This window comes from uncultured Shewanella sp. (genome assembly GCF_947501225.1).
GTDB lineage: Bacteria > Pseudomonadota > Gammaproteobacteria > Enterobacterales > Shewanellaceae > Shewanella.
The window spans coordinates 1-57,671 of record NZ_CANMUW010000023.1; the positions used below are offsets into that span (position 1 = coordinate 1).

Annotated in this window: 51 protein-coding genes; 26 read left to right on the top strand and 25 right to left on the bottom strand. The window is 48.4% G+C overall.

Features of this window, described 5'->3' with window-relative positions:
* Window positions 1-163 precede the first annotated feature (163 nt).
* The 5 genes from Q1B47_RS20270 to Q1B47_RS20290 form a co-directional block, all read right to left on the bottom strand.
* Window positions 164-3,358, bottom strand: coding sequence for an HD domain-containing phosphohydrolase (locus Q1B47_RS20270; protein WP_299798051.1), 3,195 nt, complete (start codon window positions 3,356-3,358; stop codon window positions 164-166).
* Window positions 3,359-3,551: 193 nt separating this feature from the next.
* The gene (locus Q1B47_RS20275; protein ID WP_299798054.1) at window positions 3,552-4,124 is read right to left on the bottom strand and encodes a hypothetical protein; all 573 of its coding nucleotides are present in this window, start codon (window positions 4,122-4,124) and stop codon (window positions 3,552-3,554) included.
* A gap of 118 nt (window positions 4,125-4,242) precedes the next feature.
* A complete protein-coding gene (locus Q1B47_RS20280; RefSeq protein WP_299798057.1) occupies window positions 4,243-5,295 on the bottom strand; it encodes an MJ1255/VC2487 family glycosyltransferase in 1,053 nt (350 codons plus the stop codon).
* A 68-nt stretch (window positions 5,296-5,363) separates the two neighbouring features.
* Complete coding sequence (locus tag Q1B47_RS20285; protein WP_299798060.1) at window positions 5,364-5,951, bottom strand: phosphatase PAP2 family protein; 588 nt, start codon at window positions 5,949-5,951, stop codon at window positions 5,364-5,366.
* 132 nt (window positions 5,952-6,083) lie between these two features.
* Entirely contained in the window at window positions 6,084-6,332 is a 249-nt protein-coding gene (locus Q1B47_RS20290; RefSeq protein WP_299798062.1) for a YgjV family protein, read from the bottom strand.
* A gap of 336 nt (window positions 6,333-6,668) precedes the next feature.
* Here Q1B47_RS20290 and rraA point away from each other — a divergent pair, with 336 nt between their 5' ends.
* The 13 genes from rraA to Q1B47_RS20355 all read left to right on the top strand — a co-directional run bounded on the left by rraA (window position 6,669) and on the right by Q1B47_RS20355 (window position 18,489).
* On the top strand, window positions 6,669-7,154 hold the full coding sequence (gene rraA, locus Q1B47_RS20295) for a ribonuclease E activity regulator RraA (RefSeq protein ID WP_299798065.1): 486 nt from the start codon (window positions 6,669-6,671) through the stop codon (window positions 7,152-7,154).
* Between the two features lie 269 nt (window positions 7,155-7,423).
* Window positions 7,424-8,467: a formimidoylglutamase gene (locus tag Q1B47_RS20300; protein ID WP_299798068.1), complete on the top strand. Its 1,044-nt coding sequence runs from the start codon at window positions 7,424-7,426 to the stop codon at window positions 8,465-8,467.
* A gap of 320 nt (window positions 8,468-8,787) precedes the next feature.
* Window positions 8,788-9,543: a bifunctional demethylmenaquinone methyltransferase/2-methoxy-6-polyprenyl-1,4-benzoquinol methylase UbiE gene (ubiE, locus tag Q1B47_RS20305; RefSeq protein ID WP_299798071.1), complete on the top strand. Its 756-nt coding sequence runs from the start codon at window positions 8,788-8,790 to the stop codon at window positions 9,541-9,543.
* Window positions 9,544-9,555: 12 nt separating this feature from the next.
* Entirely contained in the window at window positions 9,556-10,179 is a 624-nt protein-coding gene (locus Q1B47_RS20310; RefSeq protein ID WP_299798074.1) for an SCP2 sterol-binding domain-containing protein, read from the top strand.
* Window positions 10,176-11,825, top strand: coding sequence for a ubiquinone biosynthesis regulatory protein kinase UbiB (gene ubiB, locus Q1B47_RS20315; RefSeq protein WP_299798077.1), 1,650 nt, complete (start codon window positions 10,176-10,178; stop codon window positions 11,823-11,825). The genes Q1B47_RS20310 and ubiB overlap by 4 nt, the downstream gene beginning before the upstream one ends.
* 60 nt (window positions 11,826-11,885) lie before the next feature.
* Window positions 11,886-12,116 (top strand): Sec-independent protein translocase subunit TatA, encoded by a 231-nt coding sequence (tatA, locus tag Q1B47_RS20320; protein WP_299798080.1) that lies wholly within the window; start codon window positions 11,886-11,888, stop codon window positions 12,114-12,116.
* 6 nt (window positions 12,117-12,122) lie between these two features.
* On the top strand, window positions 12,123-12,521 hold the full coding sequence (gene tatB, locus Q1B47_RS20325) for a Sec-independent protein translocase protein TatB (protein ID WP_299798083.1): 399 nt from the start codon (window positions 12,123-12,125) through the stop codon (window positions 12,519-12,521).
* Between the two features lie 3 nt (window positions 12,522-12,524).
* Window positions 12,525-13,292, top strand: a complete 768-nt coding sequence (gene tatC / locus Q1B47_RS20330; RefSeq protein ID WP_299798086.1) for a twin-arginine translocase subunit TatC — start codon at window positions 12,525-12,527, stop codon at window positions 13,290-13,292.
* 59 nt (window positions 13,293-13,351) lie between these two features.
* Window positions 13,352-13,885, top strand: a complete 534-nt coding sequence (locus tag Q1B47_RS20335; RefSeq protein WP_299798089.1) for a hypothetical protein — start codon at window positions 13,352-13,354, stop codon at window positions 13,883-13,885.
* A complete protein-coding gene (locus Q1B47_RS20340; protein WP_299798092.1) occupies window positions 13,885-14,679 on the top strand; it encodes a TatD family hydrolase in 795 nt (264 codons plus the stop codon). The genes Q1B47_RS20335 and Q1B47_RS20340 overlap by 1 nt, the downstream gene beginning before the upstream one ends.
* A complete protein-coding gene (locus Q1B47_RS20345) occupies window positions 14,679-16,550 on the top strand; it encodes a diguanylate cyclase (RefSeq protein ID WP_299798198.1) in 1,872 nt (623 codons plus the stop codon). The genes Q1B47_RS20340 and Q1B47_RS20345 overlap by 1 nt, the downstream gene beginning before the upstream one ends.
* Window positions 16,551-16,665: 115 nt before the next feature.
* On the top strand, window positions 16,666-17,682 hold the full coding sequence (gene hemB, locus Q1B47_RS20350; RefSeq protein ID WP_299798095.1) for a porphobilinogen synthase: 1,017 nt from the start codon (window positions 16,666-16,668) through the stop codon (window positions 17,680-17,682).
* A gap of 267 nt (window positions 17,683-17,949) precedes the next feature.
* Window positions 17,950-18,489, top strand: a complete 540-nt coding sequence (locus Q1B47_RS20355; protein ID WP_299798098.1) for a thioredoxin family protein — start codon at window positions 17,950-17,952, stop codon at window positions 18,487-18,489.
* Between the two features lie 65 nt (window positions 18,490-18,554).
* Here the strand turns inward: Q1B47_RS20355 and Q1B47_RS20360 are convergent, their stop codons facing one another.
* From Q1B47_RS20360 to rhlB, 3 genes are all read right to left on the bottom strand, one after another.
* Window positions 18,555-21,536, bottom strand: a complete 2,982-nt coding sequence (locus Q1B47_RS20360; RefSeq protein WP_299798101.1) for a TonB-dependent receptor — start codon at window positions 21,534-21,536, stop codon at window positions 18,555-18,557.
* A gap of 340 nt (window positions 21,537-21,876) precedes the next feature.
* Entirely contained in the window at window positions 21,877-22,797 is a 921-nt protein-coding gene (locus Q1B47_RS20365; RefSeq protein WP_299798104.1) for an exopolyphosphatase, read from the bottom strand.
* Between the two features lie 14 nt (window positions 22,798-22,811).
* Window positions 22,812-24,119 (bottom strand): ATP-dependent RNA helicase RhlB, encoded by a 1,308-nt coding sequence (rhlB, locus tag Q1B47_RS20370; protein ID WP_299798107.1) that lies wholly within the window; start codon window positions 24,117-24,119, stop codon window positions 22,812-22,814.
* Between the two features lie 174 nt (window positions 24,120-24,293).
* Between rhlB and trxA the strand changes: the two genes are divergently transcribed.
* Together trxA and rho are read left to right on the top strand one after the other, a co-directional pair.
* The gene (gene trxA, locus Q1B47_RS20375) at window positions 24,294-24,620 is read left to right on the top strand and encodes a thioredoxin TrxA (protein WP_299798110.1); all 327 of its coding nucleotides are present in this window, start codon (window positions 24,294-24,296) and stop codon (window positions 24,618-24,620) included.
* Between the two features lie 255 nt (window positions 24,621-24,875).
* Complete coding sequence (rho, locus tag Q1B47_RS20380; RefSeq protein WP_299798113.1) at window positions 24,876-26,141, top strand: transcription termination factor Rho; 1,266 nt, start codon at window positions 24,876-24,878, stop codon at window positions 26,139-26,141.
* A 251-nt stretch (window positions 26,142-26,392) separates the two neighbouring features.
* On the opposite strand, the gene Q1B47_RS20385 is transcribed toward rho, so the two are convergent.
* The 5 genes from Q1B47_RS20385 to Q1B47_RS20405 form a co-directional block, all read right to left on the bottom strand.
* Window positions 26,393-27,295 (bottom strand): LysR family transcriptional regulator, encoded by a 903-nt coding sequence (locus Q1B47_RS20385; protein WP_299798116.1) that lies wholly within the window; start codon window positions 27,293-27,295, stop codon window positions 26,393-26,395.
* A 92-nt stretch (window positions 27,296-27,387) separates the two neighbouring features.
* Window positions 27,388-28,119 (bottom strand): fumarate reductase iron-sulfur subunit, encoded by a 732-nt coding sequence (locus Q1B47_RS20390; protein ID WP_299798119.1) that lies wholly within the window; start codon window positions 28,117-28,119, stop codon window positions 27,388-27,390.
* Complete coding sequence (locus Q1B47_RS20395) at window positions 28,116-30,140, bottom strand: fumarate reductase flavoprotein subunit (RefSeq protein WP_299798122.1); 2,025 nt, start codon at window positions 30,138-30,140, stop codon at window positions 28,116-28,118. The genes Q1B47_RS20390 and Q1B47_RS20395 overlap by 4 nt, the downstream gene beginning before the upstream one ends.
* Window positions 30,141-30,241: 101 nt before the next feature.
* Window positions 30,242-30,910 carry a fumarate reductase cytochrome b subunit gene (locus Q1B47_RS20400; RefSeq protein WP_299798125.1) on the bottom strand — a complete coding sequence of 223 codons (669 nt, stop codon included), beginning with the start codon at window positions 30,908-30,910 and terminating at the stop codon, window positions 30,242-30,244.
* Window positions 30,911-31,068: 158 nt separating this feature from the next.
* On the bottom strand, window positions 31,069-31,794 hold the full coding sequence (locus tag Q1B47_RS20405) for a fumarate reductase cytochrome b subunit (RefSeq protein WP_299798128.1): 726 nt from the start codon (window positions 31,792-31,794) through the stop codon (window positions 31,069-31,071).
* A gap of 538 nt (window positions 31,795-32,332) precedes the next feature.
* On the opposite strand from Q1B47_RS20405, the gene prmA reads away from it, so the two are divergent.
* From prmA to fis, 3 genes are all read left to right on the top strand, one after another.
* Entirely contained in the window at window positions 32,333-33,214 is an 882-nt protein-coding gene (prmA, locus tag Q1B47_RS20410; RefSeq protein ID WP_299798131.1) for a 50S ribosomal protein L11 methyltransferase, read from the top strand.
* Window positions 33,215-33,364: 150 nt separating this feature from the next.
* Window positions 33,365-34,333, top strand: coding sequence for a tRNA dihydrouridine synthase DusB (dusB, locus tag Q1B47_RS20415; protein WP_299798134.1), 969 nt, complete (start codon window positions 33,365-33,367; stop codon window positions 34,331-34,333).
* Between the two features lie 18 nt (window positions 34,334-34,351).
* Entirely contained in the window at window positions 34,352-34,657 is a 306-nt protein-coding gene (fis, locus tag Q1B47_RS20420; RefSeq protein ID WP_005496187.1) for a DNA-binding transcriptional regulator Fis, read from the top strand.
* A gap of 219 nt (window positions 34,658-34,876) precedes the next feature.
* Here fis and Q1B47_RS20425 read toward each other — a convergent pair whose 3' ends face one another.
* Genes Q1B47_RS20425 through Q1B47_RS20440 form a run of 4 tightly spaced genes read right to left on the bottom strand, consistent with a single transcriptional unit; the run spans window position 34,877 to window position 37,888 of the window.
* Window positions 34,877-35,161, bottom strand: a complete 285-nt coding sequence (locus Q1B47_RS20425) for a hypothetical protein (protein WP_299798142.1) — start codon at window positions 35,159-35,161, stop codon at window positions 34,877-34,879.
* A gap of 18 nt (window positions 35,162-35,179) precedes the next feature.
* On the bottom strand, window positions 35,180-36,649 hold the full coding sequence (locus tag Q1B47_RS20430; RefSeq protein ID WP_299798145.1) for a reductive dehalogenase: 1,470 nt from the start codon (window positions 36,647-36,649) through the stop codon (window positions 35,180-35,182).
* A 52-nt stretch (window positions 36,650-36,701) separates the two neighbouring features.
* Window positions 36,702-37,331: an FKBP-type peptidyl-prolyl cis-trans isomerase gene (locus tag Q1B47_RS20435; RefSeq protein WP_299798148.1), complete on the bottom strand. Its 630-nt coding sequence runs from the start codon at window positions 37,329-37,331 to the stop codon at window positions 36,702-36,704.
* Between the two features lie 47 nt (window positions 37,332-37,378).
* Entirely contained in the window at window positions 37,379-37,888 is a 510-nt protein-coding gene (locus Q1B47_RS20440; protein ID WP_299798151.1) for a cytochrome c, read from the bottom strand.
* A gap of 280 nt (window positions 37,889-38,168) precedes the next feature.
* Between Q1B47_RS20440 and Q1B47_RS20445 the strand changes: the two genes are divergently transcribed.
* The gene (locus tag Q1B47_RS20445; RefSeq protein ID WP_299798154.1) at window positions 38,169-38,738 is read left to right on the top strand and encodes a TetR/AcrR family transcriptional regulator; all 570 of its coding nucleotides are present in this window, start codon (window positions 38,169-38,171) and stop codon (window positions 38,736-38,738) included.
* Window positions 38,739-38,849: 111 nt separating this feature from the next.
* On the top strand, window positions 38,850-39,560 hold the full coding sequence (ric, locus tag Q1B47_RS20450; RefSeq protein WP_299798157.1) for an iron-sulfur cluster repair di-iron protein: 711 nt from the start codon (window positions 38,850-38,852) through the stop codon (window positions 39,558-39,560).
* Between the two features lie 66 nt (window positions 39,561-39,626).
* On the opposite strand, the gene Q1B47_RS20455 is transcribed toward ric, so the two are convergent.
* The 7 genes from Q1B47_RS20455 to Q1B47_RS22015 all read right to left on the bottom strand — a co-directional run bounded on the left by Q1B47_RS20455 (window position 39,627) and on the right by Q1B47_RS22015 (window position 44,964).
* Window positions 39,627-40,205 (bottom strand): HupE/UreJ family protein, encoded by a 579-nt coding sequence (locus tag Q1B47_RS20455; RefSeq protein ID WP_299798160.1) that lies wholly within the window; start codon window positions 40,203-40,205, stop codon window positions 39,627-39,629.
* Between the two features lie 92 nt (window positions 40,206-40,297).
* The gene (locus Q1B47_RS20460; RefSeq protein ID WP_299798163.1) at window positions 40,298-41,020 is read right to left on the bottom strand and encodes an HAD-IA family hydrolase; all 723 of its coding nucleotides are present in this window, start codon (window positions 41,018-41,020) and stop codon (window positions 40,298-40,300) included.
* A complete protein-coding gene (gene xerC / locus Q1B47_RS20465; protein WP_299798166.1) occupies window positions 41,020-41,934 on the bottom strand; it encodes a tyrosine recombinase XerC in 915 nt (304 codons plus the stop codon). Before xerC ends, Q1B47_RS20460 begins: the two co-directional genes overlap by 1 nt.
* An 84-nt stretch (window positions 41,935-42,018) precedes the next feature.
* Window positions 42,019-42,657 (bottom strand): DUF484 family protein, encoded by a 639-nt coding sequence (locus tag Q1B47_RS20470; protein WP_299798169.1) that lies wholly within the window; start codon window positions 42,655-42,657, stop codon window positions 42,019-42,021.
* Window positions 42,654-43,496 (bottom strand): diaminopimelate epimerase, encoded by an 843-nt coding sequence (gene dapF, locus Q1B47_RS20475; RefSeq protein WP_299798172.1) that lies wholly within the window; start codon window positions 43,494-43,496, stop codon window positions 42,654-42,656. Before dapF ends, Q1B47_RS20470 begins: the two co-directional genes overlap by 4 nt.
* Before the next feature lie 63 nt (window positions 43,497-43,559).
* The gene (gene lysA / locus Q1B47_RS20480) at window positions 43,560-44,804 is read right to left on the bottom strand and encodes a diaminopimelate decarboxylase (RefSeq protein WP_299798175.1); all 1,245 of its coding nucleotides are present in this window, start codon (window positions 44,802-44,804) and stop codon (window positions 43,560-43,562) included.
* Window positions 44,805-44,808: 4 nt separating this feature from the next.
* Window positions 44,809-44,964, bottom strand: a complete 156-nt coding sequence (locus Q1B47_RS22015; RefSeq protein ID WP_366873966.1) for a lipoprotein — start codon at window positions 44,962-44,964, stop codon at window positions 44,809-44,811.
* Window positions 44,965-45,195: 231 nt separating this feature from the next.
* Between Q1B47_RS22015 and cyaY the strand changes: the two genes are divergently transcribed.
* Window positions 45,196-45,525 (top strand): iron donor protein CyaY, encoded by a 330-nt coding sequence (cyaY, locus tag Q1B47_RS20485; RefSeq protein WP_299798178.1) that lies wholly within the window; start codon window positions 45,196-45,198, stop codon window positions 45,523-45,525.
* A gap of 67 nt (window positions 45,526-45,592) precedes the next feature.
* Here the strand turns inward: cyaY and Q1B47_RS20490 are convergent, their stop codons facing one another.
* Window positions 45,593-48,013 (bottom strand): class I adenylate cyclase, encoded by a 2,421-nt coding sequence (locus tag Q1B47_RS20490; protein ID WP_299798201.1) that lies wholly within the window; start codon window positions 48,011-48,013, stop codon window positions 45,593-45,595.
* Window positions 48,014-48,216: 203 nt separating this feature from the next.
* Between Q1B47_RS20490 and hemC the strand changes: the two genes are divergently transcribed.
* The 5 genes from hemC to Q1B47_RS20515 all read left to right on the top strand — a co-directional run bounded on the left by hemC (window position 48,217) and on the right by Q1B47_RS20515 (window position 57,469).
* Window positions 48,217-49,146, top strand: a complete 930-nt coding sequence (gene hemC / locus Q1B47_RS20495) for a hydroxymethylbilane synthase (RefSeq protein ID WP_299798181.1) — start codon at window positions 48,217-48,219, stop codon at window positions 49,144-49,146.
* Between the two features lie 9 nt (window positions 49,147-49,155).
* On the top strand, window positions 49,156-49,890 hold the full coding sequence (locus Q1B47_RS20500) for a uroporphyrinogen-III synthase (protein ID WP_299798184.1): 735 nt from the start codon (window positions 49,156-49,158) through the stop codon (window positions 49,888-49,890).
* A 222-nt stretch (window positions 49,891-50,112) separates the two neighbouring features.
* Window positions 50,113-51,264, top strand: a complete 1,152-nt coding sequence (locus Q1B47_RS20505) for a uroporphyrinogen-III C-methyltransferase (protein ID WP_299798187.1) — start codon at window positions 50,113-50,115, stop codon at window positions 51,262-51,264.
* Window positions 51,261-52,430 (top strand): heme biosynthesis HemY N-terminal domain-containing protein, encoded by a 1,170-nt coding sequence (locus Q1B47_RS20510; RefSeq protein ID WP_299798190.1) that lies wholly within the window; start codon window positions 51,261-51,263, stop codon window positions 52,428-52,430. The genes Q1B47_RS20505 and Q1B47_RS20510 overlap by 4 nt, the downstream gene beginning before the upstream one ends.
* Before the next feature lie 281 nt (window positions 52,431-52,711).
* Window positions 52,712-57,469 carry a retention module-containing protein gene (locus Q1B47_RS20515; RefSeq protein WP_299798192.1) on the top strand — a complete coding sequence of 1,586 codons (4,758 nt, stop codon included), beginning with the start codon at window positions 52,712-52,714 and terminating at the stop codon, window positions 57,467-57,469.
* Window positions 57,470-57,671 lie beyond the last annotated feature (202 nt).

Sequence of the window (57,671 nt, forward strand, 5' to 3'; positions counted from 1 at the left end):
CTGTAAGCTGTAAGCTGTAAGCTGTAAGCTGTAAGCTGTAAGCTGTAAGCTGTAAGCTGTAAGCTGTAAGCTGTAAGTTTTAAGCTCAAGACAGAGCAAAGAGGGCTATAAGGATAATAGCGTCCCCTTTATAACTCAGAAACATTCGCGGCTAAAGCCGCTCCTACACTCTCTGCTCCCCCAAATACTTAGCCACATCGACCTCATCAATCTGTGCAGGGTCCAGAAACTTATTGGCATATTTCAGATATATCCCGCTCGACAGAAAAAGTTTGAACAGATCCATATCCAGGTGGTTATCCAGGGCCATCTTATGCAAAATATCCACGGCGACACTGATAGTCTTGGCCTTCTTATAGGGTCGGTCGGCTGCGGTCAGCGCTTCAAAAATATCTGAGATAACCAGAATACGCTCGGGGATAGATAACTCTTCGGCGCTTAGCTTCCTCGGGTAACCGGTCCCCTTCAATGTTTCATGATGAGTCGATGCATATCGCGGTACCCGAGCCAATTCGGGAGGGAAAGGCAGGTTTTCCAGCATCTTTATCGTACTGGTGACATGCTCGTTAATCTTAAACCTGTCTTCAACTGTCAGCGTGCCTCTGGATATCGATAGGTTATATAGCTCACCGAGATTATATTGAGCTTCAGGGATCTCCATCTTGATACCGAACTTAGGGTCGAACTCAACTTGAGATACCCGCTTGATAATATGCTCGCTCCTGTCGCAAAGCAGTGGCTCTTCCACCGGTAGTGAGGTTTCACTCTCCCTCTGCCCCTTATAATTTAACTCCTCAACGGGCGACAGACCCAAGCGGTTATCAAAGTGCCGCTGCCATGTCATATCGGCCAGCTGGTGCAGACGCTCGATATGTGACTCATCCATATATTCACCCCCGACGTTCGCACTGGCAATAAACTCAAAATCATCGGTCAATTGACAGTGCTTAGCGGCCAGTTCACGACTCAGCGCCTCCTCTCTTTCAGGAGTCTTTTGCAGCTGTTTTAAATAGTTAAGTTCGGCATCACGCCATAGCACCTCGAAGCGCATCCTCACCTCATGGATCCTGTTATAGATCGCCTCAAGCTTAGTACCTTTATCTACGATATATTCCGGGGTGGTTATCTTGCCGCAGTCATGGAGCCAGGCGGCAATTCTGAACTCGCGATGCTCCTCCTCGGTTTTGAAACAAAACTCTTCGAAAGGAGGTGCGGCAGATTCGGCGGCCGCATCTGCCAACATCAGCCCCAACTCAGGAACCCGATTGCAGTGGCCCGCAGTGTAAGGAGACTTATCATCGATCGCCTGAGCAATAAGCCTTATAAAGGCCTCCATCAGCTCCTTCTGGCTCTCCTCATACTGCTGGATCGACATCGACATGTCGACCATGGAGTCGGCAAGCTCTTTAATCTCTTTAATATTGGTATCGACCGTATGAAGCTCCTTGTAACGTCGGTACTTTATTTTTTCATTTTCAGCCGCAAGCAACTTAATTGGATTAATGATGGGTGCAGAGAACACCCAGGAGATGGGCAAAACCAACAGCAAACAGACGCTGGTGATCAAAATAGAGGTCGTCACCTTCTCCAGGCTGGGGCCTAACACTGTATCCTCGGGCACAACCACGGCGAAGAAGTCCCCCTCCTTCCTCTTGGAGCTCACCTGAGTCACATAGATAAAGTGGTTAGACCCCTTGATCGTTCTGGATAATAGCTGGTTGTGCTCCTGCGGATTATTTGCTATCTCGATCAACTCCGGATAGGGCACGGCTCCTTCGCTGGCCACCTGCTTAACCCGGTTTCCATTGCCGAACCATTTGAGTCTCAGGGCGGCCTTCTGCTCCTCGGTAATATTGGCAAGAGCAAGGTTGAAAATATCCACCAGCTCCCTGTTCTCTTCATTCAGCATAAAGTAGAGATCGCCGGAATTCGCTGCCAAACCAAAATCTATCGATTCATGGTAGGCAAGGTTTTCAATGAAGAACTGCTTAGCCGTGTAACGTAAAATGACCCCGTTATCGAAGCCGGCATACACTTCGCCATCGGCAACCGCTTGTAACGCGGCCTTAGTAGAGGCAACCTCTACCACATCAATTCCGGGGAAATGCGCCTTGATCGCGGCCATTACAAACCACCCCTCAGGTATTGCGACAGTTTTTCCAATCAACTCATCGATATGAGCTATCTCGCCGACTCCCGACTGCGTCACCACGACCAATGGCAGCTGAATAAACGGCTCGGTAAAAAAGCCCATCTTTTCATTTTCGACTGTCCTGTAGAGAGAGTTAAGCATGCCAAGCTCCCCGCGCTTAAACCCCTCAACCAACTCGGGCCAGGTAAAGCCATTGATATAGTCGAACTCCACTCCAGTCATATCGGATATGATATTGAGCAGGTCGATGCTATAACCCTTAGGCATGCCCGACTTGGCAAAGTCGATCGGTGCCCAGTCATTCTCGTTAGACACCTTAATCTTCGAATGCTCGGCGACTATCTTTTGCTGTGCCGGAGTGAGCTCCAACGCCATCCCCTCTGGGATAGGGTACTGCTCCGGCTCCTTTTGATTGGAGGCAATCAAGTCTCCGCTGCGCTTATATAGATATATTTCGCTGAAGGGATCTCCATGTTCATCAAGGTCTTGAGTCTGCAGATAATCGGATACCGAAGAGAGGGCGATATCGACGGCCAATACAACCTCAGAGTCGGGTATCTTAATCGAGTAAGTTTCACCCGGTGCCTGCAGGTGATGGAACAGATAAGGCTCAGACTTATACACTTCAAGTTCTCTGGCATTGACATACCAGGGCCGTTCATTGGCATAGTAATAACTGGGCTCTGAGCGCTGAGCCCTTAGATTTAGCTGCTCATCCAGATAGAAATATTGTCGCTGTCGGTGGGGCCCCTGCCCCGTCACCACGATATATACCCATCGATCGGTATGGGAAGCTTGAAATTGCTCTCTGGCCCCCGGACTAACCTCCAAATTAATCAATCCGTGGTAATCACCATAGGGAAAGCCAACATATATGGCATAAAAAAGCGCATTACTACGCATAACATCCGCAAACACAGGTTTGGCGTCATCATCCAGATTTTCGGCATCGATAAGATTACTGAGACTGGAGAGGAGCTTTGCGGTACTGACTGCTTTCTCATCGACTTGAGCCAGAAAATCACTGGTGTGGCGGGCGGTAAGAGTGTAGGTTTTCAGAGCAGATTCGCTTGCCATAGATTTACTGAAGTAAAACTGCAAGCCGATCGCTATCGCCGCCGTCAGCATAGTCGCCAGGATAAAGATGCTGATAACGGTAAACCGTATAGAGATCTGGTGAGCTCGGTAACCCAAAGTTAACTTCATGCCTACCCCAATATCCTTACAGGAACCAAAGCCCATCCCCACTCAGAAAAGGGGCCTGTATCAAGTCTATAACATCTTGACGAAAGCCGTTCGTAATTAGTGTGTTATTTCGAATATATGAGTTAAATACTGAATACGGAACCCGAGCCAGTCTTGAAAGATTCCTGCGAGATGCTACCCGGGCCGCAGTGAACTAAGAACCTATCACTCTGGCTTCACCAATTGGGTTAACTCGTGAGACGCTGTTGAGGTGCTCGATGAGTGTAAAACACAGCTCGATATACTGCATAGCCTCGGCCCTACCCACTTCATAACCGACGGCATGAGCGACTCGATTACGCAACTGACGCAGCTCATTAAATAATTTGCCCTGTTTGGTGTTAATCAATGACTCTTTAATCAGTATGCTTTCGATATGTTTATATCGGGTATCGACGGAGAGCTCGATATTTTTACAGCGAGACTTTATCAATAGCTCTGAGGCGATATCGACCTCATCCCAGGCTTCGATAACGGCGGAGTTAGGCAGGTGATTGGCGGTAGCTATCAAGGCTAATTTTCGCTCCTGCTTCAGATCAGGAAAGGCGCCTTCGACCTGCAAAGAGATCTCCTTCAATCCCTGACCAAACTCAACCTCCAGATCTTTAAACTTAAGTTTCCTGGCCAGAGGGATCAATTTAGAGATAGGCCGCTTCAGTGTATAGACGCAAAAAAGCAACACGGCCGGCCAGGCCAGCTTATCCATTAACTCCACTACAAACTGCATCCAATCCATAATTCCATCAGCCCCACACATTCCATTTATCAGGCTGATACAGTAACCGATTAAAAATCAGACTTCTACGATAAAGTTATGCCGGAGCGGCTGTCTGTTAGTGCGCCATTTACGGATTTTTTCGTTGCCATGACTCGGGCAGTTCAACACGTTGCCACAAATCATGACAGAGCTTTTCACGAGTTTGCCACTCTCCCCGTAACAGCCAGGTCACCAGGGCGTCCCCAACTTGCGGGTAACCTATGGGCTGAGGAGTCGGCGCCTTTAACCAACGCCGCAAACGGTTCTTATCCAGAGAACTCATGCTCTCGGCCGCCCCAAGCAACTCCAGTGCAGCGACATTTGAGAGCTGTTCGAATTGCCCATGCAGGGGTTTCACCAGAAGCTTCTTACCTAACGCCAACGCTTCGCTTGCCAGCTCGAAACCTGCACTACCGATAACACCGCCACAGGTAGAGAGGCGACGCTTAAACCCCTCTCTGTTGAATCCGGACCATTTAATGTGATCCACTGGCGCACTCTTTGGCTCAAGAGAATGATAAACATGAAAACGATAGTCATCGAATGGCAAGAGAAACTCGATGATGGAGTCGGGTGCCTCGAAGGGAAGGTAGACGATTATCTCATGAGCATTAACCGAGATAACCGGATCCACCTCGACAAATGGCGGTAATATCGGAAAGCCAAAATGATGCCAATGACAGCCTAATGATATATCGGTCGGAGCAAAATAGTTGAGTAGCTTATCATTAAACCAGCTGTCGCCCACCTTAGGCACATCATATTTCAACGCCGCCTGATGGCTGATGCTCACAGAATCTACCCCCTGCTGTCTCGCAGCCCAGGCCGAAACAGGCTCAAAGTCATTAAGCACAAGATCATAGCCACTCAGATCGAGGGAGAAAATATCACGAACGAGAGAGGAGATAGAGTTCTGCATCGCAGTTTGCGCCAGACTTATCCGCCCACGTTGCGTCGAAAAGGTCAGGCCTTGCTGGACACGATAGTCACCGAAGCATTGCATATCGAAAAAGTGTTTCGCTGAGCGTCCGGAAAAGAAAAAATCAACACTCACCCCTCTATGTTTAAGCGCCTTAGCCATTATCCGCGCACGGCTCAGGTGGCCGTTGCCCGTACCCTGAACACCATAAAGAATTCGCATATCTTCTCCTTAAAATATGAATAACGGCCCTGCCAGCCACATAGGTCAGGCGCCCCTGTGTAACCGCCTTAAATTGTTAATAGCAACTCTGCGAAATATACCGAGACAATGCCCAGTATCGCGCCGGCGATAATATCGAGTGGGTAGTGAACGGCGAGAACCACACGAGAGAGGCCTATCGCTATCGCCCACAGATATGCGGCGAACATCCACTGGGGATAGAGCTGACTAATCGTCGACGCCATGACAAATGCCGCCGCAGTATGACCGGAAGGCAGGCTGAATCTGTCTGAGGGTTCAAAATCGATAGCGGGTGGTCGTTTCCCCTCGGCATTTAACCCCTGCTGCGCTGTGGTGCCATGACCGTAACCAGATGTTGTGTGACAGGGACGGGGACGCCTGATGGTATTTTTCAGCAGGAAATAGAGCGGCAACTCGACAATGAAGGCGGCTAATGTGATCTTAAAAAATGCCTCTCCCTGGACGTGGGAGACAAGCAACACCAGGGCCACCAGAAGGTAGAGAGGTCCATCGCCTGTAAAGGAGACCCTCTTGGCTAGAGGAATACAGCCATGACGGTGTGAGATAAGCAAGAGGTAACGAAAGGCGCGTTTGTCTATATCTGAAATAGCGAGTGCTGAGGCAGCAATAAACATAAAAAAGGCTCCTAATCAGTTAATAAACTAATTCAGAGCCTAAATTAATGCCGTTACCCGGAGGTGACAGCCAGCCTAAAGATTTGTGACAGCGGTGCGATGCTTTAAAATCTATGTTTTAACGCGGTGCACTCAGGCCGTGACAGCAGACTGAGATTTTGTACGGTAGATCTTAATTAAGTGATAGATATTGATGCAGGCAACGAATGCATTCATTCCGGCAACCGGCCATGCAGAGATATAAATACCGTAGATCACAAACAAGGTGCAACCTGTAAAGTTTAAACATCTAAGCCAGATAATATCTTTCATCATTAGTGAAATTGCCACCATAATTGAGGCAGAATAACCAATAATTTCAATCGTATTTGTAGCTTCCATAAGGTACCTTCCGAAGGCCCTCTGCCATCCATAAGCTAATTGGGGGGTCCGTGCCCCTAAAGCAGGTTAAAGTAAAGTTAATCAATATCTGCGTACATGCTAACAAATCCAGCCACCAGATGTAATTAAAATACGTTATTTAATGACCTGTGTCATACTTTCTGTTTAATAACTATTCAGGTGGCGAAAACTTACAACAAAGGTGTTAACAGGTGCTTTAATCGGCAATACCGTGATTGATAACGCTTTTCTTTTTATTAATCCCTTATATACTGTCGTTAACTCACTAAATTTGTGCATCTACTCAGCACAATACCGATCTACAGGAGTATGACTATGGAATACAACACCTCGGAACTTTGTGACACTTACATTGATGTAGTTGATGTTGTCGAGCCTATGTTCAGTAATTATGGTGGTTGTAACTCTTTTGGTGGCTCAATTAGCACCATAAAATGCTTCGAAGATAATGGCCTTATCGCAGAAGCACTGCAGCAAGACGGTGAAGGCAAGGTTCTGCTGGTCGATGGCGGCGGCTCTTTGAGACGTGCACTACTCGATGCCTCTATCGCACAGATAGGTGTGGATAATAAGTGGGAAGGCATTATCATCTATGGTTCGGTCAGAGATGTAGATGCGCTGGAAGATCTCGATATAGGTATTCAGGCTCTGGCCTCGATTCCTGTCGGTGCAGATGAGAACTCTATCGGCGAACTGGAGATCCCGGTTAACTTTGGCGGTGTCACCTTCCTGCCTCTGGATCATATCTATGCCGATAACACAGGTATCATCCTCTCTCCGGAACCTTTAGACATGGAGTGATCCCAGAGAGATTCAGTTGAACACTCCGGCTGAACTGACACAGCCGATAGTCAATAAAAGAGGATGATGAAACCCGATTTCACCATCCTTTTTTGTTTTCAGCATTGCCATCCGTGTCCCTGACAAAAGTAGCCACAATGTATCCAGAAACACCGGAGACAGCTGAGTTCAATCACTTTCGTTGAAGCATCACTCTTTCATTCATTGCCATCCGCGCCCCTAATAAGCCACAATGTATCTATAGGCATCAGAAGAAGAATTCAATCGATATGCAGCATCTCATTCCCTTTACCGAGCAGCAATCCCGCAAACTCGTCTCACTCAGGGACGGCGAAACTAAGCTGGTTCAGACTGTTCATTACGGCGCCGAAAAAACCAGCCTGTCTGAAACATTAGCCAAAGCCAGGAGTAACCAGGCACGTTTTGCGATTATCGGCATAGGTGAAGATATCGGCCCGCGCGCCAACTTAGGACGTGGCGGTGCAACCGATGCATTTAATTCGGCCATGGCTCAGTTTCTCAACCTGCAATCGAATCGATTCTTGAGCGGCAAAGAGTGCCTGGTACTTGGGCAGATAGAGACCAGCGATCTGCAACTCCCCGACTGCGCCGATGCCAGCGACCTCAGGCAAAATGTCGAACATCTGGATGCACGGGTGATTTCGGTGCTCAGTGAGATAATGGCATCGGGATTGGAACCCGTTGTCATAGGCGGTGGACACAACAACGCCTATGGTTTGCTGATGTCGGCGAAGGCTGCATTCAAGAAGAAAGTAGCTGCGGTGAACCTGGATCCACACTCCGACTTTCGCCCCAGAGAGGGTCGTCACAGCGGTAATGGCTTCAGTTACGCCGCTGCAAGCGGTGCGCTTGGCTATTATCACGTGCTGGGGATGCATGAGTTAAAAAATAGCGAAGAGACGCTGGAACAGCTCACAGCCTTCGGTGGAGAGTGGCATACATTCCAATCGATCTGGGTTCGACGCGAAGTCACGCTCAAATCCGCCTTGGAGAATATCATAGCTAAGCTGAACGACAGCCAGATGCCCGTTGCACTGGAGCTGGATCTCGATGCAATTACAAACATGCCCAGCAGCGCCTCTACGGCGGCGGGGATCCCTTTATTGGATGCGCTGCACTATGTCCATAGCATTGCCAGGCACACACCCTGTGCCTACCTGCATCTGGCCGAAGCAGCCCCCGCTTGTCATGTGGCCGGGATCGCAGCCGGTTATCGTGAAACAGGACAGAGCATCAGCGAACTCATCTATGCCTACATTCAGGGTAGATTACAGTCTCAAAGGATTGGGTAACTAATTAATAAAAAGATGATTTTAACCCCAAAGGCAAAGTATCTCACCTCGTCCGTTTTTACGGCATGAGATACTCCGCCGACCAGATTAACTAAGCTTAATAACCCTAATTGGCTATTTTGCTGTTTAGCTATTCAACAACGATTCATATTGTGATGTAATGCGCTGTCAAATTTGCGAAACCCTGCGCCATCACGCATTTTCAACAAATCCCGGCTCAGATAACTAACCTAGCTCACAGAGTGACTGTTGAAAGATTCTGCAATTTGAATGAATGACTTACACTCGCAAATAATAATTTAAAAGATAGGAACAGATAGATGTCAGAGGGCACACAGAATAGTACCCACTTCGGTTACAAAACAGTTGATACAGAGCAGAAAGCCGACATGGTGGCAGGCGTCTTTCATTCTGTAGCAGCCAAATATGACATCATGAATGATGTCATGTCCTTTGGTATCCACCGTATGTGGAAACGCTTTACTATTGAAAGCGCCGGCGCTCGTCCGGGCATGAAAGTCCTGGATCTTGCCGGTGGTACGGGTGATCTTACTGCAAAATTCTCTCACCTCGTTGGTGACAAGGGTCAGGTTACCTTAGCCGATATAAACGACTCAATGCTGAAAGTGGGCCGCGAAAAGTTAAGAGACAAGGGTATCGTTGGTAACGTGAACTATGTTCAGGCCAATGCAGAGGCACTGCCGTTTCCGGACAACCATTTCGATATCATCACCATCGCCTTCGGTTTACGTAATGTCACAGATAAAGATGCGGCCATCCGCTCTATGTTACGTGTGCTCAAGCCAGGTGGAAAACTACTGATCCTTGAGTTCTCAAAGCCACAGCATGACGTTATGCGTAAGGTCTACGATCTTTATAGTTTCAAGATTTTGCCAAAGATGGGCTCATTGATCACCCAGGATGCCGAAAGTTATGAGTATCTTGCAGAATCTATCCGCATGCATCCGGATCAGGATACCCTGAAAGGCATGATGGTCGACGCGGGTTTTGAGCAGGTTGAGTATACCAATATGACCGATGGAATTGTTGCGCTTCACAAAGGCTATAAATTCTAATTTAGGTACCCTATGAAACGTGAATTTTCACTGCTACTCAGCGCGGGATTAGAGGCTGCACTAAAACAGCTGGTCGACCAATCCCCCGATGAATACGCCAAGCTGCGTAGCATTCATGGAAAAGTACTGTGCATTCAATTGAGCCAGCTTAGCTGGCCTCTCTATTTGATTTTTGCCCGCGAAATACAGGTACTGAGTCGCTACGAAGGGGATATCACCACTCGTGTCAATGCCGATATCACAACCCTGTATCAATTGACCGAAGGTGCCAGCCTAACTGAGCTGATCAAAGAGGATAAGCTCAGTATCGAAGGCGATCTCAGCTTATTGCAAACATTCAGCCATTTCATTCAACAGATTGAGCTGGATTTTGCTGAGCCTATGTCTAAATATCTTGGCGACGCTCCGACACACCTGTTAACTCAGGGAGCCAGGCAGGCTAAACAAGATTTAGCTAAAGTATTCATTAAGAGCCGTTCACACATAGGTCAATTAACCACCGAAGAGTATAAATTAGCTCCCCATAAAATCGAATTTATCCATTTAAGTGATAGAATCGACGAACTTGTGGCTGAGATAGATGCCATGGAGAAACGGATTAACCACTTACAAGACAGGGCAAAAGCTAAGACATGACGGCAACCAGTATCAGGCGCGCTTACCAGGTAATAAAAACCACCCTTCACTATGGGCTAGATGAGTTAATACCTTCAAAAATTACGCCTTGGTACTTCAAACTGCTCCGCTGTTGTTTTTTTTGGATAGCCAATAAGCATAAAGACAAGGTCGGGGGTGAACGCCTAAAGCTTGCAATGCAGGAGCTGGGGCCTGTCTATATCAAGTTTGGCCAGATGCTATCGACCCGTCGTGACCTGCTTAACGACGAGTGGGCCGAAGAGTTGAATATGCTGCAGGATAGGGTTCCGCCTTTCGATTCGGCCATCGCCAGAGAGATGATCGAAGCCGAACTGAATGCCCCTATCGAAACCTACTTTGAAGACTTCGATAATACCCCCTTGGCTTCAGCCTCTATCTCTCAAGTTCACAGCGCCACCCTGAAATCAAACGGCAAGGCTGTAGTACTGAAGATCCTGCGCCCGAACGTCGAGGATAAAGTCCACGCCGATATCCAACTCATGTCTCAGGCGGCAAACTTCCTGGAAAAGCTCTTAGGTCAGGGAAACCGGTTGCGCCCTGCCGAAGTAGTTGAAGACTATCGCACCACGATTGAGGGCGAGTTAAACCTGAAGCTGGAAGCCCTTAATGCGATAAAACTGAGAAATAACTTTTTAGATTCCGGTGCCCTTTACATCCCCTACATGTACGAAGAACTCTGTTTCACCCGTTTAATCGTGATGGAGCGAATAGATGGCATCCCCGTCTCGGACATGACGGCGCTCAAGGCACAAGGAACCAACCTCCAGTTGTTGGCGGAACGCGGTGTAGAACTGTTTTTCACTCAGGTGTTCAGAGACAACTTCTTCCATGCCGATATGCATCCGGGTAATATTTTTGTCAGCCGGGAGAACCCGGAGAATCCACACTATATCGGCTTAGACTGCGGCATCATGGGCACCCTGTCGGAAGAGGACAAGCGCTATCTGGCCGAGAACTTCCTCGCCTTCTTCAACCGCGACTACCGCCGCATAGCCCAGCTCTATATCGAGTCAGGCTGGGTGTCGCCCGATACCGACATCGGCGCATTCGAACAAGCTGTCAAAGTGGTTTGCGAGCCCATGTTTAACAAGCCCCTGGATGAGATATCTTTCGGGCATGTGCTTTTGGAGCTCTTCCGGACCGCTCGTCGTTTCGACATGGTTGTGCAACCTCAGCTTGTCTTACTGGAAAAAACCTTACTCTATATTGAAGGGCTGGGTCGCCAGCTGTACCCGCAACTGGATCTGTGGAAGACGGCAAAGCCCTTCCTCGAAGAGTGGATGTCGGAGCAGGTCGGTCCCAAAGGGATGGCTAAAAAGATTAAACAGGAGTTGCCTTACTGGTCAGATAAACTGCCGGAACTGCCTGAGCTGGTTTATGACAACCTCAAAATTGGCAAAAATTTTGTAAAATCACAGAACCAGTTGCTGGATAGATACCTAAAACAGCAACAGAAAGCACATAAAAGTAACTACCTTTTACTGACAGCGGCAGTTTTAGTGATCTGTGGCACTCTTTTGTTTAATCAAAACGCTACACTATGGGGCTCTTATGTCTGTATCTCTACCGGAGCTGTTCTTTGGCTTCTGGGATGGAGATCAAGGCCAAAGAATCGCAAATTTTAGCTAGCACTAAATAACCAAAGGTTCATAATAGAACCAGTAATAGAAAATTGAGGATTATCCATGGGTGGCATTAGTATTTGGCAACTTCTTATCATCGCTTTAATCGTGGTTTTATTGTTTGGAACAAAGAAACTTCGTTCATTGGGTGGTGATCTAGGTGGCGCAGTAAAAGGCTTCAAGAACGCTATGTCTTCTGAGGAAGAGAAGAAAGCCATTGAAGACTCTGCTTCTGAGAAAACTGCTCAGACTGAAGAGAAAAAAACTGAGTCCAAGGATAAAGAACAGGCGTAATCCCTTATGTTCGACGGTATCGGCTTTATGGAGCTACTGTTGATCGGTATTTTGGGGCTGGTTGTACTTGGCCCTGAAAGACTCCCGGTTGCAGTCCGCTCAATTACAGGTTGGATCCGCGCCATGAAACGTATGGCTAACTCTGTGAAAGATGAACTTGAGCAGGAGCTCAAAATTGAGGAGCTGCATTCAGATCTTAAAAAAGCTGAAAGTCAGGGCCTTAAGAATCTTTCTCCTGAGTTACAGGAATCCATCGATCAATTAAAAAATGCAGCTCAATCTGTTAATCGTCCTTATAAGGTAGAAGATATCTCTCCGGCCAGCTCTCCTGCGCCAGTGAATCCCGCTCCTACAGAGACAAAAACAGCTGAGACCAGCTCTAATTCAGAAAAACCGAACGGGTAGTCCATGTCGCAACAGCAGCCGCTAATTAGCCACTTGCTCGAACTACGTAACAAGTTGCTAAAAGCCATTGGCAGTGTACTTCTAGTGTTTATCGCATTGGTCTATTGGGCCAACGATATCTATCACTACATGGCTACACCGCTAATGGAAGCCTTGCCAGAAACCAGTAGCATGATTGCAACCGATGTAGCTGCTCCGTTTTTTGCTCCATTTAAACTTACACTGGTATTAGCATTTTTCATCGCTATTCCTTATGTCTTGTACCAGGTCTGGTCGTTTATTGCGCCCGGTCTGTATAAACATGAAAAGCGTCTGATGATGCCGCTACTGGCCAGCAGCACGGTTCTTTTCTATCTGGGTATAGCTTTCACTTACTACATTGTTTTTCCAGTGGTATTTGGCTTCTTTACCAGTGTTGCTCCGGAAGGTGTACAGGTGGCTACCGATATCAGTAGCTATTTGAGCTTCGTACTTAAACTCTTCTTTGCTTTCGGCTTAGCTTTTGAGATCCCCATCGCTGTGGTACTCCTGTGCTGGGCTGGTGTTACAACACCTGAAAATCTGAAAGCCAAACGCCCCTATATTATCGTCGGTGCTTTCGTTATCGGTATGATGCTGACGCCACCGGATATTATCTCTCAGACAATGTTAGCCATTCCGATGTTGATATTATTCGAAGGGGGATTGATTGCTGCTCGTTTCTACAGTAAAAAGGACGAAGAAGACGAAGATGAGCAAGAAAAACAGGATAGCCCTGGCCAGGAAAGCTAAATAGACACACGCTAATTAGTTGACCATGGCGCGCTCAAATATAATAAAGGAACGTATTTATGCGCTTAAGTTGGATCACTGCAGCAGCCATTCTTATCTCGACACAAGCCAGTGCCGGTGTTGAACAAGAGCTATTAGCGTGCGCGCAAAAGTCAGATAAACTGGAGCGTTTAATCTGCTTCGATGCTTTAACCGAAACGGTTAAAGCATCGCAAGGCAGCAAGGCTGCAGCGGTAACACCTGTTGCGGTATCCGCTGCTCCGGCTGTCGCTAACACCTCCCCCGCTAGCACTGTCCCAGCCCCACAAGCTGTCGTCCAATCAAAAAGCGCAGAAGATGAATTCGGTGGCAACTTCAAGGCCGAAGAGCAAACCATAGAGAAACTCTATATGGAGGTCGCATCGGTCAAGAAAGATCCCTATGGCGCCCTGAAGTTAAGTTTCAGTAACGGTCAGGTTTGGAAACAAAATGATAGCCGTCGCTTTAAACTCAAGGTCGGTGAAACCGTCTATATCGAGAAGGCCGCGCTAGGCTCCTACATTTTAGGAACCGATAGCCGTAACGCTACGATAAGAGTCAAGCGAATCAAGTAATGCCCGAGTACATAGACATCGCTGTCAACTTGATTGGCAGCGCCCTCGAAAAAAATATTGATGATGTAGTTCAGCGGGCGGCGAACCATGGAGTTTCGCCGCTTATCGTTATCGGCAGCGACCTGCCTGAAAGCGCCAAAGCCATAGAGTGTTGCCGGGCCTACCCCAAACGCCTCTACTGCACCGCAGGCGTTCATCCTCACCATGCCAGTGATTGGTGCTCAAGCAGCACAGAACAACTAAAACAACTCGTCGATAATGCCGAGGTCGTGGCACTGGGAGAGTGCGGTCTGGACTATAACCGTGATTTTTCTCCCCGCCCTATGCAACGCCATGCCTTCGAGGAGCAGCTTGCACTCGCCGTCGAACTACAGATGCCGGTACTCATGCATGAACGCGATGCCCACGCTGACTTCTTCGCCATAATGAAAGAGTTTCGAGGCGAGCTGCCCGGTGCCTTGCTGCACTGCTTTACAGGTGACAGGCGAAGCATGGAGGCCTACCTGGAGTTAGACTTGCACCTTGGGATAACAGGTTGGGTCTGTGACGAACGCAGGGGGCAGGAGCTGGCCGAACTGGTTGTCGAGATCCCGGATGATCGCATCCTCATCGAAACCGATAGCCCATATCTACTCCCGAGAAGTATGCGCCCTAAACCTAAGTCCGGTAAGAATGAGCCCCAGTACCTCCCCTATATATCTCAATATGTAGCAACACTTCGTGGCCAGGATCCGAAGCAGTTTGCCGCAAGGACTTATCAAAACAGCGTCGAATTTTTTGGACTGGCCATTTGATTAAGTACATCGGCTTACTGTTACTCACACTGGCACTGCTGTTCTCCACCTCCGGGAGGACTGAGACCATACTCGCCATAGGTGACGACGAAGAGAGTGTGCTTGAGCTCGCGTCCTGGCTCTACTACACCCCATCCAATGAGGGAGAGGGAATAGAGCAGGTAAAGCGTTTAGGATCGAGCAGATGGGAGCGTCTGACGACCAAATACAGTAACCGAATCGGCATCGCCCCTTTTTGGGTCAAGTTCAGCGTCTACAATTACGATCACACTGAGGTCGATCGCTTACTCTCCCTGGCAAACCCTCACCTTGACAGGGTAGAGCTCTACCACGTCGTTCAAGGCAAGGTATTCAATAAGTTGGTGATGGGGGATAAGCAGCCTTTCGCCGAGCGCCCTCTGATCAACAACCACTTCGTCTATCCATTCGAGTTGAAACCAGAGAAACTGCATACCTTCTACCTGAAGGTTGATACAGAAGGTAGTGCCACACTGCCGCTGAGCTTATGGTCACAAGATGCCTTTGCCAAGAACATAGAGGCGACGTCGCTTTCCCATGGTTTCCAACTCGGGGCCCTGACCGCGATAGGCCTGTTCAGTCTGTTTATCGCAATCACATCCCGCTCATTCAGCTACAGTTATTACTCCGGATATGTGCTCTCTGTCACCCTGCTGGTGGCAACGCTACAAGGCTTTGCCTTTCGTTTTATCTGGCCGACCCTGCCGGCACTGCAGCAGTTAATGATCCCACTACTGGTACCGTTGACTATGCTCTTCGCGCTGCTGTTTACCGAGAAGGTGCTCCAATTTAAGTACCATAATGTTCGCATGTTACGCATCTGCCGTTACGGTGCCGCCTATGCATTCCTGCTGACCATAACGACACCTTTTTTAGATTATGCCCTGGCACTGTATATCGATATCACCTCTGTACTGCTCATTACCGCACTACTGATGGGAATGGCTCTGATCCAGGCATCACGGGGCTATAAGCTGGCAAAGTTGTACAGTCTGGCATGGAGCGGAATGCTCATTGGCGCCTTCATCACCGGCTTGATGTATCTGGGCTTTATCGAGCTTCCGGTTAATCACCTGACGCCTGTGATGTTGGGGTTACTGTTTGAGATTTTGTTTATGGCCGCAATCTTAGCGATCCGCTATAACGACGAGCGAAAAGCAAAATTACGGATTAAGCAGGAGGCTTTGGTACAGGCACAGCGGATCAGGCAGACCCGTGAAGAGGCACTGCTCATCGAAGCCAACAGTAACGAAAAACTCGAGCAGATGGTTCAGGAACGCACCCTTGAACTTGAAATTGCCTTGAGAGAGCTGAACGAGGCAAACCAGAAACTCACCGAGCAAGCGACCATAGATAGCTTAACCGGAGTTAAAAACCGGGCGGCTTTCGATAAGCGCCTGATAGCCGAGGGACGACTCAGCCGAAGACAGCAGACCCCCATGGCCATCTTAATGTTGGATATAGACAGGTTTAAGTCCATCAACGATACCTATGGCCACTTAGCCGGCGATCAGACCTTACGTCTTATCGCACAAACATTAAAAGAGAACTTAAAGCGTCCAGCGGATCTGGTGTCACGTTTTGGTGGTGAAGAGTTTGCTATTATATTACCCAATACGGCCGAAGAAGGGGCTGTACAGGTTGCTGAATCGATAAGAGAAACGGTTGCAGATCTGCCTGTTAGCTGGGAAAATGAAACGATCCCTCTGACCATAAGTATAGGTGTTAGCGCGGAGATCATTAATAGCGATGACCAGCCAAACAACTTGTTAGAACAAGCGGATAAAGCACTTTACCGCGCAAAAAATGATGGGCGTAATCAGGTCATGGTTTACACGCCTGAGCCTCAATGAAATATGAAAACAACACCTGGAGAATTTGGCTTTGCAGGTGCGCTATTTTTCACGAGTGAAACTGAAGGATAGGGCTGCATTTTCAACATCAATGGGTATAAGTTAGGAGTCGAATGTGAATATTATTACCAGTGCTTTTCCACAGCGTAGAATGCGCCGCATGCGTAAACATGACTTTAGCCGTCGTCTAATGGCTGAAAACCAGCTTTCGGTGAATGATTTAATCTACCCAATGTTTGTGCTCGAAGGTAACAACCGCACAGAAGAGATCGCTTCTATGCCTGGGGTTGAGCGCTACTCTATCGATCTGCTTCTTAAGGAAGCCGAAGAGATTGTCAAGCTGGGGATCCCGCTTATCGCACTCTTCCCTGTGACTCCGGCAGAAAAGAAAACCCTGATGGCGGAAGAGGCCTATAACGCAGATGCACTGGCACAACGTGCGGTACGTGCTCTGAAAGAGGCCTTCCCGGAGCTGGGGATCATGACCGATGTAGCCTTAGACCCATTCACGACCCACGGTCAGGATGGCATCATCGACGATGATGGTTATATTCTTAATGACATCACCACCGAGATCTTGGTCAAGCAGGCACTGTCTCACGCCGAAGCGGGTGCCGATATTGTTGCACCGTCTGACATGATGGATGGCCGTATCGGTGCGATCCGTCAGGCACTGGAAGAGGCGGGTCACGTCAACACCCAGATCATGGCGTATTCGGCCAAGTATTCATCGAACTACTACGGACCATTTCGTGATGCGGTCGGCTCGGCCGGTAACCTGAAGGGCGGCAATAAGCACAGCTACCAGATGGATCCCGCCAACAGCGACGAAGCGCTGCACGAAGTGGCTCTCGATATCCAGGAAGGTGCCGACATGGTTATGGTTAAGCCAGGCATGCCTTATCTTGATATCGTCACTCGGGTAAAACGAGAGCTGGCAGTACCAACATTCGCCTATCAGGTGAGTGGTGAGTATGCCATGCATATGGCAGCGATTGAGAATGGCTGGCTGGCCGAGAAGGCTATCGTTATGGAGTCGTTGCTCTGCTTTAAGCGCGCCGGCGCAAACGGCATACTGACCTACTTCGCCAAGCGAGCGGCTCAGTGGCTGAAAGAGGACGAGGTGAAGTAACTTCACTTTTGTGCTAGCGAAAGCCGCATCTATGCGGCTTTTTTGTATCCGCGTTCCTGAATATCGTGATTTCATTCTACCGAAATCAGCTGACCTCCCACCTCGGAGCATAAGAACGTGAGCTTGAACTGCAGTTACAAATATAGACAGTGATCCAGTTAGCATCATCACGCGCCGATTCTTTTCAATCCATGTTCCAGATGATTGAATGGAGGCTCACTCGTTTCATATGACTCTGGTTAACATCTCTGAGTCTGAGGTATTATCATGAACAACAACGTTAAGGCATTACTTGCCACTACAGCCCTGTTTTTTAGCTGCCAGACATTAGCAGAAAGCGGCTGTGCATTCGAAGACAAGCAAGATGGCTTTATCGCCACGTGTAGCGAGGAGAAACAAGAAGTGATATTAACAGGCGCCGTCGAGGCTCAAACCTTAGTCACTGAACTCAGTGATTTCAGCGAAGGCTACAAAGAGTATCAGGTCGATACGGCAGCGATTGCTCCTCTGAAAAACCTGGAAGAGCCTACAGAGATAGTGGTTATCATCGGCACCTGGTGTCCCGACTGCCACCGTGAAACACCGCGCTTTATCCGCATCATGGAAGAGCTCAACAACCCTAATATCAAAGCCACCTATATAGGTGTCGATAGAGAGAAAGCGGACCCTAAAGGGCTGGCGGCTCAATATGAATTTACCCGTATACCAACCTTTATTGTGATGCAGAAAGGTGAAGAGATAGGTCGAATCATTGAGAGACCACAGCACTCTTTAGAGAAAGACTTAGCGGCGATATTGAAGCCCTAGAAGATGATACAGATAAAAGAGGCCGCGATAGCGGCCTTTTTTATGACTAGTTGAATCGGGCCCGCTTAGAAATCGTAACGAACCGACGCACGAACATAACGCGGAGTCTGGAAGCTGTCAGGATATCCATAACGAACATTCTTCGCTCCACTATCAAACTCATACTGTTCATCAACCCCGGTGACCCCATCGAAATTAAACAGGTTATAGACATTCAGCTTGAAGTTTAACAGACCGGCGCTTTGCATATCTAAGGTGTAAGACAGGTTCAGATCAACATTGTAGACCCAATCTGTGCGTCCCATGCTGCCACGAGGAGCCGCTTCTCCATCGGCATAGAAGGAGGATGCACCATACCAGTCACGACCGTAGCAACGACCCACTATCTCTATCGCCTCGACGCAGTAGCCCTGATCTTCCGGGTGAACTCCGAAGGCATTGATGGGGCGTCCTGACTGCAGATATGAGTTAAAGCCAATACTTAAGTCATCGGTGATCTTATATACGCCGTAGAGTTTAAAGTTATGACGCCTGTCATTTGGAAGGTAACCTTCGCCATTATCCATCAACTCAGGATAGTCGAACGAGGTCGTCCAACCCGGATCGGCCTGTTCATTATCTGAGCGAACCAGGCCTTCCGTATTACCCTCACTCTTGGACCAGGTATAGGAACCGTTAATGGTGAAGTCTTCTGTGACATTGCCGCTAAATCTCAGCTCAACCGCCTTATAGGTACGATTTGCGTCCGGGAAGCCCATCTGCTCAGAGCTGACATTGACCGTCTCCTTAACACCATCGCCATCGACATCGTAATAGATCTCGGTGCCGATACCCGGATTAGTCAAAGTTGGGAACCAGCCACCTACGAAGTAGTCTTCCGCACTCGTTTCACCGTTACCTGCATGCCAGGTATCTGCATCATAGTTATCTTTTATCCACTGGTTCATGCCATAGTTGAACGACACATCTTCTATCGATTGTTTCAGGTCGCGATATACGCCACGGATCCCCACGGCCCAATCATCATTAAGCTGCTGCTGATAGCCCAGGGCAAACTCATCCGAATACATAGAACCGGCTTTGTTATTGAATAACTGATCGGCATCGGGGACACTGCCATCGGCCACGACCCGGCGATCGATCTCTGCTCCCAATACAGGTGAACCATCGGCATTCACCGACTCTAACAGGCTCACTATATGTGAGTCATAGGCCGCCGAGGCCATTCTCAGGTTAGTATTGGGGGATACCGGCTGGAAGTATCTGCCATAGGAAGCGTAAACCTTACTCGTGCCATCACCCAGCAGATCCCAGGTCGCACCTAACCTTGGAGCAAACTGACCATCCAGGTCGACATACTTATCGCCGGAGCCCGTCGTATTACTGAACTCACTGTATCGCAGGCCTGCATTTATGGTTACTGTGTCAGTGACTTCCCAGATATCAGAGATATATAGTGCGGTATGAACATTTTCAGTTTCACTGTTCTTACCCCAGATCCGCAGATCCGCATACTCAGTCCCCTCAGCTAACCCGTAAGCATTATCCGCCCCGGCGGCATAATACTCGTACCAGCCATCTCCATGGGGAGTATAAAAGTCGGCGATCTCTAAGCGCTCATAATCATAACCGGCTCTGAGGGTATGATCACCGATGACCCAGTCCAGGTCGATACGATAGGTAATTCGCTTATCTTCGGTTTCAGATGAGCCATAACCAACCCAATCACCCAGGCGCTCATAGCTGCCCGAACGATAATCCTCATAGGTTGATTGATCCAGTGTGCCTGAGTTATCTTTTGTCGATTGGGTGATCTCACCATACATAGCCGTCAAGGTGATATCGTCTGTCAGATAGCCTGTATACTGGGCATTCCAGCCAATCCCCCCATAGGTGGACTCCGTTAGACCGATGGCATCGCCACGACCTCCATCTTCATCCCGGTTAAACTGAGTACTGGTGTAATCTCCCTCATTACTGAATGCCATGACCCCGATGGAGTGATCTTCATGCATAAACCAATCGACTTTCGTAAACCAGCGATTGGTATCCCACTCCTTATCTCTGAGGGTGTTCTCACCATATGCTGTCTCCTCCTCTTCATTTGGATTCCATAATCCATAGAAGAAGAGCTTATCTTCGATAAGCGCCCCGGAGGCCCACATGTTATATTCGGTCTCTTGCCAGTAACCGTCAGAGATCTCTTCAATGCTGCCATCGTCTTTCATCCGTATCGACGGCTCTGCCAATGCATCAGGGGCTATCTCAGCCTTAGCCCCGAACTTCCACTCATTATCACCGGACTTCGATACTAAGTTGACGACACCGCCGATGAAGCGGCCATACTCGGCCGATACACCACCGGTTTGCACTTCTGTCTGGGCAATGGCCTCCCAGGGAAGATCGATATCCCCCATCCCCTTGCGAAGATCTGTAATGTTGAGTCCATTGAGGTAATAGCCATTTTCTGCGACCGATGAACCGCCGATTGCTACGCCACCAAAGCCATCATCACCGGCAACGGCTCCGGGAGTCAGCAGAGCGATGGCGGTTGAGTCCAATTCAACCGGGAGCTGATTCAGCTCCTCGATGGCTATCACCTGGGATGTCGTGGTACTGGAAGTATCGACCCTACTTATCCTTGCGCCACTCACTGAGATCCGCTCTACGTCAGAGCCCTCCGGATCGAGCGCCACGTCGAAAGTCAGCGCATTACCTAAGGTAATCGCAATATGCTGCTCCTGCACCTGATAGAAGCCATCCTTAAGGATCGTCACCGTATATTGACCGATTGGCAGACCTTTTAGCGAAAAACTACCATTAGCGCCGGTCGTAGTTTCCTTAACAATTCCTTTGGTTTCATGCTTAATAACGACTCTGGCATTACCGATATCTGCACCAGCCTGAGTCGTAATGTGACCCTTTAAAACTCCCAGCCCATCTGCAGCCATCACTCCTGGCATTGACATCATCAATACTGAGCCAACGGCGATCGCGGCAAGTGTTTTTCTTGGCTTAAATCGCTTAAGCGCTTTGCTTCCAGACATAATTTATCCTCCCTTAAACCTTCTCTGAGTAAGCACTTAGCAAAAAATTTTATTAGTGATTTGGGTACAAGGTAAGCCAAGTGCAACAAAACAGTAACACGCTTCACATATTTTATACAATCTGCAATATCCAAATGTAAATCGACATGAACCCCTGTTTTCCATCTCTCCAGAGAGCGAAGAAGTGGCTGATAAAGGGAGGTAGCGGAAGGTTTCAGGCGCTTAAGATAAGTATCGGCTGAATTAACTTGAGAATTATTCAGGTTACAGTCGATGTGAAGTTTTTACTAAGGTGCCAGGTGCTAAAAAGTAGAAGTGAGAGGGGATTAAAGCCAAAGGATTAGAGGGTAATTCTATTAGCCAACCTTTGTAGCACACCTTCTCTGAGGGCTCCGCCAGACAGGTTTAATTTCTCTATCTCGAGTAGGTCAAACAGTGCCAGCAATATGGAGATCCCTGCAGCAAAAGTCGGTGCTCTTTCAGGGTGTAAGCCTCTGATATCCCGCATAGAGATATCTTCCTGCTCTAAGATCTCCAGCTTGAGCCTGTTAAGCACCACTGGAGTAATAGTAGCAGACTCATCTCTATGATTGAGTAACTCGACAACTGACTGCACGCTACCGGAGGCCCCGACTACGCCATGCCACCCTAATAGCTTAAGCTCACCCAGGTAGTGGCCTAACACCTCTTTAACTTGCTTTTGTGCATCGTCGAAATCCAACTGCTGAAATGGAAAAGAGTTGAAGAAACGTTCGTTGAAGGTAACACACCCCATAGAGAGACTGGTTTTAAGCAGAACCTTATCAGCATCACCTATGATAAATTCGGTACTGGCACCACCAATATCGATCACCAGCCGACGTCCTTCACCATGGGTGGTTGCGACCATGCCCTGATAGATAAGCTCCGCTTCCTGCATACCTGAGATGATCTCGATAGGATGACCCAGAACTGGCAGAGCTCGACGACAAAACTCATCGGCATTACCAATATGTCTGAGTGTTGCTGTTGCAATAACAGCAACATTCTCAGACGAGACGCCCTCTTTATCCAACATCTTGGCAAACATAGCCAGACAATCCAAGCCACGTTCGAGCACCTCTTCACTCAGGGTGCCATCGTCTTGAATCCCCTCGGCCAGTCGAACCTTACGCTTGTATTTGGCAATAACTTCAGGTTGGTTACCACGAGTCCTGGCAACCAACATATTGAAGCTATTCGAACCTAACGTAATCGCTGCGTATGGAGGTGTATTCGGCATCTATTGAACCAAGCCTACGAGTGTCTGCGGGTTCTGTCGTGACGACGCGGCCCACTACGATTACCGCTGCGGGGCTTACCACCCGTTCCGGTACGAGTCTGAGGTCGGTTGTTATGCTTCCTGTGTACCCTTATCGGTGCAGGGATATCATCCAGTAAAGCCGAGCTATCATAGTTGGTCACAGGAATAGCATGGTCGATATAGGCCTCGATGGCAGGCAGATTAAGTGCATACTCTTCACAGGCAAAGCTCACCGACACACCTTTCTTACCGGCACGACCGGTACGACCGATACGGTGAACATAATCTTCACAATCATCCGGAAGATCATAGTTATATACATGTGACACATCTGAGATGTGCAGACCACGTGCAGCCACGTCGGTAGCAACCAGAATATCCAGCTTACCGGCGGTAAACTGCTCCAGAATACGTATACGTTTCTTCTGTGGAACATCGCCCGTCAATAGGCCGACTCTGTGCCCGTCACCTTCCAGCCAAGACCACAAGTTTTCACAGCTGTGCTTAGTATTTGAGAATACAATCGCCTTTTCCGGCCAATCCTCTTCGATGAGGGTAAGTAACAGACGCATCTTCTCATCCATAGATGGATAGAAGATCTCCTCTTTGATGTTCTTAGAGGTTTTTTCATTCGGGGCTATTTCAACTTTCTCCGGCTCATTCATATGATCATAAGCCAGCTCCTGCACCTTCATTGAAAGGGTTGCAGAGAACAGCATATTCAGACGCGACTTGGCATCTGGCATGCGTCTGAACAGAAAGCGGATATCTTTAATAAAGCCAAGATCAAACATACGATCGGCTTCATCTAACACGACAGCCTGAATAGCACTGACATTGATAACGCCCTGACGAACGTAATCTATGATACGTCCGGTGGTTCCGATAAGAATATCGACGCCTTTATCCAGCACCTTACGCTGAACTTCATAGCTCTCACCACCATAGACAATTCCGACCTTCAGGCCCGTGTGCTTGGCGAGTCGCTCTGCATCTTTAGCGATCTGAATAGCAAGTTCACGAGTAGGGGCCATGATAATCGCTCTGGGCTGATTAAGCTGGCGTTCTTCCGGAATTGGAACTGTGAGCAGGTGGTTAAACGTCGCAACAAGAAAAGCCAATGTTTTCCCTGTACCCGTTTGTGCTTGACCTGCAATATCTTTCTTCTGGAGGAGAATAGGTAGAGATAGTGCTTGAATAGGCGTGCAATATTCAAAGCCGCTCTCGTTAAGTGCTGTTTTTATCTCTGCTTGAAGAGAAAAGTCGGCAAACTTCTGATTAGATAAATGTGTTTCGCTCATAGCGGCAGCATACCAGTTAGGGTTGCAATAAGAAACTCAATCGTTTGAAATAGCGACTAATAATAAAAAGTAGCTTTAAAGTCGATTAATTCTACCTTGAAAAGTTTTTTTCAAACCCAATATACAGGTTAAGCCATTAACAAACCAGCAATGGCAACCTAACTGGAGAACATCATGAACGATAAAATTGTATACCTAAGTGACGACAGCTTCGAAAATGACGTAATTAACTCAGATCTACCAGTGGTCGTAGACTTTTGGGCTGAATGGTGTGGCCCTTGTAAAATGATTGCTCCTATCCTTGATGATGTTGCCGAAGAGTATGCAGGTAAAGTCACCATTGCTAAGCTGAATGTCGATCAAAACAATGTTTCGCCGGCTAAGTATGGTGTTCGTGGTATCCCGACATTGCTTATCTTCAAGAACGGCGAACTGGCCGGAACAAAAGTTGGCGCACTATCTAAAACTCAACTGAAAGAGTTTATCGACGCCCAGCTATAATCTTAGATAGCAGCTGTTCTACAACATAAATTTTTATGTTGTAGAACAAGTTTCCGCCCCTAAGGTGACACCTGACACAGCATCAACAAGAAAATCAGTCTGGTTTCACTAAATTCCTAGACGCACCGCCTCTATAGTGCTACTTTAATAACCACAGTATTTCTAACTAACCACATCTCGCTATTCGATCAATATCCTATACTTTATTACCCGTTGATCGCAGATAGCATTTCTCGCATAAAAAGACCCACCAAGATGAATTTATCAGAATTAAAAGACAAGTCGATTTCAGACTTAGTGCTACTAGCCCAAGAAATGAAAGTTGAAAACACTGCTCGTGCTCGCAAGCAGGACATTATATTTTCAATCCTTAAAGCCCATGCCAAAAGCGGTGAAGATATTTTCGGTGGCGGTGTATTAGAAATTCTTCAGGATGGTTTTGGCTTCCTGCGTAGTGCTGACGCGTCTTACCTTGCTGGCCCCGACGATATTTACGTCTCTCCAAGCCAGATCCGTCGCTTCAGCATGCGAACGGGTGATACCATTTTTGGTAAGATTCGCCCGCCTAAAGAGGGTGAGCGTTATTTCGCACTACTGAAAGTCTCTGAAGTCAACTTTGACAAGCCTGAAAACTCCCGCTCTAAAATTCTTTTCGAAAACCTAACCCCACTGCATGCCGAAGACCGCCTGCGTATGGAGCGTGGAAATGGTTCGACAGAAGATATTACGTCGCGAATTCTGGATCTCTGCTCTCCTATCGGTAAGGGTCAGCGTGGTTTGATCGTTGCACCGCCAAAGGCCGGTAAAACACTACTGCTTCAAAACATGGCTCAAAGCATTACCTATAACAACCCGGACGTTGTACTGATGGTTCTGCTGATCGATGAGCGTCCGGAAGAGGTCACAGAGATGCAGCGCATGGTAAAAGGGGAAGTGATTGCTTCTACCTTCGATGAACCAGCCAGCCGTCACGTACAGGTGGCTGAGATGGTGATTGAAAAAGCCAAGCGTCTGGTTGAGCATAAGAAAGATGTCGTCATCTTACTCGACTCAATCACTCGTCTTGCCCGTGCTTACAACACAGTAATCCCTTCATCGGGTAAAGTACTTACCGGTGGTGTCGACGCCAACGCCCTACACCGCCCTAAGCGCTTCTTCGGTGCGGCACGTAACATCGAACATGGTGGCAGCTTAACCATTATCGCTACTGCATTGGTTGATACCGGCTCTAAGATGGATGAAGTGATCTACGAAGAGTTTAAAGGTACAGGTAACCAAGAGTTACACCTTTCCCGCAAAGCGGCTGAAAAGCGTGTCTTCCCGGCCATCGACTTCAACCGCTCGGGTACTCGTCGTGAGGAGAAGTTAACCACACCGGATGAGCTACAGAAGATGTGGATTCTACGTAAGATCCTCAATCCAATGGATGAAGTTTCTGGTATGGAGTTCCTTATCGATAAGCTGGCCATGACCAAGACCAACGATGAGTTCTTCACAGCGATGAAGCGTGCCAAGACATAAGAGATTCTAGATTCTAGATTCGAGTTCCTAGGAGCGAGTTTAAAAATCTAAAGTAAAGCCGCACACGTTGCGGCTTTTTAATGTCTGTCCATCAATGTTCCAGACATTGATTGGCATTTCTTCCATCCCTGGAGGTCAGAACATTTATGAAGGTTTACCAAAGGCTCCTAGGTTCTAGGTTCTAGGTTCTAGGTTCTAGGTTCTAGGTTCTAGGTTCTAGGTTCTAGGTTCTAGGTTCTAGGTTCTAGCTACTAGCCACGAGCTCCCAGCCTCTGCTCACATTTCTCTCTAAGCATATCCCTGAGCAGTAACATTACTGGGGTAACGTGTTCACGCCCCGGACATACCAGATACAGATCGGCTGCCTCCCCCTCGTATTCAGTTAACATTGGCACCAAACGCCCACCGGTAATATCATCGATAAGGTCGAGCGATGACTTGTACACCACCCCCTTGCCGGCTACCGCCCAACGACGTGCAACTTCTGCATCGTTACAGGTGCGGTTTGCCGTTACCCTAACCTTGAATTCACGGCCATTCTTCATGAAACACCATTGATCATGAGTGCGATCATCTAACATAAAGAACAAACAGTTATGTCCTGAGAGCTGCTCGAGTTCGGTCACCCCTCCCTTATCGGCGATATATTCGGGAGAAGCACATAGCACCCGCTTAGCCCGACATATCTTGAATGCCACCAAGGATGAGTCTTTAGGTGTCCCCGTTCGCAGTGCAATGTCTATCTTATCGTGATAAAAATCTGAAACAGTATCACCGATATGTAGCCTGATTTTAAGATCCGGATACGCTTCCAAAAACTCATCGAGCCAGGGAAGTACCAAGTTACGTCCAATATCCGACGGGACCGCAAGGTTTATCACACCAGCGATCTTCTCTTTCACATCGTCTATCGCCTGCAGCCCAAGGTCTAAGTCGGTCAGGGCCCGACGACAATGGATTAAATAGCGCTCACCAGCCTCAGTTAACCTCAAGCTGCGGGTACTCCTGATAAACAGGCGGGCATCCAGCTGCCTCTCTAACCGCTTCAGGGCGGCGCTCGCGGCTGCCGGTGAGATCTCTAACTCTGTCGCTGCAGCCGTTATGCTGCCACAATCGGCTACCCGCACAAAAAGCGTAAGATCCTGTATCTGCATCACAACCACCCTGATTTAATTTTAAGGCTCAGATAAAAAAGAAAGCCTGCTTTAAAGCAGGCTTAGAGTAAGGCATTCATATCCGGCTGCGATTAAACCAGTGCAACCGCCATCTTACGTCTCAGATATGCAATCTGCTGCATATGGGGCAGATCTTTAGGACAGTTATCCTGACAGCCCAGCAGAGTCATGCAACCAAATACCCCATCCTGATTACCGATAACATGATAGAAGTCTTCGACGCTGCGCTCATCACGGCTATCGAGTTCGAAACGCGCTATTTTCATCATACCCACCGCACCGACGAAGCTATCACGCATCTGCTTGGTAGCACAAGCCGACACACAAACACCGCACTCTACACAGCGCTCCAACTCATAAAGCTTGGCCGCTTCTTCCGGATCCATGGGGGCTTCCAGTCTATGTACATCGACATCATCCGCGTCAGGTTGAAGCCAGAGCTTCAGGCGCTCGGCAAGCTCACGCATAAATTTCCCGGTATTGACCGACAGATCACCGATTAACTCGAAGCCCGGTAGCGGCATCAGGGTAATCTCACCTTTCGGGTACTTGCTGGTCAGGGTACGGCATGCCAAAGTCGGAAAACCATTGATCACCATGGCACAGCTGCCACATATTCCTGCTCGGCAGACAAAATCGAACTGCAGCGAGGTATCCTGATGTTCACGCAACATATTGAGCGCGATAAACACTGTCATACCCGGTGTCTCTTCGATCTGATATTTAACCATCTTAGGCTTATCATCAGGCTCTTGAGGATCGTAACGAAAAATATTAAAGGTTAAGGTACGGCCCTGACTCATAATGCTTGCTCTCCTTCTGACACTTCTCCCGGCACGGCAGAGGCAGGTCTGTCTAAGTTGTCACATAAACGTTCATTTCTCGCCATCAAAGATTCAGGCACTTCAAATGGCATCAAAGCTTGCTGACGCTGATAGCGATCGGCATCATCGCCGAGTTCACTCAGGATCTTAGTGATCTCTTTTTCGCGCTTCTCGGTATCGGGATGGGCTATCGCATTGTTAATCCCGTAGCCACGATACCCGGGTGGCAGCTCCATCTTCATCACATCCAGATCTTCATAACTGAGCTCAGGTGTGAGTGCATTCTCATCGGGCCAGCTGGACAGGGTTCTGTTCAACCAGTCTTTATCGTTACGCTGCGGGAAGTCTTCACGGGCGTGAGCCCCACGGCTCTCGGTGCGCGCAGCTGCGCCGCAGGCAACAGTCAGCGCGACCTTCAACATACGTTTCACACGCAGCGCCTCAACCAGCTCAGGGTTAGCATGACGTTTCTTACACTTAAGACCCAGATGTCTGGCCCGCTTCAATAGTGTCTGCAGCTCAGTCACCGCCCTATCCAGCTCGGGACCATTACGGAAGATGCCAACATATTCCATCATGATCCGTTCCATCTCTTTTCTCAAAGCAAACGGACTTTCGGTTCCCGGCCCCTCAACGAGTTCATCAATCTCGTTGCGTACCTTTTCCACGAAAGACTCTGCCAGGCCGGTATTGATCTCTAAGGTATTTTCCTGACAAAAATCTGCAACGTATTTGCCGATGATCATGCCACCAACCACAGTCTCTGCCAGTGAGTTACCGCCCAGGCGGTTAAAACCATGCATATCCCAGCAGGCGGCCTCTCCCACACTGAATAAGCCTTTCAGCTGAGGGCTCTGCCCCGTTTTGTCTGTACGGATCCCGCCCATGGAGTAGTGCTGAGTCGGGCGAACCGGGATCCAGTCTTTAGCCGGATCTATGCCTAAGAAGTTCTCACAAATCTCCTTCACTTCACGCAGGTTAGTCTCTACGTGCTTACGGCCAAGAAGCGTAATATCTAACCACAGATGAGGACCGTAAGGGCTATCCACCCCCTTCCCCTTGCGCATATGTTCGGTCATGCGGCGTGACACGACATCACGGGAAGCCAGCTCTTTCTTTTCCGGCTCATAGTCCGGCATAAAGCGATGGCCATCTTTATCTCTGAGCAAGCCTCCGTCACCTCGACAGCCCTCAGTTGTCAAGATCCCCACAGGTACGATGGCCGTTGGATGAAACTGTACCGCTTCCATGTTACCGAGCTTTGCCACACCGGTTTCAAGGGCCAGAGCCTGCCCAATCCCCTCACAGATGATGGCATTGGTAGACACCTCATAGATGCGGCCATAACCACCGGTAGCAATCGTGGTCGACTTGGCGATATAGGCGCGAAGCTCACCGGTTATCATGCAGCGGGCAACGACACCATGACAGCGCTTGCCATCATGAATAAGAGATAGTGCCTCGACTCTTTCATGAACGGGGATATCGAGAGAGATAGCTTTATTATCGACCGCATAAAGCAGCGAATGCCCCGTACCATCTGCGGTATAACAGGTTCGCCATTTCTTGGTACCACCGAAGTCACGGGCGTTGATTAAGCCGTGCGCCTCTTCCGCCTCTTCGATAGTCACCTTCTCGGCATTAACGACAACCTGACGAGGCCCCTTGGTTACACGCGTCCACGGCACCCCCCAATTAGTCAACTCACGCACTGCCTTGGGAGCGCAATGGGCAAACATTCTCGCCACATCCTGATCGCATCCCCAATCTGAGCCTTTGACCGTATCCTGAAAATGGATATCTTCATCATCACCCATACCCTTAACGGTATTGCCGAGACTCGCCTGCATTCCACCCTGTGCAGCTGCGGAGTGAGACCGCTTTGCAGGGATAAGAGATAACACAACGGTATCGAGGCCACGCTCTTTAGAAGCGATAGCCACTCTGAGTCCGGCCAGTCCAGCTCCGACCACTAAAGAATCGGTATATATCAGTTTCACACTTGCTCCTTACATAGGGCCTGAGGGCTCATTATTTTTATCATTTCAAACTATTATTTAAATTTGTGTACCAGCAGGTTTCTGATTTACACAACTTCCGGCTACGCGTAGGGAATAAATGCCAGCAGCGATGCCATACCGATAACCACAAATACCACACTCACTATGGTTTTAATCTTCTTCATTCGTGAACGGGTATTGAGATCTCGGGCGGCACCCCATTTCATTGCGACGCGATATACACCAATGGCGGCATGTAACTCTACGCAGAGCAGAAGCGGCATATATAGCATCCATACCCCTTCATTCCAGATTCGATCGGCCGATCCTGCAGGACCGATCGTTTCAGGAGCCGAGCCGATAAGCCACAGGTGTACGGGCAACATCAATAAGATACCTACCCCGGTAATGGCCTGCCAGAGCCAAAGCTTAGTATCGCCATGACTGATAGCAGTCATCTGCTTTCTCAGTGCTATCTGCTGCCTCAAGCTCAGAGGTAATTTCTGCACCGCAATCAACACATGCACCAGCACTAAGGTTGCGATGGCGATGGCAATCAGTGACACCACCCAAGGGTAGCCATGGCCATCGGCACTCAAAAAGTTCAGCTCCATCATGCCGGCAACCCAGGTCATCGCATCGCCGCCGAGCAGTATTGATGACACCAGTATCAGGTGTGTCCACAAGAACACGGCCAAAATAATGCCTGAAACACTCTGGCTCATATCGAGCCAGCCACTGCAGTTTTTAATTGTTTTTGTTATCGCCATATTTCCTCACCGAATTAATGTTGCAACATTAAAAAAAGTCATAGAACAGACTATTGATAATGTCGCTCACATATCACCTAAAAACTGTGAGGCAGATCAAAACAGGATCAAATAATCAATCAAGTTCTAAAATACTCATCTTTATGAGATTTTACTGACTATTCTGGCACAAAAGGCTGGATAGGGAGCGTAAGATCACTACCGATAATCAGGTAAGAGATCAGGCTCAGCGAACCTATGGCAATAAGATATATGATCAACACCTTGATGACTTTTCTCAATCCACTTCTGTTTGCCGTAAGGCCCCATTTAACCGCGACTCGATATAGCCCAATCATGGCATGAATAACCACGGCTGGTAGCAGCAATGCATAAAGTAACCAGGCGTTGGCATGGTAAACACGCTCGGCAGAGAGGTGAGGCCCGATCTCAGGGTTAGTGATCATGGTAAAAATATGCACAGGCGCCAGGAAGAACAGAATAAAACCGGTAACCAGCTGCCAAAACCAGGCGTGACTATCTTTATGGTTAATGCCGTTCATATGGCGGCGTAGTGCTCGCCACTGCCCCAGCTGAGCCGGAAAACGTCTCAGGGCTACGGCAGCATGTAGCATGACGACAATGAGAATAAATACAGAAAAGACTTTGGTGACCAGAGGAAAGCCATGCCCCGTTTCACTGAACATTCCACCTTCGAGGATCTGAACGACCTGATAGAAGGCCTCCTTTCCCAGCAGGATACTGGACTCAAAGTGCAGATGAGCCAACAGAAAGCAGCCGAGCATTATGCCGGTGACACTTTGAATTTTATCTGCCTTTGCAGACCAGGGGTGTCCTACGATGCCAGGGATGCTTGTTTCAGGAAGTAAGGTTCTCACAGTCATTTTCTTATAGTGCCTATTGTCGGGATTTACACCTTATCAAGAAGAATTGAGCTGAGAGTAATCGTCTGGCCAAAGCGTGACCAAGCTCACTAGTTTAGCCCCGGCTATTTGAAGCAGATCACAAACAAAAGGGGCACCACAAAACAAAGGTCATACCATTTAACCAACTTAATTCAATAGGTTACAAGCACCTTTCAAACAAAACAATCGAGCACACCTGGTAAGGAAGTGCCTCATACCCGGCGTTGAAAAAGTGTAAGTCATCTAATCCTAACTACCGAATTTCAGAGCATACTTAAATCTGCTATATGAATGTTATCTATAGATTTTTTGAGGGACACCATGGTTTTATCATCATGATTAGCTGTCAATGGAGGGCTCACAGGGCAGCCACCAGCTTCCCCCTATGTCGCACTGTAAAAGCTGCTCAATGCATGTAACCCATAAATTGAAACTAGTGTGCGACTCTGAATTGATTACATATTTAAGGTGATTGGTATTACAATGGTTCAATTGCAAAACTTTAAGAGACGATCCCATGCCTTGGATCCAGTTAAAAATTGATACCGATAACCAACATGCAGATGCTTTAAGCGATCTGCTTATGGAGGAGGGTTCTCTGTCTATTACCCTGGAAGACGGTAAAGACACACCCATCTACGAGCCCACTTTAGGTGAAACACCACTGTGGAACCACACCGTTCTTACCGCCCTGTTTGAAGCCGATAGAGATCTTGCCTTGGTTGTGGAACAACTAAAGCTACAACCTTATCTGAGTAAAGATTTCTCCTACAAGATAGAGCAGGTGGAAGATAAAGACTGGGAGCGTGAGTGGATGGATAATTTCCATCCGATTAAGTTCGGCGAACGCCTGTGGATCTGCCCCAGTTGGCGCGAAATCCCCGATCCCGAAGCCGTCAACATCATATTAGATCCGGGCTTAGCATTCGGTACCGGAACGCATCCAACGACAGCTCTCTGTCTGGAGTGGCTGGATGGCTTAGACTTCACCGATAAAGAGGTGATCGATTTTGGTTGTGGCTCTGGTATTTTAGCCGTCGCCGCACTGAAACTCGGTGCAACTAAGGTCACAGGTATCGACATCGATTATCAGGCCATAGAGGCATCGAAAGCCAATGCTGAACGTAATGGCGTAGAAGATCAATTAGCCCTCTTCCTGCCGGAAGATCAACCGGCAGATCTGCAGGCCGATATCTTAGTGGCTAATATCCTTGCCGGACCGTTGAGAGAACTTGCCCCTCTCATCGCCGAAAAAGTCAAGCCCGGTGGTCTATTGGCACTGTCAGGCCTGCTTAAAGAACAAGCCGAAGAGGTCGCTGAGTATTACACCCAGTGGTTTGATATGGATGAGCCTGCTCACAAAGAGGATTGGAGCCGCTTGACAGGGGTACGTAAATAGCGGTATTGGGCGGCACGCCTTGTGCCGCCTGAGAATTCTCACCTTTCAAAAGTCAAGAAAAAAAGTTTCTCTCAGGTCATTTATTGACCTTTTCACCGGCTCAAAAAAGGCGTACTATAGCGCCCCTTTGTAACGCAAGGTATGTTGAAAATGCAGATTGGACCCTATCAACTGAAAAACCGGTTGATCGTGGCACCAATGGCAGGTGTCACAGACCAACCCTTTAGAAATCTATGTCTTCGTTATGGTGCTGCCATGGCGGTGTCGGAGATGCTTTCGTCGAATCCTGAGGTTTGGGATACCGATAAGAGTCGCCAGCGCATGAGTCATGCTGGTGAAGATGGGATACGCTCAGTACAAATAGCAGGTGCCGATCCTGAATTGATGGCCAATGCCGCCGTTGTCAACGTACAACAGGGGGCGCAGATCATCGATATCAATATGGGCTGTCCTGCGAAGAAGGTGAATAGAAAGCTAGCTGGTTCAGCACTGTTACAAGACCCTGAGCAGGTAAAAGCGATTTTACAAGCCGTGGTTGGGGCAGTGGATGTACCGGTAACACTGAAAATTCGCACTGGATGGGCTCCTGAGCACAGGAATGGTGTTCAAATCGCCCGGATAGCCGAAGATTGTGGCATTGCCTCATTAGCCGTTCACGGCAGAACCAGGCAGTGCATGTACAAGGGAGAAGCCGAGTACGACACAATTAAAACTATTAAAAAGAATGTCTCGATTCCTGTTGTTGCTAACGGAGATATCGTTACCCCTGAGAAAGCTCGTTTTGTGCTGGATCAGACCGGTGCCGATGCTCTCATGATAGGTCGGGGTGCCCAGGGAAGGCCTTGGATTTTCCGAGAAATTCAACATTACCTGGAAACGGGTAAGAAGCTAGCGCCTGTTGAGATGGATGAAAAGCGTCTTGTGATGCTGGAACATCTTAAAAACTTATATGCTCTGTATGGTGAATATAAGGGTATCCGTTTCGCTAGAAAACATGTTGGATGGTATTTGGACCAGGATGAACAGCGTCCATTCCGGGCCGAATTTAATCGGCTGGAAACTGTTGAAGAACAATGTTCCATGGTGGAACGCTATTTTGATGAAATTGCACAGAATTAATTAAAGAGCAGAATACGAATGTTTGATCAGACAACTAACACAGAAACTCATCAGCTTACAGTTGGCAAAATTGAAACAGCTAACGGTACTATCAAGCCTCAGTTATTACGTGACGCTGTAAAGCGTGCAGTAACAAACTTTTTCGCTCAGATGGACGGACAGGAAGCTGAAGAAGTATATGAAATGGTGTTAAGCGAAGTTGAAGCGCCTCTGCTGGATATCATCATGCAGCATACCCGCGGCAACCAGACTCGTGCGGCGAACATGCTAGGTATCAACCGTGGTACTCTGCGTAAGAAATTGAAAAAGTATGGCATGAACTAAATTGTTCATCTCCTGCTTTAAATAAAGAAACCAGCCCCAGGCTGGTTTTTTTATGTCTGCTGTTTATGAAGCAGAGCCGGGCTTGGCACACATAGCGAGAAAAACTTTCGCAGCCAGGAACACAGAGCAAGCAGCTGGAAGGTGTCTTTGATGATTAATGCCAGTCGGTATAAGGCAGGAGTTTTGCCCCTGAATAGGGGCAATATGATGAGAAAATAACTATTGGGCTGGCTTAAAACCCGGTGCCACCAGATGACGCCAGGTAACTATCACCAATAGCAGGCCTGAGCCACCAAATACAGATAAGCCCAGCGCGCCGGATTGCGCATAACCTTCGATAAACGAAGAACCACACCAGGCGATACCAAACAGGATATCCAGAATGCCGACCAACAGCAGAGGTATCGCGTACCATTTAAGCTTGACCACCATATGGGCATACACCATGGCATTAATCGTCAACATGCTGATAATGCCCAGACAGAACCATTGCAAAGCTTCCATCACTCTTTCTCCTGTATGTTAACCGGCTGTGCCGATATTATTTTTCATAGAAACATTGGTGCGCATATCGGCGCCGGATCTCCAGAACTTCTCAACCTTACCCGGAATGGGCTCGGGTCCCTGTCCGCCATAGCCAAACGCCGGATGAGCTTCCGCCATAAAGGCATGCAGAAATTTTGGCATCATAGGGTTGACGGCCATCATCATCCAGTGATGCCAGAAGTCGGGTTCATTGAAGGTACAACTGGCGATACAGTTCAAGCAGGAGGTATCGTTGTCTACCCAGAAGTTGAAGCAGCGCTTGGAGTCTGAATGCCACTTACTGACACCCGCGTGACTATTCCAGGTATAACCCGGCTCGTCGCTGAACTCATAGGTAGGGTGAAAGGTGGGTTCATCATCCTGACTGATGGCACCGGACGGGCAGGAGTCGGCACACTTCTTACAGGTTTTGCAGAACTCGCGCACCCCCCAGGTTCGTGGCTGATCGTAAGCATCTTCAAAGTCGATATCGGTAAATACCTTACACAGCCTCACCCTAGGCCCGACACCGGGCATGATGCAGGAGCCAAGACGACCGCCCTCTCCCATTCCGGCTAGGATGGCATAGGCCACAGAGTTAGCCAGATCGTTACCCGCTCCCACGGCATGGTATCCACAGCCACGGATAAACTTTGCCATCTGACACGCCATCTTACCCATGTCGCTATAACCGTTACCCGTGGCGCCCTCCGAGGTCCAGGACGGCGCCGTCGCTACGTTGTCATAGTCCATAGGGGTTGCAATGACGATCACCGACTTGGGTTTGAACGGAAAGTCTTTCTCCCAGGAGAGAGTTCTCTCATCCTCCATGTCATAGAGAGGAGCGTAAACGAAACGTTTATCAAACTTTGCGATGCCCACTCTCACCGCTCCAAACAGGCGTCCTGTCGAGCGGATCATATCTGCGGCACGTTTGCCGCTTCCCCAATCATATTGCTCAGGCTCTACGTCTGTTTGATCCCAGCTATGCAGCGGAGTATTCGGTTGACCGAAGGCGGCTGCACGGGATTTGGCGACAACCAAAGGGTACCAGGCGGCGTGGCCGATAGCCCTGTCGGCCTGACCATATCCTGATTTACTATTATCGAAGTGATCACGGTTCTCGAATGTCTGGACCACATCATTGAAGTCAAACTCTTTGTTCCACAAACGTGAATATTGAGCCGAACGCTCGGGATGATCTATCTTGGACAGTTTTGGGCTCACCGCGTGAGTCAGCACCAGATCCCGTTGGTCGAAAGGTTTAAAGTTGAGCTCGTCGACCTCGATACCCGGAGTGTTTGTCGAACCTTCCAGTGCCGCCTTAGAAGCCCCTAATGCCACTCCACCGGTTAACATAGCCGCACCACCACCAATGACGGTCTTCTTAAAGAAGCTGCGTCGCGACATGTTCGGTAGATCATCTTGCTGCTCTTGCGAGCTGAGGTTTTCATCTTGGTTTGTCATATTGCTTAATTCTCTTCATCTAACAATGGGGTAAAAGTCTCTGCGGGCAAGATCAGACGACTTCAATAAGTTCAAGGTCGAAGATCAAGGCCGCATTGCCGGGGATCTTCGGCGCCTTACCCACCTGACCATAGGCCAGCTCTGCCGGTACATATACTCGCCACTTAGAGCCTTGCGGCATCATCTGCAATACCTCGGTCCAACCGGGAATAACGCTCTGCACGGGAAACTCTACCGGCTCCCCTCTTTCGACTGAGCTGTCGAATACTTCGCCGTTGATCAACATGCCGTGGTAGTGAACGATGACATTATCTATCTGCCCGGCAGTTCGCCCCTCTCCCATCTCTATGACCTTGTATTGCAAGCCGGAGTCTGTGATGACGATTCCCGGCTTAAGGGCATTTTCAGACATAAATGCCTGACTGCGTCCCGCAACCTCATCGGCCTCTTTTCGGCGAATAGCCTCTACCCTGGCTGCAATATTTTTAAATGCCGTCTCCACTTGTTGATCAGTGATGGGCGCGGCTCTGTCATGGAAGCAATCCAGCATCCCAGCGAAGACGGTTTCCAGCTCCAATCCGTCAAAGTTATGAGTTTGCAGGTGACGGCCGAACTGCCACCCCAGTCCATAACTGACTTTCTGCTCGTCATTTACGAGCGATACAGCTTTAGTATCAGTCATGATGATTTGACTCCTCAGATAAGGTAAATATACGCAAACAGCAGTTTCTAGTGCCCAGCAGGAGCATCCGGCAGGGGTAGAATCAGCCTTGCATCTGACTTCATAAAGCTCATATGACAGGCATTACAAGCCTCAATGGTGGTCACCACAGCCTTCATACTGGAGTGGCCATCATGGTTACGAACCGCTAATCGAAGTCCTAGGGTGGCATTTTTCAGAGCCTTAGAGCGGCTTTGGAACTCCTCCTTGCGATCCAGCAGGTCATCACTGGCTTTACTTTGCTTAAAGGAGTCCGGCACAAAGAAAAAATCGTTATATATGATGGATAACCCCGCCAGAGAGTCGACACGATTAAGCATGGTGAAACCATTCCACGGCTTCTTGCCGGTAGCGATGGCACCGGCATCCATCAGGCTTGCGCCCATAAGCCTATGAACACCTTGTCGCGCCTGAATTGCCGCCGTCGGCTCAGCATAAGGATCCGGCATTGGGTTTGCTTTTGCCGCAAAACCAAACAGGCTTGCAAGCAAGGTAATAGAGAGAACTGTCTTCTGCATTTTTAGGTTTCCTATCGACAGACTTCCACAGGCAAAGCATCGGGTCATATAGCACTGAATGAAAACCTCAAACGGGTTAACCTTCGGCCACTAATTTGGGATAATGACCCTAACTCGCTTAACCAACGATATAAGTACCGGGCGGTACATATGTTGAGGCGATAATACCCCTCAATGTACCAGGTGGTACATAACGAGGTTGTAAAAATGTGACACATGGTCTGAAAACAGACAATTTTTGATTTAGAGCAACAACCACAATTTTTGTATGGGTATATCAATGACAGGTAAAGTAACGCGCCAACGTTTTTCCAAGAATCAATGGTTAGAAGCCGGACTAAAAATGCTTTCAAACCAAGGCGTTGACAAACTAAGTATCGGCAACCTGTCTCGCACAGTCGGCGTCGCTAAGACCAGCTTCTATTGGCACTTTAAAGACAGACAAGATCTGTTGGATCATATGCTGGAGTACTGGATTTCTGAATTTAACGCCGTGTTAACGGACAACCCGGATCTGCCACAGCTTCCTCCCAAGCAACGATTGCAAACCATTGCCGATACCGTAGTCGGACAAGATCTGGCCAAATATGAATTAGCCATCCGTGGCTGGGCCAGCCACGACGAAGCAGCCATGGCGGTGTTTGACAATATTCACTCACGTCGTATGGCCGTAATTCAGAGGGCCTTTGCCGACGCCGGTTTCGATGAATTGGAGCAAAAGACACGGGCCGAGCTGTTTAACTGTTACCTGAACTGGGGCAAGGTCATGAACAATGATCCAGCCTCATTTAAGACAACGGTAAACAGAGTCATCCCTATGCTGCTTCTGGCGACCGTTGAAACAGATTAACGCTGAAATGTGAATTCCTGAGCAATTTACTCAAGTTTTCCTTGCCAGCTCTTAAAGAGGCAAATAAGATACACCTTAAAGATATAAATAATTTGCAGCTTTGAGGTGTTTATGAGTGTTACAGACCAAACTGAGATCTCCCTATCTGAACAGCATGTCGGTCAGCTTGTAGCCGATGATTTTCGCTATGCCCATGTATTTAGTCAATTTGGTATCGATTTTTGCTGTGGCGGGGGACGAACACTCACCGCAGCCAGTGACAAGGCCGGTATCCCGTTAGCCGAAGTAGAAGCGGCACTGAGTAAAATTAACTCCGAAGGCCAGAAGGATGATGCACTGAATCAGTTAGCCCTCGGTGAACTCATCGACTATATCGAAGCAAATCATCATGCCTATGTGAGAGAGAAGGCGCCGCTGTTGATGGAGTATAGCCAGAAGATGGTAAGGGCTCACGGTGAACGCCACGCAGAAATTAAACCTTTTGCAGGTTGGGTGCGCGCCTTAGTCGACGACCTGACCCCTCACCTGATGAAGGAGGAGCGAATTCTGTTTCCGGCCATCCGTGCTATGGCTGCCGGTGAAACCGTAGAGGGCTGTTTCGGCCATATCGGCAACCCTATCAACGCGATGCAACACGAACATGACGACGCGGGCCATATACTCCAAAAGCTTCATGAAATAACCAATCACTTCCAGCCACCGGAGCATGCCTGCACCACCTGGCGGGTCTGTTACGCTACGCTGGCCGAGTTCGAGGCCGACTTGATGCAGCACATTCACCTCGAAAATAACATCCTGTTCCCTAAGGCATTGGCCCTCTGAATAGTCGTAGCCAACCGAGTACAAAAAGGCCGGCAAATGCCGGCCCTTTTCACACTCAGTCCTGAACTAACTCCCGATCAGCAGATAGCCACCGATTAGCGCAATGACGCCACCGGACATCCGCATCAGGTTATACTGCTTACCCACATGCTGCATCCCCATGCCCAGCACCACCCCGACAAGGTGTATGGTCGCAGTGCCGCAGATAAAGCCCAGAGCATAGAGTACCGGGTTTGCCAGTTGCGGCATCTCGACACCGTGAGCGTGACCATGAAATATGGCAAACACGCCAACAAATGCCATTATCAGCAACTGAGGAAGACGCTTATCGATTGCTAACGCGACTCCCAACAGCAGGACAGATAAGGCAATTCCCATCTCCACGAAGGGAAGCGGAACCGAGAATAACCCAAGAATCCCTCCCAGAAGCATAAACATGACGAATACCCCGGGTACGCTCCAGATAGCGCGACCACCGAGCTGTGTACTTAATACCCCCACACACAACATAGCTAACAGATGATCGAACCCCAACACGGGATGATTGAAACCCGTTATAAAACCACCGGATGACCCCAACTCATGAGCCTGAGCCGGCAGTGATGAAAAGAGGAGGAAAAACATTAAAGCAGCTAAACGCAACATGACAACAATCCTATCCTTGATTACCCAAAGTAACAGGCAAGATACACCTCATCCCTCGGGCATCTATTGATACATATCAAGCGATTGAAAACTTAGGAAAGCAGTACAGCCAGTTCAGATATATCCTCTATCTCCAAATGGGGTAACATTCCACAGCCTTTGTCGACCGACGCACGGTCAAATGCAGGATTTAGCCATATGGACTGACAACCGGCCATTCTGGCCCCCTGAACATCGTTAAGGTAACTGTCTCCCACATGAAGTAGCGCCTGGTGAGCGATATCCAACCTGCGACACGCGCTATAAAACATATCCGGATAAGGTTTCTTTCTTGTCCCGTCACCGGGATGGAGTACAAACTGAAACAGAGATCCCAGACCTATCTTATCGGCATCGACATTTCCATTGGTCAAGCCAATCAAGGGATAGCTTCTCCCCAACTCCTCGAGCATAGTGATAATCGATGTTGAAACGGTAAAGTCAGATCTATCTTTCAGAAAATGCTCGACTCCCCGCTTTGCGCCGGTTTCGGCATCCGCTCTCGAATAACCTAAGCTAAGCAGGCCCTGCTCCAGCATCACGAATCTTGCGGCCGTAGTATCGTGAATCAGTTCAGGATATTTATTCAGCAAAGCGGCTTTCAGCACTATCCAGTCGGCTCTCTGCCATCGGCGGGTCTCGGCGTATTCCTGAGCAAGAAATGCGATTAACGAAGCTTCTGCTCGCTTAAGAACTGGCCGGTTATCATACAAGGTGTCATCGAGATCGAAGCTTATTACTTGAAAATCCCGTGTGCGTATATAGCTTTGCGCCATTACTCTTTTCCTGTTTTCACTGTCGGTTTTGCCTTGGTTCTGGCCCTGGGGTGTGCTCCGTCATACACTTTCGCCAAGTGTTGGAAATCCAGGCTGGTGTATATCTGCGTCGTTGATAAATTGGCGTGGCCAAGTAACTCCTGAACAGCCCTTAGATCTGCACTGGACTCTAGCATATGTGTGGCAAAGGAGTGTCTGAGCTTATGGGGGTGTACACGCATATTCAGAGCTTGCTCCTGTCCCCACTTAGCGAGCCTGGCCTGAATACTCCGGTGTGCCAACCGCCTCCCCTTACTGGTAACAAACAGGGCATTATCTTCACAGGCGGCGATCCCTTTTCTGCATGTCAGCCAACACTCGATGGCATGTATCGCGAAATTACCGACAGGAACGATTCTCTCCCTGCCCCCCTTTCCCATCACCTTCACCTGCCTCTCAGAGAAGTCGATATCTCCCACATTCAGGGCGGCAAGTTCCGCCAGACGCAAACCTGATGAATAGAATAGCTCCATGATCGCCTTATCACGCAAGCTCAATGGGTCATCACCATCAATCTCCAAAAGATGAGTGACAGAATCGAGATCCATATTTTTAGGCAGGGGTTTATTTTGTTTTGGCGCACTCAGAGTCAAAGCCGGATTAGCCTGAATTGCCCCCTCTCTAAGCAGAAAGTCACAAAACTGTTTGACTGCAGACAGTGTCAACGACATGGAGCGGGGGCTTAGCCCTTGCCTGTGAATTTGGCTCAGAGCCCCCTGAAGCTGCTCCCGGGTTACCTCAAGCCAGGAGCTGGTTTTCTCAAGCCGCTTGCTGACCCGCTGCAACTCGTACAGATAATTTCGAACTGTATACTTTGATAGCCGGCGTTCGGCACTGAGATAACTTTCAAATTTTTGAAACCATTCAACGTTCATTAGCGCCTGTTTATCTTTTGAGCTTGAAATAAACACTCTCTCTTAGCTGACATGCCGGCCACGTCCGGGCAAAACGGATCGCCTCTACAATTTTGGCAGCAGATGATCCAGCAACTGCTTAAGCTGATCCAGCAGCAGATTATCCATCTCAGGATGAAAATGCATCGCATCCTGGCTGGCGATAGCAAAAATGACCTGACCACACTGGTCGGATAGTCTGGACAGGGCCACAGATCCGACATCACAGCCGAACAGACGCTTAGACTCTTCGATGGTTAAGCGTCCAAAATAATAGCCCTGCTTCAAGCGTTTACTCCAGATCCGCGACAGCTCACTATCCAGATCATGGACAGTAATCAGCCTGACGTGACTGAAATTAAATTGAGTTTTTAACCCTTCGGACAGCGTCTGCCTCAACTCACCCAGATCTTCACATTGCAGCAGTTTCAGTGACAGCGCCGTATTGAACATATAGATAGCTTCATTACGCGATGCCATCCCCATCAAGGAGGTGATCTCCTCCTCAAGCTGCTGCACCCGACTTCTCAACATCTCCTGTTTACGCTCCACCAGAGAGACGGCGCCACGCTCACCGTGGGGAATGCGCATAGCCAGTAACAGCTCTGGATACCGGCTAAAAAAATCAGGATTATCTAACAGATATTCACGTATCAGTATCTCATCAAACGGGGCTTCATTTTTCACTTCGGATGCTTCACTCATTGCTGTATCTGTCCATCATATACATGTTCGGCGGGCCCGGTCATCCACAAAGGTTTTCCCTCCCCCTCCCAGTTAATCGTCAGGGTTCCCCCCGGAAGATCGACACGCACTCGATTATCTAACTTCCCCTGGAGCTGCCCAACGACAACCGCGGCGCAGGCACCGGTTCCGCAAGCCAGAGTCTCGGCAGTCCCCCGTTCATATACTCTTAACTTAATATGGCCGGGGTTAATGACCTGCATAAAACCGACATTCACCCCCTTAGGAAAACGCTCATGACGGGTAAGCAGGGCACCAACACCTTCAACGTCTGCAGTCTGGATATCTTCGACATCCAGGACACAGTGAGGATTGCCCATGGAAACGACGCCACACAGAAAGGTCTGCATATTCGACTCAGGAGGATTGACCTGAAGCAGGTATGTTTTCTCAACCTTCTTGGCCGTGAATGGAATCTTTCCGGGATCGAGTACCGGGATCCCCATATTCACAGTCACATTACCATCTCGCTCCAACCGCAGGGTTATCTTGCCATTTGAGGTGCTGACCCTGATCTTCTGCTTATTCGTCAACCCCTTGTTGCGAACAAAACGAGCAAAGCAACGGGCGCCATTGCCACATTGCTCGACCTCACCGCCATCGGCATTAAATATGCGGTAGTGAAAATCCAGATCCGGATCATAAGGAGGCTCTACCAGTAGCAACTGATCGAAACCGATACCAAAATTTCGATTGGCAAGACGCTTGATCTGTTCGGGTGAAAAGAACACGTTCTGTGTAACTCCATCGACCACCATGAAGTCATTACCTAAGCCGTGCATCTTAGTAAAATGGATCAAGATAGATATCCTTTAAAAATCTGTGTGCTACAGCTAAAAGCTGAACAATAATATATAGACAGTTTACGGCAGTAATTGCTCACCTTGCCATAGCTGAGGCAATTTTTCTCGCTCACGTATCAGATGTGCCTTGCTACCATCGACCATCACTTCCGCGGCTCTTGGACGGGTATTATAATTTGATGACATAGTGAAACCATACGCCCCCGATGAACGAACCGCCAGGTAGTCGCCGGCATCGATATTCAACTCTCTCTCCTTACCTAAGAAATCGCCCGTTTCGCATACCGGTCCCACGATATCATAGTTGCGGGTTTCCCCTTCACGGGGCTTCACAGGAATAATATTTTGCCAGGCGCTATATAACGACGGACGGATAAGATCGTTCATCGCCCCATCGACCAAAGCAAAGTGCTTATCACTGTTACCCTTAAGATAGAGCACCTGAGTGACAAAAATTCCGGCATTGGCCGCTATCGCACGACCCGGCTCAAAAATAAGTTTAAGATCCCTGCCGCCCAGTCGTTCGAGCAGCGCTGCGGCATAGACATCCGGCTCAGGTGGCGTCTCATCATCATAGGTCACCCCTAAGCCGCCCCCCACATCGAAGTGCTCAATCTCAATACCTTTATCGCCCAAGCGATCAATGAGGGCCAGCATACGGTCCATGGCGTCGAGAAACGGCTGTATCTCAGTCAGCTGTGAACCAATATGACAATCCACCCCTTTGACCTCTAAGCCTGGCAGACCGTTAGCCCGAACGAAGATAGACTCGGCTTCATCCATAGCTATGCCAAACTTGTTCTCTTTTAGACCGGTAGAGATATAGGGGTGAGTTCCCGCATCGACATCAGGATTGACCCTTAAAGATACCGGCGCCACCTTCCCCAGCCGCATTGCGACACGATTAAGCTGTTCGAGTTCAGCTGCAGATTCGACATTAAAGCAGTGGATCCCTAAGTTTAATGCCTGCTCCATCTCATCCACTGTCTTACCCACACCGGAAAATACAACCTTATCGGGCGATCCACCCGCCTCGATCACCCGGGCAAGTTCACCACCGGAAACAATATCGAAACCACTGCCAAGCCGAGCGAGCACATTGAGAACCGCCAGATTAGAGTTAGCTTTCACCGCATAACAGATAAGATGCGGATGATTAGCGACCGCACGGTCAAAAGCATGCCAATGCCGCTCTAATGTCGCCCGGGAATATATGTACAGGGGGGTGCCATAGGTCTGAGCCAGCTCGGCAACCTGGCAATCTTCAGCCTGTAGTTCATTATTTTTATAGAGAAAATGATCCAAGAGTCTATTCCTTATTGCTTTCTTTTTTCGGCTGTTCCTGCTTCTGTTCCTGATTATCTTGTTTATCCGGCGATTTATATAGTGGGCCTTTTTGGCCGCACGCAACGACAAAAAGGCTACCAAGCAATATCAGTGAACACACTCTCATTTTTCTCAACATCTATCTATCCAGGTTGTTTAAATCGGTACAGGGGTAATTTTTAAACCTTTAGTGATGTTGCAGAGTTAGCGTTTCCACGTCAAGCATATATCGGACTAATAGATGCGATTCCCATGTTTTCAGCTGAAATCACAGTTCAGATATCGGCTTTTGCAAAATTTGATTGGAGTGATGGGTTGTGATTGATACTATCAATATGAAAAACTAAACCATAACCAAGGATTAAGCCCCATGGCCATGACAGACTCTGAATTTCATCAACTCGCTGATGAGATGTTTCAAGCCATAGATACCGCCATCGAACAAGCCATCGATGAGCAGGATGCAGATATAGACATCGATGCCTCGGGAAATGTGCTGCAGCTGGAGTTTCCGGATACTTCAAAAATCGTGATCAATAAGCAGGAACCTTTACATCAGATCTGGGTGGCGACCAAGTTTGGTGGATACCACTTCTCATTCGTAGAAGGTCAATGGATCGACGAAAGAAATGGTGGTGAGTTTATGCCTTTCGTTATCGATTCGATTAAGCGCCAAGGTGATATACAGCTCTCGCTGTAAGAGATTTTTAGATTTTTGATTAAAAGAGGTGAGTGAATATCGAGCCTCTTTTAGCGTTCCATTTCTACTAGAAATCCATCTCGGCCTCATCTACAGAGACACCGAAGGGGATCGCCCTTAATCGTCCATCGATCCGAATCAACCTGAAAAACTGCGGCAGATTGAAGCGCTGTTTAGAGGTATCCGGCTCCTCGAAGGCATGGTGATGGCTCACCTGGCTCACAAGCTCATCTACTTTTACATCTTGTTGAACATAATGGTTCAGCTCATTTTTCTCATTGAGTACAAACACATCTAAGCCATGTTCACTTTGACGAAGAAAGTATTGAATCGCACCATGGGCGGCAAAGTCCTGTATAACATCGGGTACCTTGGTAAACGGCTCATTACCGAGATCCGGCCTCGGCAGCTCAATCACCTTCTTCATAGTTAGCTGCTGATAGAAAGCCTTGGCATCTTTCAGATCCTGAAAAACCATCCCCTTGCTGTTAAAAAAGATCCCATACTGAACCTTGCCGACCTTTAGCGGGTAAACCAGCGTCGAAGAGCTGGATACCTGTAAGCTTAAACGGACCGCCCTGTGTACTAAGCTATTCACCGTACGCTCAAACTGAGACTTCAGCTTGGCCGAACAACTGATCACCTCTATAGCGACCTCTTCCTCAGCCTGCCTTATACCCGGTATGATGAAAGACAACGCATTTAATATCCCCTGCTCCCCCTCATAATGGTGACAGTGCCACTCTCCCCATGAATTGAGGCTGATGATATCGATCGATGCGACCATATTTTGCTGACGTCGGCCCAATGAGAAGATATTGGCATTCATATAATCGACCATAATCTCCTGCCCCTGCCACTGAACCGTCGGGTCGCTATTAAAGTTGAGCAACAGTATCAACTTTTTATAACGCCATGGCTGACACAAATCCATCTTAGATACCCGCCTCTCTTCGAACTCGAAGAATGAGAGCAACCGTCTGGCCGCCATCGTCAGGTATTCCGACTTTCCGCTTCCCTTTGTGAACTCATACCAGCTTGTCACCTGGCTCGATACACCGTTCAATGTAGCCCAGGCGAGTAACTTAGCCTTACTTCTTGAGCGATAAACCGCTCGCTGACCGATAAAGTTTCGCGAATGGGGAGGACAGCGATACAGACAATACAGCTGTTCGTTATGGCTATAGATGACGGTCAGATCCGGCTCGGCTATCGACTCACTCCATAGCCGGTTCAGGCTGATGATCTGCTGTGAGTCGGCGCTGAAATAGGTATGCAGTTTGCGAGTCAATAACCCCAACTCAGACAGCCTCAGGTTTCCGCTGAGCTTATTGGCTGAGGCAAATTGTATCAGAGTCTGGTAGCTGCCTAACATGAGCTCATTAAGCTGTTCATTGAACCACTGTAGTTGTCCACAATGCCAATCTTCACAGTGATCCAATGTATCTATGAGGCTTTCAGACCAGTTCCAGCTATCGACCATGCTTCTCAGCTTGTGATATCGCCAATCCTTAGCCTGCTCAAATTCACTCAAGCGAATGCCACATTTCAGATAGAAACATCGCCGTACGATCTCCAGTCGCCCGGGATCCTGCTGCCTTTCAAGGTGCGCCTCTATCGATTCGTAGAGGAGATAATAGGCATCGTTCGCGGCAGAGAAATCGCCATCCAAAGTTCGCTGCCATACCTTTTCACTGACCAGTAAGGTGTCTGGATATTCTGTCGCGTAGGCCTCAAGCAGTAGTACCTTCAACAGAGCCTTATGGGGTTTATCTAAGCCTTTATAGAGCTGCCATAGAGAGGCGCCGAAGTACTCACTAGCCGGGATCTGGCTAACGTCGCCTAAATATAGTAACTCATCGGTAGTATGGGCATTTGGCCACCAGGCCACGGTTTTACCCGCTAAACAGATCTGGCTGCGATAAAACTCCTCCAACAGGAGCCAATGTTGAGCGCTGCCGCTGTGCTCATGGCCTATCGGACGCAATGACCCGCCATCAGATTTCGGGGCCTTTGAGAACTGCTCCGGGTGGACCAGATAGATATTAACTTCCAATCCATACCGGGCAAACCAGGCAGTTAAGAGCGAAGATTTCTCCTCTAATAATCGGCACTCCTCTTGAGTCAGCAAACGGTCATGAACCACCCATACATCGATGTCACTCTTAGGATTCTGACCGAAGCTGGCCATACTCCCCATACTGTAGACTCCCTCGATGGCAGGCTGCCTCACTTTGTGCTGTGCAGGCTTAACTAAACCCAGGGTGTCGCAAGCGGCCAGCTCACTATCACAAGGTTGATATTTGAAGACTCCGGAAGGTGTCATCGAACCGTTATAGCCTGGGTAGCCAGCCCTATGATAATGAAATAGAAGAGGAATAAGTCTTAATAGATCTCTCTTTAGCGGGGATAGTATCGCGAGCGCACGAGCCAGCCTGATCCGATTTAATCGCTCAGCGGTTTCGATAAATTGACTCTGCTCATTGATCAAATGATTTATTCCAGAACGAAATAGAGAGTTGATATTTATGCTAGCAGCTTTATCTCACTTTGGGAATAAATGAGATCGATATCACATTTTTCAACGCGAAATTTATGGGTGAACTTCAAAGAATCAACAGCCTCATATTACATCTGTTCCAGAGCAATGTTAGCATTACTGCAACTAAGGCCTCTGATGGAAAATCGAGCATGTCTCAAAACGTCATTCGAATTGCAACACGTAAAAGCCCACTTGCACTTTGGCAAGCAGAATTTGTTAAAGCTGAACTGGAAAAATTCCATGAAGATTTGACGGTAGAACTCCTACCTATGAGTACAAAAGGCGACATCATCCTTGACACACCACTGGCAAAAGTGGGCGGCAAAGGATTATTTGTTAAAGAGCTGGAAGTGGCGATGCTTGAAGACAGAGCCGATATTGCAGTGCATTCGATGAAAGATGTTCCGGTCGATTTCCCTGAAGGTTTAGGTTTAGAAGTTATTTGTGAGCGTGAAGATCCGCGCGATGCTTTCGTATCTAATAACTACAAAGATATCAGTGAGCTACCTCACGGTGCCGTCGTTGGTACATCCAGTCTGAGACGACAGTGTCAGATCAGGGCCTCTCGTCCTGACCTTGAGATCAGAGATCTGCGCGGTAACGTCGGAACACGATTAGGAAAACTGGATGCGGGTAACTACGACGCAATCATTCTTGCGGCTGCCGGCCTTAAGCGCCTGAAGCTCGAGGAGCGCATTACCAGCTTTATCTCTGCCGAAGAGTCGCTACCGGCCAACGGTCAGGGTGCGGTCGGCATCGAGTGTCGTACCAATGATGAAAGAGTGAAGGCTCTACTTGCTCCGCTTGAGCACGCTGAAACACGTCACCGTGTTATTGCCGAACGTGCCATGAATACTCACCTTGAAGGCGGATGTCAGGTTCCTATCGGAGCCTACGCAGAGATCGAGGGTGATACATTAACGCTACGCGGACTAGTCGGTAACCCTGATGGCAGCCATGTTATCGAAGCAACAAAAGTAGGCCCTAAGACAGATGCACAAGCGATCGGTGTTGCACTGGCCGAAGAGCTACTCAGCAAAGGCGCTAAAGCCATTCTCGATGCCGTCTATATCAAATAGACCATTAAGATGAAGGTACTACTGACACGCCCACAAGGGCGTAATCAGTCGATGATAGAGGCCCTGAATGAAAGAGGGGTCTCTCATCTTGTCACGCCACTGCTTAATGTACAGGCAACCGATATTGAGCAGCACCAATCATCTATTGAACAGTTTTCTCATGCTGATATTGTTATTTTTATCAGTACTAATGCGGTAAAGTTCGCCTCTGAAGCATTAAATAATAAGTTTCCTCAATCGGCACAATTTTACGCCGTCGGTGAAGCAACCTATCAAGCCCTTCTCGCCCTTGGGATCAATTCATTAAAAGCTCCACAGGAGTGTCAACAGACCGAAGGTCTCCTCACACTAAAGCCGCTTCATAATATTTCTGATAAAAAAATTGTGATCGTGCGAGGCGTGGGAGGAAGAGAGGCGCTGGCAGAAGCACTCAGCGACAGAGGCGCTGTCGTTAACTATTGGGAAGCCTACCAAAGAGGTTGTCCAAAGTTAGATATAGACAGCACCCTACATGAGTGGCAGAAGGCTGAGATTGACACAATTGTCGTCACCAGTGGCGAAATACTTCATAATCTAATCAAACTTGTACCAAAAGAGCTATTTGCTTGGCTGCGTGCATGTCATATTATAGTTCCCAGCTCTCGAGTTGAGGATCAAGCTTTAGCCAGCGGATTGCTACACGTAACTAACGCTAAAGCTGCGAACTGTAAGGCTGTACTGTCAGCCTTAAAGTTAACTGTCTAGTCTTATACCCAGGTTCCCCCAAGATGCTCGTTTCAGAGCGCCAGAAGGGCAAGGCGAGAAGCAACATTTTTCAGCGTTATGAAATATCGAATTAGAATAACTAGTCCTACTATTTCATGCCTTGAACGCTATCACTTCCCGACATGCTGAATCCTGCATCTTGAGGAGGTTTGGGTATATAATCGTCATCATTGTAGCTGTATCGCCTTCAAGGACTGTTTAATGGACAATAAAAAGTTAGATGAGAACGTTATAGAACCGAAAACTGAGGTAAGCTCTGAAACGGATACTCATGACACGACTCAAGCAGTCAGCGAACCTCAGGAAGAGTCTGCTAATATCCAGCCTGAAACTGAAAAAAACAGTGTTTCTCCCGGGTTTATCTTCAACCTGTTTTTTATACTGGTTGTGGCTTTTGGCGCCTTGGGTGGCGGTTACTATCTTTATCAGGAGTTAGTACTGCAACAGCAAAAGTCTCAGGCATTAGCCACTGAGCTGAAACAGGCACTGAGTGAGCCTGCACGCCAGATATCGTCACTGCAAAGAGAGCAACAAGAGTTTTCCGGCAGCATCACCCGAGACATGAAGGGCTTGACCGACAGTCAGACTCAGCTGAATGAGCGCGTAGCAAAACTCGCCCAGCGCAATCCTAACCACTGGATGGCAGAAGAGGCCAAATACTTAGTCAGAATGGCCGGAAGTAAACTTTGGCTCGAAAAAGACCCAAGCACGGCAGCAAGCCTTCTGAAATCCGCCGATGATAGAATCGAGTCGATGAAAGACCCCTCTCTGACACCGCTGAGAAAGGCGTTGGCTCAAGATATCGCTTCGGTTTCGGCAATCAAGAGTACCGATATTGCAGGCACTGTGTTATCACTCGACAGTATTATCGAGAACCTACATCAACTGCCGTTAAACAGAGCCGATGTGGCTAATGCAGCTAAACGCATAGAGAGCCCTGAGATGAGCGAGTCTCTCGATGATTGGCGCAGCAACTTAGCAAAATCCTGGCAGGCCTTAATGGACGATTTTGTCGTCGTACGCAAGAGAACCACCGACAGCGCTCCACTGCTGAAACCCGATCAGCAATGGTATCTGGTGGAAAATATCAGAAATAAACTGCTTCAGTCGCAACTCGCCCTCTATCGAAAAGATCAGGTCAACTACAGACAGTCACTGACACTGGCCAGGAAGTGGATATATCAATATTTCGATCTCAACAGTCCCCGAACAGAGGAGACCTTAGCCACATTGGATGCCTTGAGTACTCTTGAGATACAAACCGCCAGCATAAACCATTTCAAATCGACAGCATTACTACAACAGCTGGTGCTCCATGGCAACGTAATGGTAAATGAGGAGCCTTCCCTATGACCCGGGTTCTTGTTTACCTCGCGATAATTTTAGCGGGCCTATGTATCAGCCCCTTCCTGTCAGGCAGCAATGGTTACCTCTATCTGGCTATTGGTGACTATGAAGTAGAAACCAGCCTGGTATTTGCGATCCTCTCACTGATTGTCTTTTACAGCTTATTACAATTAGTCGAGTGGGTTATCGTATTCATGCTCAACCTGCTCTTCAGCAGTCGTTTGCTACCCGAGAAGTGGCGTAAAAAAGCGGCTAGAAAGCACACCCTTATGGGAGCACTGGCCCTGGCAGAGGAGGACTGGCCAACCGCCGAGAAAGCGATGGCCAAGGGCGCAGAAAAAGGAGAGATCCCGGCTCTGAACCTGTTAGCCGCAGCCAGAGCTGCGCAACATCAAAACAAGACCCAATCCAGAGATGAGTACCTGCTTCAAGCTGAAAATGAAAAATTGGCCACTAAGGCTGTGGCTACCACACGTACGCGTTATCTGCTTCAGCAAGGTGAACTGGACAGAGCCAGACAAGAGCTGGATAAACTGTCTCCGACGAGTAAGAGCAAGCTCCCGGTACTCAGGCTGGCTCTGGAATTATACCAGGCGCAATCTGACTGGCACGCTCTGAAGCTTCTGCTCCCTATCATCAAGAAGCGAAACCTGATCTCAGATGAAGAGCTAAATGAGCTTACCATTTCAACTAATACCGCTCTGCTCGCCAGTGCTCAAAAAAGCAGTGAGCAGGAGCTGGAGAAGGCCTGGCATTGGCTCAGTCGAGGAGAGAGAAAAGAGGTGCGCTACCTGGCCATCTACTGCATAGGACTCAACCTCTATCAACGTAAACCTGAGGCGTTGAAAATACTGATGAAGCAGTTAAAGCACTCCATCTCTGCCGAGTTGTTATACGCTCTGGGCGAGATCATTTCACCTGCCGATGTTGAGGAGAGAAAGGTCATCTTTTCACTCGAGAAAAAATATGCAGAAGAAGTTAATTTCCAGAGACTTCTAGCTAAGCTACATCAGCAAAACAAAGAGTATCGACACGCAAGTACCTACTGGCAAAAAGTCTGCAACCTTCAACCCGGAAAAGAGTGCTGGCTGGCTCTGGCTGAGTCACAGGAGCACCTTGGTGAAGTCAATAAAGCCGTTACCAGTTACAGAAATGCTGCTTTGTTTAGCTAACATTTATATCCATTTATAATAAGAAAACTACCTATATGGTAGTTTTCTTATTATGGCTCGAGATTTACCGAATCTACTCTTAGTTAACCCATTGAATAGAAGCGGCTATTACTCTCTTTTCTCCTTTAATTTTCTCCACCATTAAATTTATCCCAATTCACCATAGTTTGACACATATAAAAACTGGATCAGACTTGAAGTAGTCAGGGGAAAGTATGTTATTTCCTAAACCTTCAAACCTTCAATGTCAGTTATAGATGAGCTTGCTCAGGGATGTAATTATGGGTGTTTCAATAGCTAAACAAGATGCCGTTGTCACTAACCTGGTTGGTCAATTAAAAGCCAAGGATGAACAGGGAAATATCAGAGATGTGTCGATAGGCGATCTTATCAAGAACGGTGAACAGTTAATCTTTTCACCAAGCGCACAATTTATTCTGGAGATGGCCGATGGAACGGTCATTGATGAAAAGAGTATCATATCGGAAGAGCCTCCCCTATCCCCAACTCCAGAAGAGGGAATCGCAACAGCCCCCGTATCTACCGATGCGGAGATCGCGGCCTTGCAGGCTCAAATCTTAGCCGGTGAAGACCCAACAGCCGGACTGCCTGAGACCGCGGCCGGCACCGCGGCCGGAGCCGGTGGTAATGAAGGCACAGACTTCGTCACCTTAGACAGAACAGCTGATGAAACGATCGCAGGCAGCGGATATGATACCAGTGGATTTGACCCGACTGCCGACACCATCAGTGAAGAGCCAATCATTGCAGAGGAGAATATTCTCCCCACATTAACTTCCGGCTCAATCACAGTTTCAGAAGTTAATCTCCCTCAGGGTTCAGCGCCATCAGACGATGCACTATCACAAATAGGTGCGATCACACTCGCCGCACCAAACGGCATATCCCAAGTGCTGATTAATGGCGTTGCGGTGTTTAGCGGTGGGGTATTTGCGGGTCCGACAACAATCACATCCGCAAGCGGAACACTTAATATCACCGGATTCGATGCAGCTACCGGCATACTGAGTTATAGCTACACCCTGAACTCAGCGGTCGACCATAGTGCTGCAGAGCCTATATTAGATACCTTTGCCGTGTCTCTAACCGATATTCTGGGTAACAACACCACCTCAACCATTACCGCCAACCTGCTCGATGATGCCCCCAGTGGCCTGGATGACTCGGGTAACATAGGTGAAGATGACGTTTCTGTTTCCGGCAGTGTCATAGATAACGACACTCAAGGTGCCGACTCCTCTACTGTTTCACAAATCACTAACGCCGACGGAACCAGTCTGGCCGTCGCTCAGGCTACGATCATAGACGGTAGCTTCGGTGCACTGCAGATATCTGCCGACGGTAGCTATAGCTACCTGTTATCGACCCAGCTCGATGCGGTTCAGTCTCTCGCTCAGGGGGAGCAGGTTACTGATAGCTTTACCTACCAACTCACCGACAGTGATGGTGATAGCGTGCCTGTAACACTTACCGTCACCATAACCGGAACCAACGACGCACCGGTTATCACCACAGAGATTGGAGATGGAGCGGATCAAGGCACTGTCATCGAATCGGGCAATGAGGATGACGGTACCCTGGTACCCGGCATACCACAGACAACGGGCACTCTCACCGCCACCGATATCGATAACGGTGCGGTGCTGAGCTGGAGCGGCAGCGCAACCGGCACCTTCGGCAACTTCGTTATCGACGCCGTAACCGGTCAGTGGTCATATACACTGGACAATCAGCTTGCCGATAGCTTTGCCGAAAATAGCGTAACTCAGGAGGAGTTCCTGGTTACCGTGACCGATGAATTTGGTGCAAGTGCAACTCAGTTGGTGACCATCACCATCAACGGCACCAATGACAGCCCAATAATCACCTCGACGGCCGCCGATGCCACCGGTAGCGTCAACGAACAGCCCGCCGAAGGTGTAGTCTTGGAGCCCGATACGCAAGTCGCCACCGGTACACTCACCGCCAGTGATGTCGATACCGGTGCAGTCCTCTCCTGGAGCGGCGATGCCGACTCCACCTATGGCAGCTTCAGCATAGATCCGGTCACCGGAGAGTGGACCTACACCTTAGATAACCAGGCTGCAGAGAGCCTGGCCGAGGGCGAAGTGGTACAGGAGAGCTTTTTAGTCACTGTTACCGATGAATTTGGCGCCATCGATACCCAAACCGTCACTATCAATATTACCGGCAGCGATGAAGCAACAATCATAGCTAACGACAGTAACACCATAGATGAAGATAGTGTCGCTATCGGTAACGTGCTGGATAATGACAGCGATGAGGACGATCTGCTTACAGTCAGCAGCTTCAGCGTCGAGGGGAATAGTTATAGCGCCGGAACCAGTGTAGATCTAGAAAATGGTACCTTACTGCTTAACGGTGACGGTAGCTACGTGTTCACACCTGACGCTAACTGGAACGGCAATGTTCCTGTCATCACCTACACCACTAATACCGGTGCGACAGCGACCTTGACCATAGTGGTTGAGCCTGTTAACGATGCCCCCAATGCATTTAACAACAGCTACAACCTCAACGAAGGTGGCTCAACAAGCGGAAACATCATCACCGATAATACCGGCTCCGGTATCGACAATGACATAGATGGCGGCGCCCTGAGCATAACCCACATTAACGGTGTTGCCGTTACCTTCATTGGCGGTACAGCAATTATTCCAATCGGCGATGGCACCTTAACCATCAACCAGAACGGTAGCTTCACCTATAATCACAATGGTGAAGAGCCCGAGCCAACCAGTTTTACCTACACAATTAACGATGGATTGGGAGGAACAGACACAGCTACTGTTTCCCTTAATATTAGTAATGTCAATGATGCACCTGAGACCGATAACCTCAACGCCTCTGGCAATGAAGATACTGCCATCGACATTCCAGCCTTAAGCGGCAGTGACATCGATGGTACTGTCGTGAGCTTTATCATTGATACCTTGCCCAGCAACGGTACACTCATGCTCAATGGTGTGCCTGTCCTCATTGGAGCTACAATACTCGTTGCTAATGCAGGTGATCTCACCTTTGAACCGAATGACAATTGGAACGGTGAAACCAGCTTTACCTACCATGCAGTTGATGATGACGGCCTTCCAGATCCCTCTCCTGCAACGGTTAACATCACCGTCACCCCGGTCAACGATGGGCCAGAGATTATCAGCATAGATCTAGCTGCAGTATCAGAAGAGGGTTTACTCTATGGACTCAAGGATACCGATGGTGAGCCTGACGATACTACAAATGAAGTATCCTTTGTCGGCACACTCAGTTTCACTGATGTCGACAGCAGCAACTTTGCTATCTCTATCGATGACACCAATATTGGTCAATACTACTCCGGAGATACCCTGATCAACTGGAACTGGAGTGGCAATACCCTTACGGGCAGCGCGGGCTCGATGACTGTCATGACAGTTGTATTTGACGCAGTCAATGGCACGGCTCCAGACTTCACAGCCAATTATACCGTCACCCTGTTCGCACCGGTAAATCATGATCCCGATAGCAATATCGAAGATGTATTGCCTTTAGCCTTTGCCGTAACGGTTGACGATCTAAACGGAGGCAGCGCCGACACCACTCTCACAGTTAATATCGAAGATGACTCGCCTGTCGATAAGCTAGATCCACAAGCAGAGCCATCAATAGTCAATAGTATCGGTCAATATATCACAGGAGATCTATTTGCCCCCGGTGCCGATGACTTTGGCAACGTGATATTCGACGTAACTTCCGAGGTCAAGGATAACCTCCTATATAACGGCTCACATCTGTCCTATGACATGGACGGGAATACGTTAGTTGCATCGTCACCGCTTGACGGCACCACCATATTTACCTTAACTGCGGTACCCGACGGCAACGGTCAATATGACTACAAACTAGTTTTACTGGAAGAGATCCAGCTAAAAACCGATGTTACATTTGAAGTCAATGATGCACCCGCTGGATTCAATGAGACCTATTACGTCGATAGCGATGGAAAAATCTACTCTCATGATGGCCAAGTCGTTAATGAGATCGCTACAATTACCAGCTCCGATAGTCTTAATTCCAATGAACATGGTATAGGTGTTGGTTCAACTCCCTCAATTGATACAGGGGAAAAAATTGTATTCCATTACGGTGATTTTGGCACCTTAGGTGCCCAAATAGTCCTCGGAACCGGAGTCAATGCAACCCGGGACGGTAATAGTACATTTAACTATACCGTCACCTACATGAATGGAGAAACGAAAGAGTTCACTGATGTCGTTCTTGATGGAACATACGAAATAGAAGCTAAGTTCACAGATGACAACTTCTACTCAAATATCGCATCTATCGAAATCGAGTATGTCAGCGGAGATGACTTCCAAATTACCCTATCAACCTCAACGGTAGCCAGCGTTACGGAAAATCCACTGGATCTTGATTTCACCTACACGGCAACCGATGCCGATGGCGATAGCATCGGAGAGCCTGCCGGCTTCACCGTAGTGGTAGAGCCGGATACAGGTAATGATGATATAAACGTATTGGCCGGAACCGATGCCGATGACGACCTGTTAGGTGGCATCGAAAGTGACTACATCATCGGCGGCACCGGAGATGACACTATATCCGGCGGTGCAGGGGCAGATATTCTAATCGGCAGTGAGGGCTCTGACACCATTGACGCGGGTATAGATACAGACCGTGATGCCATCATCTGGGAAGTGGGCTCTGCCGACGAGAGTGTAGATACCATCTATAACTTTAACCCCGTCTATGATGTGCTCAACCTATCCGATGTCTTGGTCAATGAAGCACCTGGCGCTCTGGAAGACTTCCTCTCATTTAACTTTGTAGGCGGCAGCACAGAGATAGTCCTCGATACAAATGGAACATCATCAGCTGGAGGAGATACGCTAACTATCCTGCTGGATGGAGTCGACCTATCGGCTATCTATGGTCCAAGCCCGACGGATATCATCAACGGGCTGCTCGATGACGATGCGCTGATTATTGATGTACCATAATCGGCTACACTAAGCAATTTGGCCGCCTTTACACAATCTGGCCGCACCAGGGTTACGAAGCCACGATATATAGTGGCTTCGTTATATCAGTCCGACTGTAAAAGAAGCCGTCAAAAAGCTGTTTTAGTCAGTCTACATCTATATCCATTTATAATAAGAAAACTACCTATATGGCAGTTTTCTTATTATGGCTCAATCTAAA

Excerpts from the sequence above, each read along its gene's own strand:
- Q1B47_RS20270 (WP_299798051.1), bottom strand. The coding sequence starts at position 3,358 with ATGAAGTTAACTTTGGGTTACCGAGCTCACCAGATCTCTATACGGTTT.
- Q1B47_RS20275 (WP_299798054.1), bottom strand. The coding sequence starts at position 4,124 with ATGCAGTTTGTAGTGGAGTTAATGGATAAGCTGGCCTGGCCGGCCGTG.
- Q1B47_RS20280 (WP_299798057.1), bottom strand. The coding sequence starts at position 5,295 with ATGCGAATTCTTTATGGTGTTCAGGGTACGGGCAACGGCCACCTGAGC.
- Q1B47_RS20285 (WP_299798060.1), bottom strand. The coding sequence starts at position 5,951 with ATGTTTATTGCTGCCTCAGCACTCGCTATTTCAGATATAGACAAACGC.
- Q1B47_RS20290 (WP_299798062.1), bottom strand. The coding sequence starts at position 6,332 with ATGGAAGCTACAAATACGATTGAAATTATTGGTTATTCTGCCTCAATT.
- rraA (WP_299798065.1), top strand. The coding sequence starts at position 6,669 with ATGGAATACAACACCTCGGAACTTTGTGACACTTACATTGATGTAGTT.
- Q1B47_RS20300 (WP_299798068.1), top strand. The coding sequence starts at position 7,424 with ATGCAGCATCTCATTCCCTTTACCGAGCAGCAATCCCGCAAACTCGTC.
- ubiE (WP_299798071.1), top strand. The coding sequence starts at position 8,788 with ATGTCAGAGGGCACACAGAATAGTACCCACTTCGGTTACAAAACAGTT.
- Q1B47_RS20310 (WP_299798074.1), top strand. The coding sequence starts at position 9,556 with ATGAAACGTGAATTTTCACTGCTACTCAGCGCGGGATTAGAGGCTGCA.
- ubiB (WP_299798077.1), top strand. The coding sequence starts at position 10,176 with ATGACGGCAACCAGTATCAGGCGCGCTTACCAGGTAATAAAAACCACC.
- tatA (WP_299798080.1), top strand. The coding sequence starts at position 11,886 with ATGGGTGGCATTAGTATTTGGCAACTTCTTATCATCGCTTTAATCGTG.
- tatB (WP_299798083.1), top strand. The coding sequence starts at position 12,123 with ATGTTCGACGGTATCGGCTTTATGGAGCTACTGTTGATCGGTATTTTG.
- tatC (WP_299798086.1), top strand. The coding sequence starts at position 12,525 with ATGTCGCAACAGCAGCCGCTAATTAGCCACTTGCTCGAACTACGTAAC.
- Q1B47_RS20335 (WP_299798089.1), top strand. The coding sequence starts at position 13,352 with ATGCGCTTAAGTTGGATCACTGCAGCAGCCATTCTTATCTCGACACAA.
- Q1B47_RS20340 (WP_299798092.1), top strand. The coding sequence starts at position 13,885 with ATGCCCGAGTACATAGACATCGCTGTCAACTTGATTGGCAGCGCCCTC.
- Q1B47_RS20355 (WP_299798098.1), top strand. The coding sequence starts at position 17,950 with ATGAACAACAACGTTAAGGCATTACTTGCCACTACAGCCCTGTTTTTT.
- Q1B47_RS20360 (WP_299798101.1), bottom strand. The coding sequence starts at position 21,536 with ATGTCTGGAAGCAAAGCGCTTAAGCGATTTAAGCCAAGAAAAACACTT.
- Q1B47_RS20365 (WP_299798104.1), bottom strand. The coding sequence starts at position 22,797 with ATGCCGAATACACCTCCATACGCAGCGATTACGTTAGGTTCGAATAGC.
- rhlB (WP_299798107.1), bottom strand. The coding sequence starts at position 24,119 with ATGAGCGAAACACATTTATCTAATCAGAAGTTTGCCGACTTTTCTCTT.
- trxA (WP_299798110.1), top strand. The coding sequence starts at position 24,294 with ATGAACGATAAAATTGTATACCTAAGTGACGACAGCTTCGAAAATGAC.
- rho (WP_299798113.1), top strand. The coding sequence starts at position 24,876 with ATGAATTTATCAGAATTAAAAGACAAGTCGATTTCAGACTTAGTGCTA.
- Q1B47_RS20385 (WP_299798116.1), bottom strand. The coding sequence starts at position 27,295 with ATGCAGATACAGGATCTTACGCTTTTTGTGCGGGTAGCCGATTGTGGC.
- Q1B47_RS20390 (WP_299798119.1), bottom strand. The coding sequence starts at position 28,119 with ATGAGTCAGGGCCGTACCTTAACCTTTAATATTTTTCGTTACGATCCT.
- Q1B47_RS20400 (WP_299798125.1), bottom strand. The coding sequence starts at position 30,910 with ATGGCGATAACAAAAACAATTAAAAACTGCAGTGGCTGGCTCGATATG.
- Q1B47_RS20405 (WP_299798128.1), bottom strand. The coding sequence starts at position 31,794 with ATGACTGTGAGAACCTTACTTCCTGAAACAAGCATCCCTGGCATCGTA.
- prmA (WP_299798131.1), top strand. The coding sequence starts at position 32,333 with ATGCCTTGGATCCAGTTAAAAATTGATACCGATAACCAACATGCAGAT.
- dusB (WP_299798134.1), top strand. The coding sequence starts at position 33,365 with ATGCAGATTGGACCCTATCAACTGAAAAACCGGTTGATCGTGGCACCA.
- fis (WP_005496187.1), top strand. The coding sequence starts at position 34,352 with ATGTTTGATCAGACAACTAACACAGAAACTCATCAGCTTACAGTTGGC.
- Q1B47_RS20425 (WP_299798142.1), bottom strand. The coding sequence starts at position 35,161 with ATGGAAGCTTTGCAATGGTTCTGTCTGGGCATTATCAGCATGTTGACG.
- Q1B47_RS20430 (WP_299798145.1), bottom strand. The coding sequence starts at position 36,649 with ATGACAAACCAAGATGAAAACCTCAGCTCGCAAGAGCAGCAAGATGAT.
- Q1B47_RS20435 (WP_299798148.1), bottom strand. The coding sequence starts at position 37,331 with ATGACTGATACTAAAGCTGTATCGCTCGTAAATGACGAGCAGAAAGTC.
- Q1B47_RS20440 (WP_299798151.1), bottom strand. The coding sequence starts at position 37,888 with ATGCAGAAGACAGTTCTCTCTATTACCTTGCTTGCAAGCCTGTTTGGT.
- Q1B47_RS20445 (WP_299798154.1), top strand. The coding sequence starts at position 38,169 with ATGACAGGTAAAGTAACGCGCCAACGTTTTTCCAAGAATCAATGGTTA.
- ric (WP_299798157.1), top strand. The coding sequence starts at position 38,850 with ATGAGTGTTACAGACCAAACTGAGATCTCCCTATCTGAACAGCATGTC.
- Q1B47_RS20455 (WP_299798160.1), bottom strand. The coding sequence starts at position 40,205 with ATGTTGCGTTTAGCTGCTTTAATGTTTTTCCTCCTCTTTTCATCACTG.
- Q1B47_RS20460 (WP_299798163.1), bottom strand. The coding sequence starts at position 41,020 with ATGGCGCAAAGCTATATACGCACACGGGATTTTCAAGTAATAAGCTTC.
- xerC (WP_299798166.1), bottom strand. The coding sequence starts at position 41,934 with ATGAACGTTGAATGGTTTCAAAAATTTGAAAGTTATCTCAGTGCCGAA.
- Q1B47_RS20470 (WP_299798169.1), bottom strand. The coding sequence starts at position 42,657 with ATGAGTGAAGCATCCGAAGTGAAAAATGAAGCCCCGTTTGATGAGATA.
- Q1B47_RS22015 (WP_366873966.1), bottom strand. The coding sequence starts at position 44,964 with ATGTTGAGAAAAATGAGAGTGTGTTCACTGATATTGCTTGGTAGCCTT.
- cyaY (WP_299798178.1), top strand. The coding sequence starts at position 45,196 with ATGGCCATGACAGACTCTGAATTTCATCAACTCGCTGATGAGATGTTT.
- hemC (WP_299798181.1), top strand. The coding sequence starts at position 48,217 with ATGTCTCAAAACGTCATTCGAATTGCAACACGTAAAAGCCCACTTGCA.
- Q1B47_RS20500 (WP_299798184.1), top strand. The coding sequence starts at position 49,156 with ATGAAGGTACTACTGACACGCCCACAAGGGCGTAATCAGTCGATGATA.
- Q1B47_RS20505 (WP_299798187.1), top strand. The coding sequence starts at position 50,113 with ATGGACAATAAAAAGTTAGATGAGAACGTTATAGAACCGAAAACTGAG.
- Q1B47_RS20510 (WP_299798190.1), top strand. The coding sequence starts at position 51,261 with ATGACCCGGGTTCTTGTTTACCTCGCGATAATTTTAGCGGGCCTATGT.
- Q1B47_RS20515 (WP_299798192.1), top strand. The coding sequence starts at position 52,712 with ATGGGTGTTTCAATAGCTAAACAAGATGCCGTTGTCACTAACCTGGTT.